The organism is Bradyrhizobium sp. WSM2254, assembly GCF_000472645.1.
In the GTDB taxonomy this organism is placed as follows: domain Bacteria; phylum Pseudomonadota; class Alphaproteobacteria; order Rhizobiales; family Xanthobacteraceae; genus Bradyrhizobium; species Bradyrhizobium niftali.
On sequence record NZ_AXAB01000019.1, the window covers coordinates 112,790 to 169,034 of the forward strand.

The 56,245-nt window shown below is 61.9% G+C and carries 49 protein-coding genes and 4 pseudogenes (2 of these 53 cut by a window edge); 22 read left to right on the forward strand and 31 right to left on the reverse strand.

Going from position 1 to position 56,245, the window contains the following annotated elements; all coding sequences use genetic code 11:
- Positions 1 to 1,030, reverse strand: the 5' portion of a protein-coding gene (locus A3M7_RS44150) for an ABC transporter ATP-binding protein (RefSeq protein WP_049823410.1). It extends 659 nt beyond the left edge of the window; only the first 1,030 of its 1,689 coding nucleotides appear in the window; its start codon is at positions 1,028 to 1,030; its stop codon lies off the left edge, out of view.
- 682 nt (positions 1,031 to 1,712) lie between these two features.
- Here A3M7_RS44150 and A3M7_RS0114545 point away from each other — a divergent pair.
- Positions 1,713 to 3,038, forward strand: a complete 1,326-nt coding sequence (locus A3M7_RS0114545) for an FAD-binding oxidoreductase (protein WP_027544592.1) — start codon at positions 1,713 to 1,715, stop codon at positions 3,036 to 3,038.
- Positions 3,039 to 3,152: 114 nt separating this feature from the next.
- Positions 3,153 to 3,629: an Lrp/AsnC family transcriptional regulator gene (locus A3M7_RS0114550; protein WP_027544593.1), complete on the forward strand. Its 477-nt coding sequence runs from the start codon at positions 3,153 to 3,155 to the stop codon at positions 3,627 to 3,629.
- 16 nt (positions 3,630 to 3,645) lie between these two features.
- Here A3M7_RS0114550 and A3M7_RS0114555 read toward each other — a convergent pair whose 3' ends face one another.
- Positions 3,646 to 5,022 carry an aspartate aminotransferase family protein gene (locus A3M7_RS0114555; protein WP_027544594.1) on the reverse strand — a complete coding sequence of 459 codons (1,377 nt, stop codon included), beginning with the start codon at positions 5,020 to 5,022 and terminating at the stop codon, positions 3,646 to 3,648.
- A 343-nt stretch (positions 5,023 to 5,365) separates the two neighbouring features.
- On the opposite strand from A3M7_RS0114555, the gene A3M7_RS0114560 reads away from it, so the two are divergent.
- Positions 5,366 to 6,055: a haloacid dehalogenase type II gene (locus A3M7_RS0114560; protein WP_027544595.1), complete on the forward strand. Its 690-nt coding sequence runs from the start codon at positions 5,366 to 5,368 to the stop codon at positions 6,053 to 6,055.
- Between the two features lie 133 nt (positions 6,056 to 6,188).
- On the opposite strand, the gene A3M7_RS0114565 is transcribed toward A3M7_RS0114560, so the two are convergent.
- From A3M7_RS0114565 to A3M7_RS0114575, 3 genes are all read right to left on the reverse strand, one after another.
- The gene (locus tag A3M7_RS0114565; protein ID WP_027544596.1) at positions 6,189 to 7,646 is read right to left on the reverse strand and encodes an NAD-dependent succinate-semialdehyde dehydrogenase; all 1,458 of its coding nucleotides are present in this window, start codon (positions 7,644 to 7,646) and stop codon (positions 6,189 to 6,191) included.
- Between the two features lie 204 nt (positions 7,647 to 7,850).
- Complete coding sequence (locus tag A3M7_RS0114570; protein ID WP_027544597.1) at positions 7,851 to 8,207, reverse strand: cupin domain-containing protein; 357 nt, start codon at positions 8,205 to 8,207, stop codon at positions 7,851 to 7,853.
- A 13-nt stretch (positions 8,208 to 8,220) separates the two neighbouring features.
- Positions 8,221 to 9,144 (reverse strand): glyoxylate/hydroxypyruvate reductase A, encoded by a 924-nt coding sequence (locus A3M7_RS0114575; RefSeq protein ID WP_027544598.1) that lies wholly within the window; start codon positions 9,142 to 9,144, stop codon positions 8,221 to 8,223.
- Between the two features lie 324 nt (positions 9,145 to 9,468).
- On the opposite strand from A3M7_RS0114575, the gene A3M7_RS0114580 reads away from it, so the two are divergent.
- From A3M7_RS0114580 to A3M7_RS44155, 3 genes and pseudogenes are all read left to right on the forward strand, one after another.
- Positions 9,469 to 10,347 carry a GNAT family N-acetyltransferase gene (locus A3M7_RS0114580; protein ID WP_027544599.1) on the forward strand — a complete coding sequence of 293 codons (879 nt, stop codon included), beginning with the start codon at positions 9,469 to 9,471 and terminating at the stop codon, positions 10,345 to 10,347.
- 1,054 nt (positions 10,348 to 11,401) lie between these two features.
- Entirely contained in the window at positions 11,402 to 11,602 is a 201-nt protein-coding gene (locus A3M7_RS50465) for a hypothetical protein (protein ID WP_080584096.1), read from the forward strand.
- A gap of 33 nt (positions 11,603 to 11,635) precedes the next feature.
- A pseudogene (locus A3M7_RS44155) lies at positions 11,636 to 11,983 on the forward strand (DNA ligase); the annotation flags it as partial.
- A gap of 28 nt (positions 11,984 to 12,011) precedes the next feature.
- Here the strand turns inward: A3M7_RS44155 and A3M7_RS48520 are convergent.
- Positions 12,012 to 12,419: a hypothetical protein gene (locus A3M7_RS48520; protein WP_156936877.1), complete on the reverse strand. Its 408-nt coding sequence runs from the start codon at positions 12,417 to 12,419 to the stop codon at positions 12,012 to 12,014.
- Positions 12,420 to 12,774: 355 nt separating this feature from the next.
- Between A3M7_RS48520 and A3M7_RS0114600 the strand changes: the two genes are divergently transcribed.
- The 3 genes and pseudogenes from A3M7_RS0114600 to A3M7_RS0114610 all read left to right on the forward strand — a co-directional run bounded on the left by A3M7_RS0114600 (position 12,775) and on the right by A3M7_RS0114610 (position 14,217).
- Positions 12,775 to 13,233 (forward strand): Hsp20 family protein, encoded by a 459-nt coding sequence (locus A3M7_RS0114600; protein ID WP_027544600.1) that lies wholly within the window; start codon positions 12,775 to 12,777, stop codon positions 13,231 to 13,233.
- 83 nt (positions 13,234 to 13,316) lie between these two features.
- Positions 13,317 to 13,810 (forward strand): annotated as a pseudogene (locus A3M7_RS0114605) (Hsp20/alpha crystallin family protein).
- A gap of 80 nt (positions 13,811 to 13,890) precedes the next feature.
- Entirely contained in the window at positions 13,891 to 14,217 is a 327-nt protein-coding gene (locus tag A3M7_RS0114610; protein ID WP_027544601.1) for a hypothetical protein, read from the forward strand.
- Positions 14,218 to 14,592: 375 nt separating this feature from the next.
- On the opposite strand, the gene A3M7_RS0114620 is transcribed toward A3M7_RS0114610, so the two are convergent.
- The 13 genes from A3M7_RS0114620 to A3M7_RS0114680 form a co-directional block, all read right to left on the reverse strand.
- Positions 14,593 to 14,799, reverse strand: coding sequence for a LysR family transcriptional regulator (locus A3M7_RS0114620; protein WP_027544602.1), 207 nt, complete (start codon positions 14,797 to 14,799; stop codon positions 14,593 to 14,595).
- A gap of 70 nt (positions 14,800 to 14,869) precedes the next feature.
- The gene (locus A3M7_RS0114625; protein ID WP_027544603.1) at positions 14,870 to 15,904 is read right to left on the reverse strand and encodes a Gfo/Idh/MocA family protein; all 1,035 of its coding nucleotides are present in this window, start codon (positions 15,902 to 15,904) and stop codon (positions 14,870 to 14,872) included.
- Between the two features lie 6 nt (positions 15,905 to 15,910).
- On the reverse strand, positions 15,911 to 16,360 hold the full coding sequence (gene aroQ, locus A3M7_RS0114630) for a type II 3-dehydroquinate dehydratase (protein ID WP_027544604.1): 450 nt from the start codon (positions 16,358 to 16,360) through the stop codon (positions 15,911 to 15,913).
- A 14-nt stretch (positions 16,361 to 16,374) separates the two neighbouring features.
- Entirely contained in the window at positions 16,375 to 17,121 is a 747-nt protein-coding gene (locus A3M7_RS0114635; RefSeq protein WP_027544605.1) for an amino acid ABC transporter ATP-binding protein, read from the reverse strand.
- A gap of 61 nt (positions 17,122 to 17,182) precedes the next feature.
- Complete coding sequence (locus A3M7_RS0114640; RefSeq protein ID WP_027544606.1) at positions 17,183 to 18,010, reverse strand: transporter substrate-binding domain-containing protein; 828 nt, start codon at positions 18,008 to 18,010, stop codon at positions 17,183 to 17,185.
- A 51-nt stretch (positions 18,011 to 18,061) separates the two neighbouring features.
- The gene (locus tag A3M7_RS0114645) at positions 18,062 to 18,718 is read right to left on the reverse strand and encodes an amino acid ABC transporter permease (RefSeq protein ID WP_027544607.1); all 657 of its coding nucleotides are present in this window, start codon (positions 18,716 to 18,718) and stop codon (positions 18,062 to 18,064) included.
- An 11-nt stretch (positions 18,719 to 18,729) separates the two neighbouring features.
- Positions 18,730 to 19,398, reverse strand: a complete 669-nt coding sequence (locus tag A3M7_RS0114650) for an amino acid ABC transporter permease (protein ID WP_027544608.1) — start codon at positions 19,396 to 19,398, stop codon at positions 18,730 to 18,732.
- 51 nt (positions 19,399 to 19,449) lie between these two features.
- Positions 19,450 to 20,304 carry a shikimate dehydrogenase gene (locus A3M7_RS0114655; RefSeq protein WP_027544609.1) on the reverse strand — a complete coding sequence of 285 codons (855 nt, stop codon included), beginning with the start codon at positions 20,302 to 20,304 and terminating at the stop codon, positions 19,450 to 19,452.
- A 16-nt stretch (positions 20,305 to 20,320) separates the two neighbouring features.
- Positions 20,321 to 21,148, reverse strand: a complete 828-nt coding sequence (gene aroE / locus A3M7_RS0114660) for a shikimate dehydrogenase (RefSeq protein ID WP_027544610.1) — start codon at positions 21,146 to 21,148, stop codon at positions 20,321 to 20,323.
- A 3-nt stretch (positions 21,149 to 21,151) separates the two neighbouring features.
- Positions 21,152 to 22,393, reverse strand: a complete 1,242-nt coding sequence (locus A3M7_RS0114665; RefSeq protein WP_027544611.1) for a CaiB/BaiF CoA-transferase family protein — start codon at positions 22,391 to 22,393, stop codon at positions 21,152 to 21,154.
- The gene (locus A3M7_RS0114670) at positions 22,390 to 22,860 is read right to left on the reverse strand and encodes a MaoC/PaaZ C-terminal domain-containing protein (RefSeq protein WP_027544612.1); all 471 of its coding nucleotides are present in this window, start codon (positions 22,858 to 22,860) and stop codon (positions 22,390 to 22,392) included. Before A3M7_RS0114670 ends, A3M7_RS0114665 begins: the two co-directional genes overlap by 4 nt.
- 12 nt (positions 22,861 to 22,872) lie before the next feature.
- Positions 22,873 to 23,259 carry a VOC family protein gene (locus A3M7_RS0114675; RefSeq protein WP_027544613.1) on the reverse strand — a complete coding sequence of 129 codons (387 nt, stop codon included), beginning with the start codon at positions 23,257 to 23,259 and terminating at the stop codon, positions 22,873 to 22,875.
- Positions 23,260 to 23,263: 4 nt separating this feature from the next.
- Positions 23,264 to 24,208 (reverse strand): ketopantoate reductase family protein, encoded by a 945-nt coding sequence (locus A3M7_RS0114680; protein WP_027544614.1) that lies wholly within the window; start codon positions 24,206 to 24,208, stop codon positions 23,264 to 23,266.
- A 102-nt stretch (positions 24,209 to 24,310) separates the two neighbouring features.
- Here A3M7_RS0114680 and A3M7_RS0114685 point away from each other — a divergent pair, with 102 nt between their 5' ends.
- Positions 24,311 to 25,306 carry a LysR family transcriptional regulator gene (locus tag A3M7_RS0114685; protein ID WP_027544615.1) on the forward strand — a complete coding sequence of 332 codons (996 nt, stop codon included), beginning with the start codon at positions 24,311 to 24,313 and terminating at the stop codon, positions 25,304 to 25,306.
- Positions 25,307 to 25,384: 78 nt separating this feature from the next.
- Here A3M7_RS0114685 and dctA read toward each other — a convergent pair whose 3' ends face one another.
- Both dctA and A3M7_RS0114695 read right to left on the reverse strand, forming a co-directional pair.
- Positions 25,385 to 26,770 carry a C4-dicarboxylate transporter DctA gene (dctA, locus tag A3M7_RS0114690; protein ID WP_027544616.1) on the reverse strand — a complete coding sequence of 462 codons (1,386 nt, stop codon included), beginning with the start codon at positions 26,768 to 26,770 and terminating at the stop codon, positions 25,385 to 25,387.
- A 68-nt stretch (positions 26,771 to 26,838) separates the two neighbouring features.
- Positions 26,839 to 27,912, reverse strand: a complete 1,074-nt coding sequence (locus tag A3M7_RS0114695) for a 4-oxalomesaconate tautomerase (protein WP_027544617.1) — start codon at positions 27,910 to 27,912, stop codon at positions 26,839 to 26,841.
- A gap of 118 nt (positions 27,913 to 28,030) precedes the next feature.
- On the opposite strand from A3M7_RS0114695, the gene A3M7_RS44165 reads away from it, so the two are divergent.
- Complete coding sequence (locus A3M7_RS44165; protein WP_049813027.1) at positions 28,031 to 28,963, forward strand: LysR family transcriptional regulator; 933 nt, start codon at positions 28,031 to 28,033, stop codon at positions 28,961 to 28,963.
- Here the strand turns inward: A3M7_RS44165 and A3M7_RS0114705 are convergent.
- Positions 28,960 to 29,178, reverse strand: a complete 219-nt coding sequence (locus tag A3M7_RS0114705) for a hypothetical protein (RefSeq protein WP_027544618.1) — start codon at positions 29,176 to 29,178, stop codon at positions 28,960 to 28,962. The genes A3M7_RS44165 and A3M7_RS0114705 overlap by 4 nt on opposite strands.
- A gap of 432 nt (positions 29,179 to 29,610) precedes the next feature.
- Here A3M7_RS0114705 and A3M7_RS51170 point away from each other — a divergent pair.
- Positions 29,611 to 29,778 (forward strand): annotated as a pseudogene (locus A3M7_RS51170) (3-hydroxybutyrate dehydrogenase); the annotation flags it as partial.
- 579 nt (positions 29,779 to 30,357) lie between these two features.
- On the opposite strand, the gene nhaA reads toward A3M7_RS51170, so the two are convergent.
- On the reverse strand, positions 30,358 to 31,698 hold the full coding sequence (gene nhaA / locus A3M7_RS0114715; protein WP_027544619.1) for a Na+/H+ antiporter NhaA: 1,341 nt from the start codon (positions 31,696 to 31,698) through the stop codon (positions 30,358 to 30,360).
- Positions 31,699 to 33,146: 1,448 nt separating this feature from the next.
- Positions 33,147 to 35,239, reverse strand: a pseudogene (locus A3M7_RS0114730) (adenylate/guanylate cyclase domain-containing protein).
- A 296-nt stretch (positions 35,240 to 35,535) separates the two neighbouring features.
- Between A3M7_RS0114730 and A3M7_RS0114735 the strand changes: the two are divergent.
- The 4 genes from A3M7_RS0114735 to A3M7_RS0114750 are packed head-to-tail and all read left to right on the forward strand — an operon-like array spanning position 35,536 to position 38,063.
- Entirely contained in the window at positions 35,536 to 35,841 is a 306-nt protein-coding gene (locus tag A3M7_RS0114735; RefSeq protein WP_027544620.1) for a DUF2282 domain-containing protein, read from the forward strand.
- A gap of 38 nt (positions 35,842 to 35,879) precedes the next feature.
- On the forward strand, positions 35,880 to 36,782 hold the full coding sequence (locus A3M7_RS0114740; RefSeq protein ID WP_027544621.1) for a DUF692 domain-containing protein: 903 nt from the start codon (positions 35,880 to 35,882) through the stop codon (positions 36,780 to 36,782).
- Entirely contained in the window at positions 36,772 to 37,554 is a 783-nt protein-coding gene (locus A3M7_RS0114745; RefSeq protein ID WP_027544622.1) for a DNA-binding domain-containing protein, read from the forward strand. Before A3M7_RS0114740 ends, A3M7_RS0114745 begins: the two co-directional genes overlap by 11 nt.
- The gene (locus A3M7_RS0114750) at positions 37,551 to 38,063 is read left to right on the forward strand and encodes a DoxX family protein (RefSeq protein ID WP_027544623.1); all 513 of its coding nucleotides are present in this window, start codon (positions 37,551 to 37,553) and stop codon (positions 38,061 to 38,063) included. The genes A3M7_RS0114745 and A3M7_RS0114750 overlap by 4 nt, the downstream gene beginning before the upstream one ends.
- A 142-nt stretch (positions 38,064 to 38,205) precedes the next feature.
- On the opposite strand, the gene A3M7_RS0114755 is transcribed toward A3M7_RS0114750, so the two are convergent.
- From A3M7_RS0114755 to A3M7_RS0114765, 3 genes are all read right to left on the reverse strand, one after another.
- Positions 38,206 to 38,445, reverse strand: a complete 240-nt coding sequence (locus tag A3M7_RS0114755; RefSeq protein WP_027544624.1) for a DUF2798 domain-containing protein — start codon at positions 38,443 to 38,445, stop codon at positions 38,206 to 38,208.
- 90 nt (positions 38,446 to 38,535) lie between these two features.
- Complete coding sequence (locus A3M7_RS0114760; RefSeq protein ID WP_027544625.1) at positions 38,536 to 39,687, reverse strand: patatin-like phospholipase family protein; 1,152 nt, start codon at positions 39,685 to 39,687, stop codon at positions 38,536 to 38,538.
- A 70-nt stretch (positions 39,688 to 39,757) separates the two neighbouring features.
- Positions 39,758 to 40,582 (reverse strand): 3-hydroxybutyrate dehydrogenase, encoded by an 825-nt coding sequence (locus A3M7_RS0114765; RefSeq protein ID WP_027544626.1) that lies wholly within the window; start codon positions 40,580 to 40,582, stop codon positions 39,758 to 39,760.
- Positions 40,583 to 40,772: 190 nt separating this feature from the next.
- Between A3M7_RS0114765 and A3M7_RS0114770 the strand changes: the two genes are divergently transcribed.
- Positions 40,773 to 41,660, forward strand: coding sequence for a LysR family transcriptional regulator (locus tag A3M7_RS0114770; RefSeq protein ID WP_027544627.1), 888 nt, complete (start codon positions 40,773 to 40,775; stop codon positions 41,658 to 41,660).
- 39 nt (positions 41,661 to 41,699) lie between these two features.
- On the opposite strand, the gene A3M7_RS0114775 is transcribed toward A3M7_RS0114770, so the two are convergent.
- Entirely contained in the window at positions 41,700 to 42,416 is a 717-nt protein-coding gene (locus tag A3M7_RS0114775) for a peroxiredoxin-like family protein (RefSeq protein WP_027544628.1), read from the reverse strand.
- 273 nt (positions 42,417 to 42,689) lie between these two features.
- On the opposite strand from A3M7_RS0114775, the gene A3M7_RS0114780 reads away from it, so the two are divergent.
- From A3M7_RS0114780 to A3M7_RS44170, 5 genes are all read left to right on the forward strand, one after another.
- Positions 42,690 to 43,184: a DUF302 domain-containing protein gene (locus A3M7_RS0114780; RefSeq protein WP_027544629.1), complete on the forward strand. Its 495-nt coding sequence runs from the start codon at positions 42,690 to 42,692 to the stop codon at positions 43,182 to 43,184.
- Positions 43,185 to 43,195: 11 nt separating this feature from the next.
- Positions 43,196 to 44,557, forward strand: coding sequence for an NAD(P)/FAD-dependent oxidoreductase (locus tag A3M7_RS0114785; protein ID WP_027544630.1), 1,362 nt, complete (start codon positions 43,196 to 43,198; stop codon positions 44,555 to 44,557).
- A gap of 112 nt (positions 44,558 to 44,669) precedes the next feature.
- Positions 44,670 to 45,152, forward strand: coding sequence for a cupin (locus tag A3M7_RS0114790; RefSeq protein ID WP_027544631.1), 483 nt, complete (start codon positions 44,670 to 44,672; stop codon positions 45,150 to 45,152).
- Between the two features lie 113 nt (positions 45,153 to 45,265).
- Positions 45,266 to 46,480, forward strand: coding sequence for an MFS transporter (locus tag A3M7_RS0114795; RefSeq protein ID WP_027544632.1), 1,215 nt, complete (start codon positions 45,266 to 45,268; stop codon positions 46,478 to 46,480).
- Positions 46,481 to 47,209: 729 nt separating this feature from the next.
- Complete coding sequence (locus A3M7_RS44170; protein WP_245284247.1) at positions 47,210 to 52,756, forward strand: ATP-binding sensor histidine kinase; 5,547 nt, start codon at positions 47,210 to 47,212, stop codon at positions 52,754 to 52,756.
- Positions 52,757 to 52,966: 210 nt separating this feature from the next.
- Here A3M7_RS44170 and A3M7_RS0114810 read toward each other — a convergent pair whose 3' ends face one another.
- The 3 genes in view from A3M7_RS0114810 to A3M7_RS0114820 are tightly spaced (each overlapping or abutting the next) and all read right to left on the reverse strand, a layout consistent with a single transcriptional unit that may run on beyond the window.
- The gene (locus A3M7_RS0114810; protein ID WP_027544633.1) at positions 52,967 to 54,511 is read right to left on the reverse strand and encodes an alpha-N-arabinofuranosidase; all 1,545 of its coding nucleotides are present in this window, start codon (positions 54,509 to 54,511) and stop codon (positions 52,967 to 52,969) included.
- Positions 54,508 to 55,380: an ABC transporter ATP-binding protein gene (locus A3M7_RS0114815; protein ID WP_027544634.1), complete on the reverse strand. Its 873-nt coding sequence runs from the start codon at positions 55,378 to 55,380 to the stop codon at positions 54,508 to 54,510. The genes A3M7_RS0114810 and A3M7_RS0114815 overlap by 4 nt, the downstream gene beginning before the upstream one ends.
- Positions 55,377 to 56,245 carry the 3' portion of an ABC transporter ATP-binding protein gene (locus A3M7_RS0114820; protein WP_049823412.1) on the reverse strand. It continues 163 nt past the right edge of the window, so only the last 869 of its 1,032 coding nucleotides appear in the window; its start codon lies off the right edge, out of view — the gene reads right to left on this strand; its stop codon occupies positions 55,377 to 55,379. The genes A3M7_RS0114815 and A3M7_RS0114820 overlap by 4 nt, the downstream gene beginning before the upstream one ends.

The following is a 56,245-nucleotide window of genomic DNA, read 5'->3' on the forward strand; positions in this document are numbered from 1 at the left end:
TCAACAATCGCCCGAGCGAGGATTTGCCGGAGCCGCTTTCTCCAACCACGCCCAGGGTGCGTCCCGGCGAAAGGTCGAACGACACGCCGTTAACCGCGGGCACGATCCGCTGCTTGCCGAACAGCGCACTGCCGCTGCGATAGGTCTTGACCAGACATTCGACCTTCAGGATGGAAGACGAAGCCGCAGCTTCCGCCGGAACGCGGTCCTTACCCGTCAGATGCGGCACGGCCGCGATCAGACGGCGCGTGTAGAGATGGCTCGGGGACTTCAGCACCTGCTCGGCGCTCCCCTGCTCCACGCAGTGACCCTTCTCCATCACCACAACGGAATCGGCAATCTCAGCCACGACTCCGAAGTCATGGGTAATGAACATCACGCTCATTCCCTTGCGGCGTTGAATGTCGCGGATCAGTTGCAGGATTTGCGCCTGGGTCGTCACGTCGAGTGCGGTGGTCGGCTCGTCAGCGATCAGGATCGCGGGCTCGAGAGCCAGAGCCATGGCGATCATCACCCGCTGTCGCTGCCCGCCCGAGAGCCGGAACGGATATTGATGATACATCAGCGGCGGATCGGGCAGGCCTACCTCCGTCAGCAATTCTATGGCGCGGCTACGGCGGGATTTCGGCGTTCCGATCCGGTGCGCCGCCATCACTTCTTCGATCTGCGCGCCGACTGTCATCAGCGGATTGAGCGCGGATAGCGGGTCCTGGAAGATCATGGAGACGACACGGCCACGGAGGTCTCGCAGACTCTCTGGCGAGAGTCCTACGAGGTCCATGCCTTCCAGATGGATTGCTCCCCAAGACACGCGGATCGATTTGGGCAAGAGCCCCATGATCGCGTTGGCCGTGACAGACTTGCCAGAACCGGATTCCCCAATGATGCAGAGGATCTGCCCGCGCTTCAGTTCAAAGGAGACGTTCTCGACCGCGTGCGCCCGCTCCATGCCCGCCGGCAAGCTCACAGTCAGATCGCGGACCGCGAGTGCCACATCTTCCGAGGCTAAAGGCTGCGGGGCAGAGATCATCTGAACATTCTCCCCTTTCGAGCGCATCCCATGATCCCGTTGCGGATCGGCTCTTCGGCCTCTTTTGCCGCCACTACGCTCGGACAGGTCAACAACTCGTCGCTCATTCTGCCATTCTCCGCGCGGTGAATACGACATGATTCAGAGGTGGCTGCTCTATAGGCAAAGGCGTCGCAGAGTGCCGACGATCAGTCGAATGGACCGCTCGAACAATGAATCGAGGTCCGGGAGGCTGCCATTGGCGCCCAGCTCGATCGCTTCGGCGAAGGTCTCCTCCCAGACAAGGCACATCGCGCGTCACCTTTTGAATTTCTGCCCGTTGATCGACATTGATCCGGTACTCACAAGTCTGGCCGCTTCAATCATCCCGGAGTCGCCGAAACGCGAGGGGTAGGCAGCATGAAGTTCTAAAAACGAAGCCCGATTTGGCATTTCGGTCTGCGGCTGCCGGCGCGCATGTTCGGCTGAGGTTTGCCTCCAAGCCACGAAAAGGCGGATCCGAGTGCAGAGATTATCCTCAGTTTCGCGCCGACGGGATCGCGTACGATCGAGATATCTTCGCAATAACCGCCTGCACCACAAGCCGCAAACCGCAGGATATTCCGCGCAACCACGAAAGTCCGCAACGTGCGTGCCGCAACAGCTCGGATACGATACGGCGAGCATCGGAGTCTCCGCCCCCATGAACGCGCCACTCATGCACATCGAATCCAGCCCCTCGCTGCCTCGAGAGGCAGACGTGGTCGTCATCGGCGGCGGGGTCGTGGGCGTGTTCACGAGCTATTACCTCGCCCGCCGCGGCCTCAAGGTCGCCTTGCTCGAGAAGGGCCGCGTCGCCGCCGAGCAATCCAGCCGCAACTGGGGATGGTGCCGCCAGCAGAACCGCGACGCGCGCGAGTTGCCGATCGCAACCAAGAGCCTCGATCTGTGGGAGCAAGTCGCCCGAGAGACGGGCGAAGATACGGGCTTCCGCCGCTGCGGCCTGTTGTATTTGTCGAACGACGAAAGTGAGCTGGCCGGCTGGGCCAAGTGGCGAGATTTCGCCAGAACGGTGGGCGTTACGACGCACATGTTGAGTGCCGAAGAAGCCAACGAGCGAGGCAAGGTCACCGGCCGCAAGTGGAAAGGCGGCGTCTTCTCTCCCACCGACGGGACGGCAGATACCTCAAAGGCTGTGCCCATCGCCGCGCGTGCGATCATGGCGGCCGGTGGGACGGTGCACCAGCAATGCGCGGCGCGCGGCGTAGAGCTCAGTGGCGGCCGGGTCAGCGGAGTGGTGACCGAAGCCGGCACGATCCGGACAAAGACGGTGGTCATGGCAGGAGGCGCATGGGCCTCTTCGTTCTGTAACCAGCTGGGAATTCGCTTTCCACAAGCATCCGTGCGCTCTTCCATTCTCGCCCTGGCCCCCGGCGCAGCGGGGCTACCTGGTGCCCTGTACGCCGGACTGGTGTCGCTCACCCGGCGTGGCAATGGCGGATACACGCTGGCAATCAGCGGGCGTGCGCGGGTCGATCCGACGCCGCAGCAGTTCAGGTTCGGCCGCGAATTCCTGCCCATGTTCGCCCGCCGGTGGCGAAGTCTTAGCCCTGGGGCTTTCGAGGGCCTGCGGCAGGGCCATGAATCCCTGGCGAAATGGGGGCTCGATGAGGTGACGCCGATGGAGTTGAACCGGACGCTTGATCCTCGCCCTGACATGAGACAGATTCGGCTGACGCATCGACGAGCCTGTAAGCTGGTGCCGGAACTCCGGCACGTCGCAATCTCAAACGTCTGGGCCGGCTACATCGACAGCACGCCGGACGGCATCCCCGCAATCGGCGAAGTTCAGTCGATTCCAGGTTTCATCCTGGCCGCAGGGTTCAGCGGCCACGGTTTTGGCATTGGCCCGGGCGCAGGGCATATGATCGCCGACATCATCACCGGTCGTGCGCCGATCGTCGACCCGCGCCCCTACAGGCCGGAGCGCCTCAAAATGAGCGCCTGGGGCAAGGTCAGCGAGTTCTAGAGTCCGGTTTTCACCCCCGATGGGAAAAAATGCTGGTTGGTGTTATGACAATGCATATGACGCTGAAGCCTCGAACCCCTGACGCCGTTGTCGGCCCCATCTCATGGCATTGCGATGAAGCTCGATAAGATCGACATCAGGATTTTATGCGAACTGCAGAAGAACGGGCGGATTTCCAACGTCGAGCTCGCAGAGCTGATCAACCTTTCCCCGAGCCCGTGCCTGATGCGCGTCAAGAGGCTCCAGACCGAAGGTTTCATCACCGGCTATTCCGCCCAGATCGATGTTGCCAAGCTCGGACAAACTCTGACCGTCTTCGCCGAAATCACCCTGAAGAATCACCGGCAGATCGATTTCGCGCGCTTTCTCACGACCATCGAAAAGATCGATTCCGTCGTCGAGTGCCATCTCGTTTCGGGCGGGTACGACTATCTCGTCAAGTTCATCACGGCGGGGATCAGCGAATACCAGGCGGTGATGGAGCGCCTGGTCGAGATGGATATCGGTATCGACAAATACTTCAGTTTCGTCGTGCTGAAATCGCCAATCGTGAAGTCCCATTTGCCGCTCGAAAGCATATTCAACGGCTAGAGGACAGGCTGGGTCCTTATCCCTTCATGGCCGCGCGGACGTCCTCGTCTTCGAGCGTCTGGTCGAGCGTTGTCCTGGTCCGCTCGATGATACCGTCGATATCAGCATCCGTGCAGCACAGCGGTGGCGCATAGCCCAGCACGCCTTGCGCGAACGCGCGGATGAGGAGACCGTTGTCCCAAGCGCGGTCGAAAATGCGGCGCCCCGCGTCGGCTTCCACTGGCAGGGGCGTCTTGCGCTCTTTGTCGGTCACGAGCTCGATTGCAGCCAGCATACCGCGACCCCTGACATCGCCAACAAGCGGATGATCAGCAAGCGCGCGAAGCCCCTCCATCAGACGATGCCCTGCCTTTCGGCCGTTTTCCAGCAGGCCGTTTTCGTAAAGGTCCAGGCACGCGAGCCCGACAGCTGCGCTGACGGGATGTGCGGAATAGGTGTAGCCGTGGCCGACGGCCGCCCTGCCGGCGCCGTCTGCAATGGTGTTGTAGACGCGGTCGGACATCAGAACGGCCCCCATCGGCACATAGCCCGAAGTCAGGCCTTTTGCCGTGGTCATAAGATCCGGCACGACGTCGTCGTCTTCACAGGCGAACAGCGGACCGACACGACCGAAACCGGTGATGACCTCATCGGCAACGAACAAAACATCGTGCTCCTTGCAAACAGCGTGCATCGCTTTCAGCCAAGACGGCGGCGGAACGAGGACGCCTCCGGACCCCTGTATCGGTTCGACGTAGAAGGCGGCGACGCGTTCGGCGCCGAGCTCGGCGATCTTGGCCCGCAGAGCTGCGACCGATGCCGCAATGATCGCCTGGGGATGCGAACCGACGGGATTGCGATAGGCGTAGTGCGACGGGATCTTGTGCTGCCAGCTGTAGGGCACTCCAAAGCCCGCATGAAAGGCCGGTAGCGCAGTCAGGCCGGACCCTGCCGTCGACGATCCATGGTAGCCAGACTCGACGGAAATGAACTGGTCCTTCTGCGGCCTACCCTTGGCGTGATAATAGTACCGGATGAACCGGATCGTGCTGTCGACGGCATCGGAGCCGCCCAAGGTGAAATAGACATGGTTCAGATCGCCCGGCGCCAATTCGGCCAGCCTGGCGGCAAGCCGAATGGCCGGGTCGGAGCCCAATCCGAAATAGCCCGTCGCATAAGGCAGTTCGCGGAGCTGCCTCAAAGCCGCTTCGACGATGCTGTCCTGTCCGTAGCCGGCATTGACACACCACAGACCCGCAAAACCGTCCAGCAATTGACGTCCCGAGACATCGGTCAGCGTCGCGCCCTTCCCTGACTTCAGCACACGGACGCCCGTCGCCTCGTGGCTGCGATAGGATGAGACCGGGTGAATCAGATGCGCGCGATCGAGTTCAATCAGCGAGTTGCTCAACATGTCGTCCTCCAGCTCAACCGCAATGCTTGTGCGGCCACCACGATGTCTTCGGAGCTCAACGTAAGACGCCCAGGACGGCAGTTGCTCCCGGGCTGAACATGAACGAAGAGCATTTTGACTATCATTGACGACCGGCGCCGCATCTTATGCGGGCATCGGGCTGCGCAAGGCATTGGCGCACAACTCGGAGGCGCCCTTTCACAAAACTCTCTGCCACAGCTCCGATCCGATACGACACAATCTGCTCCCGGTCGCCGCGACAGCGGTGCTTTATCCGGTCGTCTGCCCGCTATGATCCCTGTCGTACCGGAACGCGGTGCGTGAGGACCAAAAGGATCGAGCCATGGCAACGTTTAGACCCAAGTACATCACCTTCGACTGTTACGGCACGCTGACCAATTTCGACATGGCCGGCGCAGCAAGGAGGGTCTATGGCTCTGAGCTCTCGGCGACGGCTATGGCAAAGCTGATCAAGGACTTTTCTGCCTATCGCCTGGACGAGGTTCTCGGCGCGTGGAAGCCGTACTTCGAGGTCGTGCACAATGCGCTGGAGCGCTCGTGCAAGCGCAACGGCATCGTATTTCGGCCGGAGCATGCCCAGCGCATCAATGACGAGATCCACACATGGGGTCCACATCCCGATGTCCCGGCAGGTCTCGCCAAAGTTGCCAGGGAGATTCCGCTGGTCATCCTGTCGAACTCCATGAAGAACCTCATCATGTCGAATGTGGAGAAGCTTGGCGCTCCCTTCCACATGGTCATCACCGCGGAGGAGACCGGCGCTTACAAGCCACACATGAAGGGCTTCGAGTATATGCTCGACAAGCTGGGTTGCGGCCCGGAGGATATCACCCACGTCTCCTCCTCCTTCCGCTACGACCTGATGACCGCCTACGACCTCGGCATCAAGAGCAAGGTCTGGGTGAACCGCGGTCACGAGCCCGCGAACCCCTTCTATGAATACACCGAGGTCGCCGGCATCGACGGGCTTGCGGCGGCCGTCGGCCTGGAGCCTCTGCGCAAGAGCGCGTGAGCGCAGTTCCCTCGGGCCCACTCGTTGCGCTTCAGTTCTTCAAAAGCTTCAATCGAGATCGGTGTGCTGTGAAGGAAAAAGGGGGCGGTTCAGCCGCCCCCTTTTCTTGTTCAGATACTGATCCGATAAGCTTTCAGTCCAGCCCGCCGACATGCAGCGCCTTGATCTCGAGATATTCTTCTATCCCGAGCTGGGATCCCTCGCGTCCGAGGCCCGACTGCTTGACGCCACCGAACGGCGCCACCTCGGTCGAGATCAGGCCGGTGTTCAGGCCGACCATGCCGAATTCCAGCGCCTCGGCAACACGCCATGAACGCTTGAGGTTTTCCGTGTAGAAATAGGCGGCAAGGCCGAAAGGCGTGCCGTTGGCGATCGCAATTGCCTCGTCCTCGGTCTCAAAGCGGAAAAGCGGCGCGACCGGACCGAAGGTCTCTTCTGAAGCCAACAGCATCTCAGTGGTTGCGCCGCCGAGCACGACAGGGCGGGCATATTGCCGCCCTTCCGGCACCGCTTCACTCTCCGAGATGATCTTTGCGCCCTTGTTCAGTGCGTCCACGACGTGCCGCTTGATCTTCTCGATCGCTGCGCCGTTGATCATCGGCCCGATTGCGACCCCTTCTTCCGTACCGGGACCGACCTTCATTTTTGCGACCCGGCTGGCAAGCTTCTGGGCGAAGGCGTCGTATATGCCGGATTGAACGAGAATGCGGTTGCAGCAGACGCACGTTTGCCCGCCATTGCGGAATTTTGATGCAATCGCTCCCTCGACCGCCCGGTCGATATCGGCATCGTCAAAAACGATGAACGGCGCGTTGCCGCCGAGCTCGAGGCTGAGCCTCTTGATATTGTCGGCGGCACCCTTCATCAGCAACGCGCCGACGCGCGTCGATCCGGTGAACGAGATCTTACGGACGGTTTCGTTGGCCATCAACTCCGCGCCAATTTCCACCGGCATGCCCGTCACTATGTTGATCACGCCCGCCGGGATTCCGGCCCGCTCAGCCAGAACAGCGATGGCGAGAGCCGAAAAAGGCGTAAACTCAGATGGCTTGATGACGACTGTGCAGCCCGCGGCAAGCGCAGGCGCCACCTTGCGCGTGATCATCGCATTTGGGAAATTCCAGGGCGTGATGATCCCGCAGACCCCGACCGGTTCCTTCAGCACCAGAATGCGGCGATCGGCGCTGGGCGCCGGGATTGTCGATCCGTTGATGCGGCGGGCCTCTTCGGCAAACCATTTGACGAAGGATGCCCCATAACGGATCTCTCCGAGCGATTCAGCAAGCGGCTTGCCCTGTTCCAGCGTGAGCAGAAGAGCCAAATCCCGCTCATGGCGCCGCATGAGCTCATACCAGCGCTCCAGCAGCGCGGCACGCTCTGCATGAGCTTTGGCCTTCCAATGCTTGAACGCAGCGGCCGCTGCGTCGATTGCTGCCCTGGTCTCGTCTCGGCCCATATCGGGGATGGTGCCAAGCACTTTCTGGCTGGCAGGATCAATGACATCAACGCTGGCTTTCGTGCTCGCGTCCCGCCAAGTGCCGCCGATCAGCGCTTGCTGGCGAAACAGATCCTTGTCCTTTAGTGCAATCATGGGCTTGCTCCTTGCCTTCGGGTCGGCCTCACCATCACTGCCTGATTTGGGAGTGGCGAGACGAAGCCGTCTCATGCGAGCAGTACAGGACTGCACGAAGCATTTTTCATTGAGAATGAAGTGTCTGGCCGCGTTGAATCTGCTCAGACGCTGTGCCGGAGGTCGAATATTCTGAGGGCCGCTCTAGTGCCCCTCAGCATCGTCTCAATCGTAATGGCAGACGTAGATCTTTCGCACGGTCTCGATCGTGCGCCAGACGCCGACAAAGCCGGGTTTCATCACAAAGCTGTCGCCGGCGCGGTACCTCCTGGTCTCGCCACCCTTTTCCTCGATTTCGATGAGGCCCGAGAGAATGTGGCAGAACTCGAAGGTGGTGCCCTTGATGGAATGGGTCTCGCCAGGCGTTGCTTCCCAGACGCCGGTCAGCACCTTCTCGCCTTTCGAGGCGTCCTGGGCCCAGGTCTTGAAGGACGGATTGCCGGAGATGAGCCGTTCCGGAGCAGGCAATGCGTTCTTCGGTGCGAAGTCCGGATTGGTGTCGATGGTGACCAGAAGTGACATGGCGCTTTTCCTGTTAGTAGCCGAGTGTTCGATCGACAAGGCCGATCGGATTTCGTCCAGCGCGGTGCCGCCGGATGTTCTCGATGACGGATCGTGCTGCCGTGTGCGGTTGCGTCACGGACGCGATATGCGGCGTGATGATCACCTTCGGATGGGACCAGAGTGGATGGCTTTCCGGCAGCGGCTCGGGATCGGTGACGTCAAGCATGGCGGCTGCCAGCTGCCCGCTGTCCAGCGCCTCGATGAGTGCGCCCTGGTCAAGCTGCGGGCCGCGGCCGACGTGCAGTAGCCTCGCTCCCGCTGGCAAAAGCGAGAAGAGCCTTGCGTTCAGGATGCCGCTCGTTTGCTCCGTCAGGGGGAGAAGACAGACGAGGATATCCGTTCCTCGCAGGAAGTCGCCAAGCTGGTCGTCGCCATGAAAGCAGGCGACGCCCTCGATCACCTTCTTGCTTCGGCTCCACGCTGCAAGGGGAAATCGAAACGGTTTCAAGCGGTCGATCGCGGCTTGCGCCAGCATGCCAACGCCGAGGAAGCCGACACGCCGATCAGGCGCCTGGGACGTTGCCAGCGCTTGCCAAACGCCCCTTCTCTGCTGCTCCCGATAGGCCAGCATCTCGCGATGCAGCGTCAGCACCCCGAGGACGACGTATTCCTGCATCATACGTATGATGCCATCCTCGACCATGCGCACGAGCTTTACATGGTCAGGTATGGTTTCCGGCCTGAACTGATCAACCCCGGCGCCGATGGAAAAGAGGACTTCCAGATTACGAAAGCGCGAGAGGTCGTCGGGCGCGCTCCACATCAGCAGGTACCGCACCTTTTCCGGGTCGAAACTCTCGCTGCAATGATGAAATTCCAGGTCGGGGAGCTCGCGCGCAAAGACCTGGCGGAAGATTGCCGCCCTCGCAGCATCTGACTTGAACAAAAATGCCATCGGTGTACGCCTCTGCCTAGGTTGGCGTGTCGACGACGCCGGGAAAAGCGACTAGCCTCGCAAGACCTTCTTGAGCATTCACGGCGCCTCACTCTACTGCGCAGTTTGCCCAACACCGAGAGGGTAGCTGCAAGCCGGAGCTTTCCCTGCCGAATTACGTTGCAAGACAGGCCGAAGATTTCGAAAAGAAGGCCCAAACAGGGGAAACCTGCTGGCTTTCCGTGCGATAGTGCGGCGAAATACGCCTGCTACCCTATTGTGGCGGAAGAGAAAAGGCGCGATGTGCGAGCAATTGGCATCCCGCGAAGGAACGGACGAGTCGAGATGGGACGAACGGTACGCGTGAAGTCCTTTGAGCTGGCCGCGAAGGACATCAACGACGTTGATGTGACGCTGCTCCACGCACTCTCGACCGGCGTTGGCTGGCCGCATCGACCCAAGGATTGGGATTTCTTGCGCCGCGCAGGTCATGGCATCGTAGCCGTCGATGGTATTGGACGCGTCTTTGGCAGCGCGATGTGGTTCCCATATAGCCGCGAGTTCGCGACGATTGGCCTGGTGATCACATCGCCCCGAACGCAGGCTCAGGGTACTGGCCGCTGGCTCATGGAGCAGGTGTTCGAGCGGTGTGGCGACCGGAATTTGGTCCTCAACTCGACCGATGCCGCGTATCATCTGTATCTTTCGCTAGGCTTCACAAAGGAAGCCACCGTGTATCTGTGGCAAGGAGAGGTCGTGTCACCGCCTCCGCCAGTGCCGGCTCTCGACGGCGAATTGAGCTCGCTGTCTACCGGGAATATCGAAGAGATCGCAGCACTGGATAAACGCGCGTTTGGAGCCAGCCGTCAGAAGCTGCTTGCATTGCTTTCTGAAGGTTCGTCAATCTGCGTCCTGCGCCGTGGCGGTGCGACCGTCGGTTATTCCATGAAGCGCGAATTCGGGCGCGGTCATGTGATCGGCCCCATCGTTGCCAGCAATGATTGTGACGCGATCCATCTTACGGCCGTGCATCTCAAGGATCTCGCCGGAAGGTTCGCCCGCGTGGATACGCGGGAGCAGACTGGTCTATTTGCGGACTTCCTTCAACAGAGCCGCCTCGGGATGAACGACACAGTCACAACCATGTCCAAGGGACGGCGATTCCTGAACCGAAAGGAAAACGAGCCGTGGGTCTACGGATTGGCCGGTCACGCCTTGAGCTGAAGCTGTGAAGCGCTTCGTCAATTGAAGATTGGCGCGCATCCTGCGACCAAGCAAACCTGTCCGGAGGCACACCACTCCATCAATTTCTTGCCGGCGCCGCATCGCGGACAATATCGTTCCAACCATTCGACGGCAACGTGAGCTCTACGCGGACGTCTCCTCCTTGACTTTGCTTCGTGCTCATCTGCCCCCTCACTCGAGTTGAGACGCTCGGCGCCGATCAACACGGCCGAGCCTTCCTGGGACAAGCGCAGATCAATGACCAGTCTGTTCTGGTCTCACGAACACATACACATGATGACGGTGGGCTGATCCGTACGTCGATGGCGACCCGACGCTCTCTCGCGGGGAGGCCAGATCACGAGTGAACCTGGGCCGGTAGCTCGCGAGTACAAAGCCGCGCGAAAGCGCGCACGATCGTAGAGGGTCGTAGGTTGGCGTACAAATCGCGCAAATGGCGGAGAGAGTGGGACTCTCTGCCACCCAACGGGAGATACCAGAATTCGCAGAAAAATCAGCTTGTTACAGACGCCCGATATTCGGGCCGTGTACCAGAAACGTGTACCTGGTACAAGCCCGATCGCGAGCCGGACGCAGTGAACGAATCCTTAGAAGGCGATGCATCGGCGAATGCACCAAGAGACGTTTCAGGTGATGAGCGGACGACTGTGCCCCGTCTCGGCGGGGCAATTGCGCAGTCCGATGCCGCAGCAACGAAAGCGCCGCATCAGATGACTCACCTCGGCATCGGCGCATGAAGCACGCTGAGGCTAGCCGCTACGACGGTCCTGCCGCGGCCGGGCGCGAGCTCCTCGAGCTGGCCGCCGGGGTCGAGCCGGTCCAGGATGGAGGAGACGCGGCGGATCATTGAGGAGTACGCCGCCGACCTCGAGAGCTGCTTCGGAAACTACGCCGCAAGATGAACTAAGGTCGTCTTCGGCTGATCTGCATTTCGCGCAGCCTAGACCGTCCGGGAACCGGAACGTCGGCTTCTGCATATTGGATTCGTGAAATTCAAACCCAACGGTTAGGACCCGTCAGACGAGGTTGTGTCATGCAGCGACGACGCCGTTTCACGCAAACCGTGTCCCTGGAAGAACGCCTTGCCGAAGAAGCAAAACGCCTCCGAGAAGCAGCCAGATCCCTCCCTCCCGGTCCGCTACGGGAGGACACCCTCCGCAAAGCCCGCCAGGCCGAGATCGGCTCGCACATGAGCCAGTGGCTGAGATCGCCCGGCCTACAGCCGCCGGACTGAGACGGCCATGGCAATGCCCTGGGTTTGGTAGTGAGCGGCCGCGGCAACGCGTGGGTCAAGAAGACCTGCGCGCAGCGGGAGACGCTCACCATCGCCGGTTTCGCTTTTGAGGAAGGCAAGTGGGACGGCATCTACCTTGGCCGGCGCAAGGGCGGCGACCTCGTCTATGCCGGCAAGGACGGCTTCGACAAATCCTCCGCCGCCGACCTGCAGAAACGGCTGAAGCCGCTGATCCGGAAGACGCAGCCTTACGCCAAGCGCATCGCGCACAAGGGCATCTGGGTCGAGCCGAAGCTGCTCGCGGAGATCGAGTACCGGGCCAAATCGGCCGAAGGAAAGGTCCGGCACCCGCTCTTCAAAGGACTGCGAGAGGACCTTTAAGAAGCCAGTTACGCAGCCTTTACGTGCCCTAAGTCATATGTAGCGGACTGATCGGGGAATCCGCCGTGCAAGTCGTCCAGTAGCCGCTGCTCGCGCTCGATCCGGCTTCGGTAGAGCTGGCGCTCGGCCTCGGTTTTGGCGCTCGCCAGCAGGAGGCGATAGTGTCCGATGACCTTCTCGCTACCGCGGATGAGGAGGTCACGGACGTCGCTCGTGGCTCGGCCCCCATGATTGCCGAAGCCGGCTGGTCTTTCGGAAGGGTGAATGCAACGGGGAAGGTGTCGGTGGCCAGCGCCTTCAGCGCGGTCTGCTCCTCGGCGAGGCGCCTTTCGATGAACTGACGTTCCAGGTCCGACAGCTTCGTCCGAAGCAGCCGTCGATAGCGGTGGATGTTGTTGCGGTGCGCGCGGAGGCGGGCCAGATCTTCATCAAGCATCGTCGTCACTCCTGACGGTCGTCACGGTCCTTTTGGTGTTGAGAAAACCCGGAAAGAGAATTCCCGCCGCAAAAAATATTCGGGTGCGGGCGGCTGTCAAGACGCCTCTCGCCGCAGCCCCGAGTCCTCCGGAAAGGCGGCGTAGCCGGGCCGACCGGTGCCGGGATCGCCGCATTTTTTTTTGCGACCGACCTCTTGAAACAGCTTCTCGTTTTTCTAATTCATTTTTGGCCGCGAGAGCGGTGTGCCGGACGCCTTCCCGGGTCCGGCGCGGGCGCCGGGCCGGTCTTGGACCCTGTCTGAAATCCTGCCTTGCGTTCCTTCGTATCCATCTTGCTCTCTGGAGGACTTGGTTATGAGGAGCACCTTTGACTTCGCGCCCCTGTGGCGCTCCACCATCGGCTTCGACCACCTTGCCGACCTCGTCGACAGCACGCTGCGCCAGGCGAGCGAAGACCACTATCCCCCCTACAACATCGAACGCACCAGCGAGGACCATTACCGGATCAGCCTCGCCGTCGCCGGCTTCGGCACCGACGACGTCATCGTGACGGCCGAGCAGAACGCGCTCACCATCGAGGGCAGGAAGCCCGAGAAAGCGGCCGGCGAGTACCTGTACCAGGGCATCGCCGCGCGTCCGTTCCGGCGCGCGTTCAACCTCGCCGACTACGTCCAGGTGAAGGAGGCTTCCTTCCGCGACGGACTGCTGATCATCGATCTCGTCCGCGAGGTGCCGGAAGCCATGAAGCCGCGCCGGATCCAGATCGGAAGCGGCGCCTCTCCCTCGCAGATCGAGCAGAAAAAGGCCGCCTGACGCCCAATCGAGATCCGACAGCGGAACGCGGCGCGCGCAAGCGCGGCCGCGCTCCCTGGCTCATGCACTGAAGGAGAAAAACCATGGCAATTCGTGATCTCGTTCCCTGGTCGAGAAGCCAGGAGCTCGCGCCGGCGCGCGGCAACTACGATCCGCTCATGACGCTCCATCGCGAAATGAACCGCCTGTTCGACGATGAGTCTTCCGCGGCTTCGGTGGGACCGGCCTGTCGCCGCTCATGGAAGGACAGTTCGGCTGGCCAAAGATCGAACTTAGCGAAACCGACAAGGCGCTGACGATCTCAGCCGAGCTTCCCGGCATGACGGAGAAGGACGTCCAGATCGAAATTGCGAGGGGCGTCCTGACCATCCGCGGCGAAAAGAAGAGCGAGCGCAGGGACGAAGGCAAGTACTTCACCGAGCGCTACTACGGCTCGTTCCAGCGGCAGATCGCGCTCGAGGACGTCGATGAGGACAAGGCCGAAGCGTCGTTCAAGAACGGCGTCCTGACCATCTCACTGCCGAAATCCGAGAACCCGAGAGCGGGCGTCAAGCGCATCGCGATCAACACGCAGTAACGATCATCACGGGCGGCGGTCGCCGCCGCCCGAACTCACCGAAACCGTCCCGAGGAAAGGAGTGTAAAGGGAGGCAATCGATGACCAACGCCAATACCAACCCAGGTAATCTCAATCCCCTCTTCCATCCGGCCGCGTACTATGCGTCTCCGGAGAATGTCCTGAACGACAACGAGCTCTCCGCGCCGGAGAAGCGGATCATCCTGTCGTCCTGGGCGTCCGACATGTTCGCCGTCGAATCCTGTCCCGCGCTACGCGAGATTCCCGGCATGGGCCACGCGATCCGGCTCGCCGATATCCTCGCGGCGCTGCGGCGGCTCGACGGCGACGACGACCCGCCGCCACGCGGGGGCGTGCCGATGCGGTTGCGGCGGCCTTGGGCCGCCGCGTTGTGGAGGTCGGCATGATGTTCACGCAGGCCGTCCTGACCTTGGTATTCCTAGGCAACGCCTCGGCGGCGTGGGCCGTCCCCTTTGTCGCCCTCATGGGCGGGACGGGAGCCGGGCAAGCGCGATGAGCGCCGAACGGTCTCGGCGCTCCGAGGCAATCCTGTGCACGACGCAGGCAACCTCGTTGTCCGTGTGCAGGTTTTCTCGGCGGGCAGCAAGCAGGGTCGGCGCGGTATCCCGCAGCTTGAGGGACCTAACCACGCCCAGGGTCGTGGACCTCGTACGTCTTGAAAATGCGCCTGTTCGAGACGAGCCTTGTACGCCCCCACGTCCGCGAACATCTCGAACACGAAGACGTGGGCCGGATCGTCGTTGTCGGCGCAGGAGACAGCGTCAGGGGGCCGGAATCGCCCGAGCCATCGCAGCTTCCATGGTTCCGATGCCCTCGAGCACCGGTCGGGCGAGATGGAGCAACATTTGCCCATCATCCGTCAGGCTGAGCTTGCGGGTGGTCCTATGCAGCAGTCGAACTCCAAAACGCTCGTCCAGAAAGGTCTGCGTGACGCGCACCAGCACCTTCAAGGCGTTTACGATGTCCATGCTTGCGAATTTCGGACGCCCAACATTTCCAGACGCCGATACCTCGGCGTGGACGCCGTGCGTTCCGGTATCAAACCGATATGAAATCTCCGGTTTCCGCGGCGCGCTTGATCGCATCGATCACTCGAAGGGTTTTCAGCCCTTCGCGCCCGCTCACCACAGGCTCGGTGGTACCGCGGATAACCCGACAGAAATTTGCGATCTGCAGGCCAAGCGGGTCCTGCTTCTCGTAGCGCAGCCGCTCGCGCTCGATCGGCGCCCACCAGCTGGCCTTGCTTGGGTGACGCCATAGATCCAGTTGCGGAATGGCCAGCGATGCCCTCGTGCCGCCGATCTGGTAACAGGCCTCCTGCGTACGACTGTAGGCCGGGTTCTCACCGGCCGTGAATTCCCAGCTCCAAGGCGACTGGATGGTGTCCGAGACATTGACCGTTCCCAGCGCTCCGGAGGCGAAGTGCAGAATGATCACCGCCGTCTCTTCAACCGCATGTCCACGCAGCCGATTGGACTGGGCAGCCTGTACGGACACGATATCCCCACAGAGGTACCGCAGCAGGTCGACATCGTGGATGAGATTCAGGAAAACAGGCCCCGCACCTTTTTCGCGGCGCCAGGCCACATCGAAATAATCGTCCGGCTTGATCAGCCAGAACATGCCATGCACCGACACGATCTGGCCGAGCCGACCGCTGTCAATCTCCGCCTTGGCGCGTTGGATCATAGGGTTATGCCGGCGATGATGGCCGGTGAGCAGCGGCACGCCGGCTTTCTCGGAGGCCTCGACCAGGGCCTGTGCAGCGAGGACGTCATCCGCTAGCGGCTTCTCGATGAGCGCCGGGATGCGAGCCGCGATACAATCCATGCCGTTGGCCACATGCATCTGGTTGGGCGTGGCGACAACCACCCCTTCCGGCCGATTTCCGGAGAGCATGTCCCGAAAAGACGGAAACCAGTCCACCTTCAGCGACGCCGCCAATTCTCGGGCCGCCGGCATCGGGTCGACGATCGACGACAGGACCGCCTCCGGCCGCGCGAGAATGTGCTCGATATGTCGCTTGCCGATGAGACCCGCTCCCATCACCGAGAGGCGGACGGGTGCACTCATGCGATGCTATCCCTTCTTTTCATCAAGCAGCTTGGCCACGCGACGCAAGCCGAGCAGATAACCCTGCGTACCGAAGCCCGCGATGACTCCATCAGCTCGTTTGGAGACAAACGAGTGGTGGCGGAATTCCTCGCGTTTGTGCACGTTGGAAATATGCACCTCGATCACCGTCCCCTCGAACGTGTTCAAAGCATCCAGGATGGCGACCGACGTATGGGTGAAAGCGGCGGGATTCATCACGATCCCGGCAGCCGTCTCGCGCGCCTCGTGGATCCAGTCGATCAGCTCGTATTCCCGGTTCGATTGATGGAAGCGAAGCTCCAGGCCAAGCTCTTTAGCAAGCGCCCGGCAGTCCCGCTCCACGTCCGCAAGCGTCTCGTGGCCATAGATGTGGGGCTGGCGCTTGCCGAGCAAATTGAGATTTGGTCCGTTGAGGACGTAGACAAGACGACTCATGAAATAACCTCCGTTCAGTGATGGGCAAGGATCTCGCCGAGGAACTGCCTGGTGCGGGCATGCTGTGGATTGCGGAAGAAAGCGTCGGGCGCGCCTTCTTCGATGATCTGCCCTTCAGCCATGAAGATGACGCGATCGGCGACCTGACGGGCAAAGCCCATCTCGTGGGTGACGCAAATCATGGTCATGCCGTCGTTGGCGAGGCCGATCATCGTATCGAGCACCTCCTTGACCATCTCGGGATCGAGCGCCGAGGTCGGTTCGTCAAACAGCATGACCTTGGGCTGCATGCAGAGCGCACGCGCGATCGCGACGCGCTGCTGCTGACCGCCCGAAAGCTGAGCCGGATACTTCTCGGCCTGGTCACCGATGCGCACGCGCTCGAGGTATTTTCGCGCAATCGCCTCCGCCTCGGTCTTCCCGATGCGGCGCGCGCGAATGGGTGCGAGCATGCAGTTCTGCAAGACCGTCATATGCGGAAAGAGATTGAAGCTCTGAAAGACCATACCGACGTCCTGACGTACGACGTCGATAGCCTTGATGCTGTCGTCAAGCCGATGACCGTTCACCACGATGCTGCCCTGCTGGATCGCCTCGAGGCGGTTGATACAGCGGATCAGCGTCGATTTGCCCGACCCCGACGGACCGCAGAGCACGATCTTCTCGCCCTTGCGCACGGTGAGATCGACGTCGCGGAGAGCTTGGTACCCGCCGTACCACTTCTGCACGCCCTTCATTTCGATCAGGATATTGTCCTGCATGGATTCGGCTCCGCTATCGGACGGCGGCCAGCGCGGATCATGCGCCGGCCGCTCGCAATGGCTACTGAACTGTGAAGGGAACGCCGGGGACCGTCTCCGGGAAGATCGGCACGGGCGCCTTCATCCACTTGGCGTAGAAGCTGGCCAACTTGCCGTTCGACTTGATCTGGTCGATAAACTTGTTGGCCGTCTCGTTCCACTCCTTGTCTCCGAGGCGCGTACAGGCGCCGTTGTACAGAGCGGTGAAGTGAAGCTTGGGCTCGAACCCAAGTTCAGGCTTTGCGGCGTTCAGACGCTGCGGGTAGAAGCTGTTTGCGCCGACGGCCTGCACCTGGCCGGAGAGCAACGCCTGGATCGTGGCCGCATCATCATCAAACCTGCGGATTTCGGTGCCCGCGGGAGCGCTATTTGTGACCTGGGTATCCTGTGTGGAGGACCTCGGAACGCCGATGACGTACTTGCCCATGTCGGCATTGCTGTTGATCGGGGTCGCCTGGGCAGCGACAAGCGTGATCTCGTTGGCGACATACGGCTTGGAATACTGCACCGCCTTTGCACGCTCCGGCAGCATGGCCATGGTTGCGAACAGAATGTCTACGCGGCCCGTGGTCAGCGCCGGAATACGATTGGCCACCGCCAGCGGGACGAACTCGGCCTTCACGCCGAGATATTCAGCGAAGGCGCGCCCCATGTCGGCATCGATGCCATCCTGCTTTCCCGAGCTGTCGAGATAGCCCCAGGGAGGGTTGTCGCCCTGAATGCCGATAACGACGACGCCCTTCTTCTTCACGTCTTCCAGAGTGCCGGCCTGCGATTTTCCTGCGACGGCGATAGCCGCCAATGCCAGCAGTGCGACCCCGAGCTGGCGACGGTTGGGCGAAAACAACATGAGTATCTCCTCCTGATGATGGCTGTTTGTGATTGAGTAGGTGCGCCATTCCTACCTTTGACTGGCCAGAGCTAGCCTGGCCTCCATCCGGCTGCCCCACCACGACAGTGGCCAGCAGAGGATGAAATACATCGCGCCGACCACGCCGAAGACGAGCAACGGCTGGAAGGTCTGGTTCGATACGATCTGGCCGGCGCGGGCGAGTTCGATGAAGCCGACGATCGCGGCGAGCGACGTGCCCTTGATGAGCTGCACGAGATAGCCGATGGTCGCCGGCAGCGAGATGCGGATTGCCTGCGGCAGAACGATGTCGCGCATGCGGGACGAATAGTGCAGTCCAAGCGCCATCGCCGCCTCGGTCTGGCCACGCGGCACGGCCTGGATCGCGCCGCGCCAAATCTCACCCAGGAACGCGGAGGCATTCACGGTGAAGCCGATCGCCACCGCCACGAAGGCGTCGAGCTTCAACCCGGTTAGCGCCAATCCATAATAAACGACGAAAAGCTGCAGCAGCAGCGGAGTGCCCTGGAATATCCCGATGTAGATGCGGGTGATCCATTCCACGCTCCTGTGACCACAGGTGCGCAGCAATGCGACGGCCAGCCCCGCCGTGCAGCCGCCTGCGAATGCGACCAGCGTAAGCAGCACTGTCCATTGCAGCCCGCGCAGCAGGAAGCCGAACTCGGGAAGGCCAAAATGCGGTGTCATGATCGCCTCCCTCAGCGTGTCGGATAAGAGAAGAAGCGGTAAGAGATGACTGCAAAGCCCAGCATCAGCAGCCAGGAGATCGCGAGATAGAGGAAGGTGACGGAGAAATAGACCTCGAAACTGCGGAACGTGTCGCTTTCGATGCGCTGGGCAACCGATGTCAATTCGTAGGCCGATACCGCCGAACAGATCGACGAGGTCAGCGTCAGCATGATGAACTGGCCCGTCAGCGAGGGGTAGATCGCGCGAAGCGCGGGCTTGAGCACGATGAACCGGAACACCTGCCCTTTGTGCAATCCGAGCGCGTAGCCGGCCTCCACCTGTCCTTTATGAATGGACTGCACCCCGCCGCGGATGATCTCGATGGCGTAGGCGCCGCCATTGACGCCGAGCGCGATGATGGCCGTGGCTGTCGGATTGAGCTTCAATCCAATGAGCGGCAGGGCGAAGAACAGAAAGAATATCTGCACCAGGAAAGGGGTATTGCGCACGATCTCGACGAAGCCGATCACGATGGCCCGTAACCAGGCCGCCTTCGAACCGCGTGCCGCGACGCCGGCGACACCGATCACCATCGCGAGCGTCATGCCGGCAAGCGCCAGGCCCAACGTACCCACGCACCCCCACAGCAGTGCGGGCATCGCATGCCAAACCACCGAGAAATCGAGCGTATAGCCCATCTTGCGTTTCCTCTCGGGCGTTGTGCGTGCCGCTCGCCCATCGGCCTGACGTCACCCTCCCAGGGATGCAAAAGTGGCGAAGAAGACGTCTGGATCAGGTGAGATGCCCGTGAACAGCCGGAATGCTTCGGTCCCCTGGAAGATCGCCATGCCACCACCATCGATGGTGCGGCAGCCGAGGGCACGCGCCGCGCGCAGCAGCGCGGTTTCCAGCGGGAAGTAGACGATCTCGGCGACCCACAGATCGCGACGCAGCAAGGCCGTCGGCAGCGGCGTGCCTGGATACTTGTCCATGCCGATCGGCGTCGCGTTGACAATTCCGTCTGCGGCAGCAACGGCGGCCGCGAGATCCTGGCCGACCCTCAAGCGCCCCTCTGCAAATCTCGGAGACAAGCCGTCGACCACATTCTGCGCCTTGGCTGGGTCGACGTCGATGATGGTCAACTCCCGCACGCCGAGCTTCATCAGCGCGAAAGCGACCGCCGCTCCTGCACCGCCGGCGCCGAATTGGACGACACGACCAAGCGATGCGCCCTGCATGTTGCGGCGAAAGTTCTCGGCGAAGCCGAACCAGTCGGTGTTGTGGCCGGTCATTCGACCATTCCTGATGACCACGGTGTTCACGGCACCGAGCGCCTCCGCGTCAGGCGAAAGCTCATCCAGGAGCGGAAGAATCGCCTGCTTGCAGGGATGGGTCACGTTCAGCCCGTCAAAGCCCATCCGCTTTGCCGCCGTCAGCAACTCCGGCAGCGCTTCGGCACCGAGTTTCAACTCGGTCAGGTCGATCTTCTTGTAGAGATAGCGGATGCCCGCGGCGTCAGCGGCCGCTTCATGCATGGGCGGGGTGCGGGACGCCGCGATGCCGCTGCCGATCAGGCCGACGAGAAAGCTGGACTTCTGATGCATGGTCGGCATCGCCCCGTCAGCTCAAAGGGACAGTCAAGTCGGCGATGACCTGAGCCGTGCTCGGTCGAACGCCGCGCCACCAGGCAAAAGCTTCCGCCGCCTGCTCCACCAGCATGCCGACGCCGTCGGCCAGCTTGGCTACGCCTTCGACGCGGGCCGCTCGCAGAAAGGGAGTCAATCCCTTGCCGTAGGCAAGTTCATACGCCAGCTCCGCACCGCGGAAGACGTTGCCTGGAAGCGGCGGCATCTCACCCCGCAGGCTGGCTGATGTCGCGTTGACCACGACGTCATAGCCCTCGGCAAGATCGGCCAGTTCAGCATAGCCGCTGACGATCAGGGGACCACAACCGGCAAACTCTTCGGCCAATGCCACAGCCTTCGATAGGGTACGATTGACGAGAACCAGCTCGGATGGCTCCTGGCGCAGGAACGGCAGCAGCGCGCCACGCGCCGCGCCTCCCGCGCCGAGCATCAGGACGCGCCGGCCCGCCATCTTGACGCCGAGATTGACCGTGATGTCGCGCACAAGGCCGATCCCGTCGAAATTCTCGCCAACGATCCGATCGCCGTCGAACTTCAGGCAGTTTACAGCGCCAGCTCGGTCGGCGCTCTCTGAAAGCTCGTTTGCGTAGGCGAAGGCATCGAGCTTGAACGGGGCAGTGATGTTCAGCCCCTTGGCGCCCTCTGTCCGGAATTGATCAACCCGTTCGCTGAAGCCATTGAGGGGACCCTCGATCGCCTCATAGACAAGGTCCTGTCCCGTCATTCTGGCGAAAGTGCCATGGATGAGAGGTGATTTGCTGAAGCCGATCGGATTGCCAATCACCGCATAACGGTCGCTCATGGCTCACTCCTCCGCTGCGACTTCGTTGTAGAGAACGCCGTCACGCACCATCGCCTCGATGGTTTCGGCCGACACTCCCAGCGAGGCGGCAATGCGGCGGTTGTGCTGGCCGAGCAGCGGCGCCGGAGTTCGCACCGTGGTGTCGCAGTCGGAGAAGCGGAAGGGCAAGTTCGGCAACGTCACCTTGCCGAGCACAGGATGCTCCTGCTCGACCAGCATGCCACGCGCGTGAATCTGCGGATCGTTCACGACCTCTTCGATGGTCTGCACGGGAGCGGACGGCACACCTGCTTCGTCGAGGGCCGCTAGACAGGTATCGCGAGAGGGCTGCGACAATGTCCAGTTGCGCACGATGTCCATCGCTTCGGCATAATGGGCGTTCCGCGTGGCAGGCGTGGTGAAGCGTTCGTCGGATGACAAGCTGCTTCCCCCAATCAGCGTCGCCAATCGTCGCCACGCATCATCGACTTGCGCGGCGATGACAAGATTGCCGTCCCTGGCCGGAAAGACTCCGTAGACGGTCGAATCCGGCTGACCGCTGCCGGTCTGGCGCGGCAGGTCGGTGCCACCCGAGAGGAAGTAGCGCTGAACCGCATAGTCGTGCATCGAGACCATGCAGTCGTAGAGCGCGAGATCGATATGCTGGCCGCGCCCGGACGACGCGCGGCCGACCAGTGCGGCGTTGATGGCAGCCACACCGTGAATGCCGGTATACATGTCGGCGAGCGGCATCCGCAGCAGCGGCGGCGCTTCGCCGGGGGAGCCCAGCTGCGCCAAAGCGCCCGACATCGCCTCTGCGATCAGGCCGAAGCCCGGACGGTCGGCGTAGGGACCGGTGTGACCATAGGCGGAGACCGAGCAGTAGATCAGTTTGGGATTGCGCGCCGACAGCGCCTTGTAGCCGAGCCCGAGTCGATCGAGCGCGCCGGGGCGGTAGTTCTCGATGAAGACGTCGGCCGTATCGACCAGCCTCATCATCATGTCGAGACCGCGTTTATCGCGCAGGTCGATGCACAATCCCTGCTTGCCCATGTTCTGCTGCAGGAAGTAGCCGGACTGACCGTCCTTGAAATAGCCGTGGGCGCGGCCCGCATCGCCCTGCTTCGGACGCTCCACCTTGATGACCTCAGCGCCCATCGCCGCGAGGCAACGGCCCATGAACGGGCCTGCGAGGAAATGGCTGTAGTCGATGACACGAATGCCTTTGAGCGGCAGATCTTGGAGCGACAGATCTTGCGCGGTCATACCTGCTCTCCTGCGGCGCTGGTCTTCGGGCGCATCGGAATCATCAGCCGGTGTTCGCCGAGCTGCACCACTTCGCCGCGCTGATTGATCAGCTCCGAGGGCAGCACAACGATGCCCCACCCTTCCCGCTTCGTGGAGCGCATTGAACCAACGCGGAACTTCACATGCACGGTGTCGCCGAGCTTGATCGGCAGCTTGAAATCCCACGTCCAGCCCAGCGACATTCCCGGAAGGAAGCGGTAGTCGGCGCGGGTCTTCAGACCGTCGGCCAGCGACAGGCCAAACAGCCCGTGCGCGACGCGCGTGCCGAAGGGTGTGGTCTTGGCGTATTCCTCGTCGACATGGACGGGCGTGAAATCACCCGTCAGTTCGGCATAGGCATTCACCATCGCTTCAGTGACCGTCACTGCGGGGGTGACGCATTCGTCACCGACCTTGGCATCGTCCCAGTAGCGCTCATCGGTCATGTCGCGTGTTCCTTAGGCCCGTGGATTGATCGCCAGCGCCGCTTCCACGGCACCTGCGCTGGCTTGCAAGATCTCGACGTTCAGCCCGCCCGGCAGCTCGAGCCAGTTCGGCCCTGCAGGCAGCGCCTTGGCGCCCCAGGCGGCGGCACGGGTGAGCACACCTTCGTAATCGTCGACCATGATGCCGAGATGGGCGAGACGCCCCTCCGGTCCGACAAAATGCGGATCCTCGATGAGTTGCACGCTTCCGAGCACCCAGACCTGACGCGGACGCGCGCCGTCGGCGGGCTGCTCGTCGCGAATGGCAAGACCGAGTACCTCACGAAAGAAGCCGACGTGACGATCGACATCCGGCACGCGGATCGCGACATGTTCGACGTAAGCGCGGGGCAACGACATCGTCTCAGGCCTTTCCAGGATAGTCGCCGCGGGCGTATTCGATGCCCTTGACCAGCGCGACGAGGGTCGAGTTGACCGGGGTCGGCACGTTGACCTTGGCGCCCCACCGCACGACCGAGCCGTGAATGTAATCGACCTCGGTCAGATTGCCGGACTGCAAGCTCTGCAACATCGACGTCTTGAACTCGGGCGGCAGTCCAGCGGATGCCATCGTCCAAGCGCGCCGAGGGTCGGTAATCGAGATTTTCACACCAGCAGCTTGCGCGACCGCGATGCCCTCCGAGATTGCGGCCAGCGCACACTCTTCCAGGACAGGCAGCGAATAGAGACCGCCGTAAGTCAGCCCGGTCACGGCGGTAATTCCACCTCCGGCGACGTTGATGAATAACTTGTCCCACATCGTGCCCAGGATGTTGTCGCTGAGCAGCGTAAGAATGCCGGCACGATTGAACGTCTCGGAAATTCGCTGTGCGCGTTCCGTCAAGCGTCCATCGAGCTCGCCGATGATGGTTTCCTTGCCGACCACTCCGGAGCGAACATGACCGGGGCCGAGCAGCACGCCCCCAACATAGGTCTTGCCTGCCATGACCCTGTCACGACCGACTTCCTCCGAAAGGATGTCTTCGTGGCCAAGGCCGTTTTGCAGCGACATCACGACCGTCTGCGGTCCAATGATCGGCGCCGCGGCCCGGATAGCTTCCCGCGTGTGGTAGGATTTGACGAGGACGATGACGAGGTCCGCCACCATGCCGACCTCGGCGGCGGAGGTGCACGCAGAGAGCTTTACAGTGGTCTCAACGCCACCCTCGAGCATCCGCAGACCGCTGGCATTAATCGCGTCGACGTGAGCCTGAAACGGATCGATCAACCACACCTCGGCACCGCCGCGCGCCAGCGTGCCGCCGATGGTCGAGCCCAGGGCCCCCGCTCCGATAAAGCAGATCCTCATCCGAACGTTTCTCCCGCGCCTTTTTCGGCGTCGGAGGCGTGGTAGCAGTCCGCCCTTTATTCCGATATGCTATGATCCTTATACCCATTATTGTAGATCGCAATGAAGCACCGGGACCTCTCCGAGACGAACCTGCTGGACCCGCGCCTGCTCCGGCTCTTCGACGCATTGTTCACCACGGGCAGCGTCACCAAGGCAGCCGAGAAGCTCGGTCAAAGTCAGCCGACCATTTCGATCTGGCTGGCCCGCCTGCGAAAGGAGTTGGACGATCCGCTGTTCATCCGGTCGGCGGAGGGAATGCTGCCGACTCCGCGCGCCGAGGCTCTCATCGGCACGGCCCGGCAGGCGCTGGAAATGCTGCGGCGTCTGGCGGAGCTTCGCCCTGAGTTTGATCCGGCGACTGCAAAGCGCCGCTTCGTCATCTGCATGACGGATGCGAGCCACATCACGCTGCTTCCCGCCATCCTCGCCCACGTTCGCCGCGTTGCGCCGGGCATCCGCATCGAGGCAGCGCAGATCGGCGGCGATACACCACGAATGCTGCAGTCCGGCGAGGCCGATCTGGCGCTCGGCTACATCTCGGATCTCGACGCCGGACACTTCCAACAAGCACTCTTTCCGCAGGATTGGGTCTGCTTGGCGAACGCAAGACATGCCCGGATCCGCGACCGCATCACCGCAAAGGATTTCCGGCGTGAGGCGCACGTCCTCATTCGCTCTGGCACCGGACATCAATTGCTCGCGGACGCGCTGCGGGAGCAGCGGATGGTCCTTGACGTTGCGCTCGAGCTACCGGGCTTTTTGGGGCTACCCGCAATCGTCGGGACGACCGACCTGATCGCCACCCTTCCAAGGCACATTGGCGAAACGTTGGCTCACTATTACGGACTGCGCGTGCTCGATTGCCCGCTGGCGATCGCCGGCTTTACGGTGAAGCAATATTGGCACGCCCGCTTCCATCACGACCCGGCAAGCCAATGGTTGCGTGACCTGTGCGGGGAGCTTTTTCAACAGCAGAAAGTGCGGGGTCTACATCGTTCCGGTCGGCCAAGGAAACGACGGCCACGCGATTTGCCGTCGCAATGGAGCCCTTGCTGACCCGGTGCAGCGGCGCAAACCGCCGACAATTCCTTCGTTTCGGCATTCTTTTTCTTCGGAGGCCTGAGTATCCCTCTCTCAAGCGGCCGATTGCGTTGTCGGCCTCCAGCTCTTGCTCTCCTGCGCCACTGCTGCCGCAGGAATCTTCAATCCGGCTGCAGGTGCGGGAGCGCTATTCTGTCCCAGTTCACGGGCCAATACCTCGCGGTCACAGGCGTTCTCCCACAGCGAAACGGTGATGGTCGCGACACAGTTGCTGATCATGCTGGTCAGTGCCCTCGCTTCCGACATGAAACGGTCAATACCGACGAGCAGCGCCACGCCGGTCACGGGCAAGTCCGGCATGACGGTGAGAGTTGCGACAAGCGCGACGAAGCCGCTGCCGGTGACGCCGGCCGCCCCTTTGGACGTCAGCAGCATCAGTCCGAGCATCGCCGCAATCTGTCCCCAAGACAGATGGATGTCGCAGGCCTGTGCGATGAAGATGGATGCAAGAGTGAGATAAATGGCGCTGCCGTCCAGATTGAAAGAGTAACCCATCGGCAGCACGAGTCCTGATACGCCTTTCCGGCATCCGAGCTGCTCCAGCTTGCGCAGCGCGCCAGGCAGCGCCGGCTCCGACGACGACGTGCCGAGCACGATCAGCAGCTCTTCCTTGAAGTAGCGGATGGTCTTCCACAGGCTGAACCCGTTCAGCCGCGCCAGCGTCCCGAGCACGACGACCACGAAGACGGAGCAGGCGACATAGAATGTCAGGATCAGCAGTCCGAGTGAGCCAATCGAACGGATGCCATAGCGGCCCACCGTGAACGCCATGGCGCCAAAGGCGCCGAGCGGGGCCAGCTTCATGACGAAACCGAAGGCCACAAACAGCACGTGAGAGAACGAGGTGACGGCCTTGGTCACCACCACACCGTCATCACCGGCGCGGCTCAGCCCAAAGGCGATGAGGATGGAGACCAGCAGGACCGGCAGCACTTCGCCATCGGCAAACGCGCCAAAGAACGAATGCGGGATGATATGCAGCATGAAGTCGGCAAATCCTGTCGCAGCTGCCTGCTTTGTGTATTTCGCAGCCACCGACGGATCGAGCGTACTGACGGACACATGCATGCCGACGCCCGGCTGGATCAGCAATACGGCAACCAGCCCGGCCAGCAAAGCGAGCACGGTCAGCAGGTAGAACAGCGCCATGGATTTCACCAGCGTGCGGCCGACCTCGCGGGAATCGCTGATGCTGTTGATGCCGCTCACGATGGTGCAGAACACGATCGGCGCGATCATCATCTTGACCAGCTTGACGAAGCCGTCCCCAAAAGGCTTCAGCGCGGCGCCAAATTCAGGCCAGAGATGGCCGGTTAAGACACCCAGCAGGAGACCGATCAGCACCTGGACGTAGAGAATCCGGTAGAACGACTTTCGCACCTCGATGCTCGGAGACCCAGCCAGCGCTTGCGTGTGCATTCTCGTTTCTCCCATATATTTGATTTTTCGCCTTTGATTTTTGTCGATGGCCTTAAGGCAGACGGAGCTCAGGCTGCCAGGACTGAATGAGGCAAGTGCGATCGCCGGGCGAAGACGTGACCCTGGAAAATTCGGCGGGCGGTCCGCTGCACCCGGGCCACCGGGCCGGGCTCTAGCCGAACCACGAGTTGGCCGGAGGGATGGGCGAGCGTGATCGGCACCGGCGGCGCCAGCGGTCCCACCATCTCTGCCGCGATCGTGCCGGGCGTCACGCACGCCGTCGCGATCGCGACCGCGCCGGTCACCGCCAGCGCGCTATGGCAGTCGTGCGGCATGAAATACCGCGTGTTCAACGTCACTTCCGTCGCAGTTGAAATCAGGACCGGCTTCGGAATCACCATCGTCGCGGAGTTTGGAAAGCCCATCCGGCGGCCAGCCTCGATGCGCAGGTTTTCGAGCCGGGCGCGGAAGCGGCTGTCCGCGAACTCCGAAGGTGCCTCACGGCCGGTCCATCCCAGATCGGCCGCGCGGACCAGCATGACGGGCATGGCTGCGTCGATGCAGGTCACATCGATACCTTCGATGCGGTCGGCCGGCCGTCCTGTCGGCAGCAGGCGACCGGTGCGTGCGCCGGCCGCGTTGGAGAACGACAGCTCGATGGGCGCAGCCGTTCCCGGCACCCCGTCGATCCGCGCCTCGCCTTCATAGGCCACCCTCCCGCCAGGGGTGGAAACCGTCGCATCGATCAGCTTGCCGGTGTTGACATTGTGAATGCGCACCTGGGTGCGATCTGCGGCAGCGGCGACCAGACCGGCTTCGATAGCGAACGGTCCCACCGCTGCCAGCATATTCCCGCAGTTAGGCGACGTATCGACGATCCCTTCATGCACCCTTACCTGGGCGAACAGGTAGTCGACATCTGCGCCGGGGACCGATGCCGGTCCGATGATCGCGACCTTGTTGATGACGGCATTGCCGCCGCCGATTCCATCGATGCCCAGATCGTGCCCGCCCCCCATCACCGACAACAGGACCGCATCGCGTGCCCTGGGATCGGCCGGGAGATCGCTGGCCAGGAAAAACGGCCCGCGCGAGGTTCCGCCGCGCATGACCACACAGGGAATGGCAATCTGATCGTTCATTGGAGCTGTTCCGTTCGGCGACATCTTCGTGCGAACAGAGCATGGGCTCTTGCAACTCTTCTGTAAAATGCAAATATCTGAAGTATTAATGCATCATACGGTATAATGGGAGCCAGCCATGAACGCAGAATTGCTCGACCTCAAGGCGTTCATTACCGTCGCAGAGACTGGAAGCTTTGTCCGCACCGCCAAGGCGCTAAACCTGTCGCAGCCGGCGCTCAGCCGACGCATTCAGAAGCTGGAAGAAAGCCTGGGTGCGCCGTTGCTCGAACGTTCGACGCGTCACGTCAATCTCACCATGACCGGCCGCGACTTCCTGCCGAAGGTGCGCCGTCTCATCGACGAGTTCGAGACCTCGGTGCTCGCCATCCATGATATTGGCGCGCGAAGTTCAGGCCTGGTCTCGGTGGCTGCGGTCCCGACAGCGGTGTTTTATTTCCTGCCGCGTGCGATCGGTCGTTTTGCCGAGGCGTATCCGCGCATTCGCGTCCGGATTCTGGACATCGGGGCCAACGAGGGATTGGAAGCGGTCGCGCGCGGAGAAGCCGACTTCGGCATCAATTTCATCGGTGCGTCGCATGCCGAAATCGAATTCGAGAAACTGGTCGAGGATCCTTTTGTCCTGGCCTGCCGCCACGACCATCCGTTGGCATCGCGCAAACAGGTAAGCTGGTCGGAGATCGCCCCGCACCGGGTCATCACCGTCGGTCGCAACAGCGGCAATCGCGCATTGATCGACAATGCGCTGGCGCGACACGGCCTGCAGCTCAACTGGTCCTACGAAGTCGCTCACCTCTCCGGTTCGCTTGGCTTGGTCGAAGCGGGGCTGGGCATCGCGGTCCTACCGAGGCTGGCGACCCCGGCCGCCGGCCATCCGATCATTCACACCGTCAGGTTGACCGAGCCGGAGGTGTCGCGAACGATCGGAATCGTGCGCAGGCACGGGTCGATGCTATCCCCTCATGCCAGCCAATTTCTCAAGATGCTCCTCGAGGCATGGCGCTCGCCTTCCCGGACGACTATTCGCGGTAGGCCGCGCCCCCGACCCTAGAGCCAAAGACGACCACCAACTTCGCATACGATCTCTGCGGCCGTTCGTCTTGGCCGCCTGTCAATGAGAACCGTTGAGCGTGAGACCATGTTGTACGCAGCAATGGTCGCCATGACTTCCACGATCCCACCGTCGTCGAACGTTTCCCTGAGCTTCCCAAAGAGTGCGTCCGACACGATGATGTCGCGCGTCATCGCATCGGTAAGCTCGAGCATCAGCGCTTCGCGGGAAGCGAACGCTGCCGCGATGCCATCCTGTTTGAGAGCCTCGATCTTCTCGTCGCTAAGACCAGCGCGCTTCGCGATCGGCGCGTGGGCGGAAATTCAGACCCCGCGCATGCGCCACAAGCCTGCTCACGTTGGCTGTGAAAAGATTTTTCTTGATCTCCCGGTGCACACGCCGTGCACACGCCGCCTTCTAACCGATTGAAAACCTTGAACTCTCGCTCCAATCCATCATGGGGCAATTTGGGCCAGCTCCAGCCGAGAAGATCAAGGCGGATCAATACTGGTCAGCGTTGCACCAAAAGCAATCGATCGCGAGCATCCCAGTCCCGCCGGGTGACATCGCAATAGGCTGGGCCGCCCGATAAAGCAGCTCGGATGCCGAGGCCACCTATTGGAGCGATCCCCTCACTCCTATAGAGTATTCTGAAAGGTAAAACGGCGGTCGTGACCGGCTCGACCAGCGTCATCGGCCTAGCGTGCGCGCGTGCTTTTGCAGGCGCCGGTGCCGACATCGTGCTCAACGGCATGAGTGCTCCGGCCGATGTCGAGAAGGAGTGCTTTGCAATCGAGGGCGAGTTCGCGGTCCAGCGCTATCTCGGCGTCTAGCTCCTCTGCCTCGTCGCGTCCCGCCACCGGCCACATGAAGGTCTGCTTACGTGCGCCGGCCCCGGGCCGGTCGGCACGCGATGGCGGCCAACAGCCGACATCCCTAAACATACCAAAAGGAGCCAAAGATCCACTCTCACCCGAAAATAAAATAGAGAAGGTAGAGCGAGTAGCCGAGCGCAAGGAGGCCTACGGCTACTGAAAGCCAGAATAGAAGTTTGTCATCTTTCATTGACGATCTACCGGCGGACTAAAACTTTGGCGAGACGGCGAAGCGCAATAGAGCTGATTCCGACGAACAACGGGAGCAGACCGTCAGATCTCCCCGCTTTGGGTCGAAACAAGCCGAATAGCGGCAGGACCTTCTATGTTGACGCTAACATATTCCTGCGCGGCCGAAATGAGACTTTCCACGGCGGATTTATTGTACGAGGAATGCTTCGGATTTAGAAGCAAGCCAGTTTCTACGATCATCACTTGGGTAACCCCGGAGGGCAGAATCTCGACGGCAAACGATACAAAAGATACGTGACGAGCTTTGAAAGACATTTAAGCCCGCCTTCACTGACGTCGAACGTAGGTGGCGCCCCAGCCAAGGCCGAGTGTGGCGGCGACAAGCGAACCGAAGAGGACGCCCAGTTTAGCCGCCCTCAATAATCCTTCATCGGAGAAGGCGAGCATCGAGATGAAGATCGACATGGTAAAACCGATGCCAGCCAGCAGGCCGACCAGACAGACGCCACCCCACGAAACTCCAGGAGCAAGGCGACACCAACCCATTCGTACCGCGACCCAAGTCGCACCGACGACGCCAAGCGGTTTCCCAGCGACCAAGGCAAGCGCAGTGCCCATCATCACCAGGTGGCCCCCTTCGGAGAGATCAGTGCCGGTTAAGCTGACGCCGGCATTTGCCAGCGCGAAGATCGGCATGACGCCGTAAGCCACCCACGGATGCATTGCGATCTGCACCCGTGACACCGGCGGCAATAACTCGCGGTGAGCTACACGAAGGTCTCGCAGCGGTCGCTCCAACAGATGCGGATCCCTCGCTTTCACCGCATCGCTGCTTCGCAGCTGTTTCAGCACTCGCGACACAACTTCCAGCGGCGGCTCCCGCATCGGTATGGCGCGTGCCGGGGTGATCAACCCGAGCACGACACCCGCAAGGGTTGGATGGATCCCGGCTACTGTGAACCCGATCCAAACCAAAGAGCCGGGCAATACGTAGAACGGCGCAGAACCGATGCCGATGCGCTGAAATCCCAAAGCCGCGAGAACGCCAATTGACGCGATGATGAAACCGCCAGGCTGAAGACTGGCGGTGTAGAACAGGGCAATGATCAGTACCGCAATGATGTCGTCGATGATCGCCAGAGCAAGCAAGAACACACGCACATTGACCGGCATCGTTCGTCCAAGCAGCGCGAGCACTCCGACTGCAAAGGCGATGTCTGTCGCGGTTGGCACGGCCCAGCCCTGCCCTCTAGCCGGATCGCTGTTGAGGCTCAGATAGATGAGCGCCGGGACGATGACGCCACCAGTCGCAGCGACCAGCGGCAGAATGGCTTGGTCGAGTCTGCTCAGTGCGCCTTCATGGACCTCGCGTCGAATCTCCATGCCCACGACGAGGAAGAAGACGGTCATAAGTGCGTCGTTGACCCAGAAATGCAACGACCGGGAAAACACGTATTCGCCGACACCGATTGTGAGCGGAAGGTTCCAAAAGGCGTGATAGCTATGAGCGAACGGAGAGTTGGCCCAGATAAGTGCAGCGGCAGTGGCCGCGAGGAGCACGGCACCGCTGACAGCCTCAACATGCAGGAACCTGTGTAGGGTGCTGAGGGCCTGTTCCGCCAGCCGCTGGGCTTTCGGCAGATCGTCGAATGAAGAGCTATCGTTCATGGGCGCACGCTTTCGGCGTGGCGGCCCGACCATCGCTTGACCTGTCGCTGCTCAATGCAGCGAGCACCCGAACGCCGTTATACATCGTGGCAATGACAATTCAACCTTGGAAGAAGGCGCCTGTCTGTTTCAGGGCGGTCTCGTTAGTTCGGCCTAATTCCGGGCGCATCCAGTCTCCATCGCCGGGGGGCAAATCTTCGGAGCGGGGAGCTGACGTTTTCGTCTAAAGGTGCATTAGACTTCGGTCATATTGGTCCAGGCTGACTGTGCTCTAGGATCGACCAATGCGGGGAATGATCATCATCACGGTGGCCTTCTTGGCCCTGGCGCTCGCATTCTCGAGCGCGCATCAGCCGGTCATCCAGCCGACAAGCCGCATCCTCCCGTAAACGTGCCAGCCAACTAAGGGCAGCCCGACTGCTTCCTTTGCGTGTGGATTGGCGAAGCGGCATGTCGTCTTTGAGACCCGAAGCGGACCAAGCGGTGACAGTTGACCCTATCGCATCGCATAGTCCCGCACCCTGCCAAGCAGTCGATCCGCCCGCACGCGCTCGCCCGGGATCTTGTCGCGAAGATCGTTCGCGTCATCTTCGCAAATGTAGATCATTTCTCCCATGGGATCCAACCCATCGCGCGGGGATATGCCCCCCAAGCTGAGATGCGCTCTCCATGGCTTCGCCCTCGTCAGAGACGGCTGCCAATTCGATCCAGTGGGCGCGTGGATTTCGTGCGATGACGCACTCGCCCAAAAATACGGCGAGGTCGAAGATTGCGTTCAGTCCACGCAAATTTCCCTCCCATCAGATGGCGAAAGAAGATTTGCATCACTTATCTCTGGGCAATGTCGGCATGAGTACGCCGCAATGACCCGGGAGCCATCGGATACAGCAGCGAGACCATCGTCCCGCAAATGCGCACTTACACTGAAGCGCGCCAGAAAGTACTTGAGCGCGTCCAGCTGCTCCGTGCGATGGTCCATAAAGTAGCCAAAACTTTTCCTTGCCGCGGGTGATGAACTCTCGCTCCTCTTGATCGGAAACGCCGCGAGGGCAATTCGGGCCCTGACAGTGAGGTGGCTTGTAAGTGGGATAATCTGCCAAGGCTTCTGACATCTGGTGACGAAGGTCAGTGAGTTGCCGAGGCTCTCTGCGAAACCAACTGAGCATCGTCTTTCCCTATCAAGAACCACCTTGAAGCAATCTAACACACGCTCTCGCAATAGAAGCGACATTCCGCGAGTGACGTCGGCCGACCTTACGACACTCTACGATCCTCCGAAGTCAGCTTGTGGCCCGAAGCCGTCTGCGAGGGCAGAACAGAGCGCGTCCGCTCTGCCCCGAAGTCAGACGTCAACTTGTTCTGCTATTGCGATGCGTCGTCGACCTCGATCCCGAGATAAAGTCGGCCTGATTGCCCAGCAGGCGCAACGAAGGAGTGGCTATTGTGTGCTATTTCGATTTCAATGCAGAAACCGGATGCCAATCCTCTGGATCATCACTTAGCAACTTTCTGCAACGACCCAACAGCTCGACTGCCGGCGAATCCTGCGGTCGCTCCAATAGGACGGCTTCGAAATCGGCAATCGCGCCGACGAAATTGCGTTCGCGGTATTTGGCCAGACCCTGCTCGTAGCGTGCGATCCAAGTCTCGGATTGGCGCGCTGAGCCCACCTCGCTGGCCAAACCTATCAATTCATGGACTGCGATTCCCCCTTCGCGACCGTAGACCGCGATACTGTCGATCTCGCGCGTGACTACCGCGCCGCGCGCGAGACGCTCAGTCGCCTCACCGATCAATATTTGTGTGCCGTAGCTCTTGTTGGCACCTTCCAGGCGGCTCGCCACATTCACGGCATCGCCGATCACCGTATAGTTCAGCCGCAGCTCGGAGCCGATATTGCCGACCAGCATGCGGCCGGAATTGATGCCGATGCGAATCTGCAGGGGATGGCCGAGATCGTCGCTGAGGCCGGAGTCCGCGATGGCGCGGCGGATGTCGAGCGCGGCGCGGCAGCAGCGCTCCGCATGATCGGCTTGCGGCTGTGGTGCGCCCCAGAACGCCATCACGGCATCGCCGATAAACTTGTCGATCGTCCCGCCATTGGCGACCACGACTTCCGAGGCAAGGTCGAGATAGCGCGACAGCAGGGGCACGACGCGGTGCCCATGCGTTCTGAGAGGCCGGTAAAGCCGGCCACATCCACGAACATCGCGCTCAGTTCCTGGATCGCGCCACCGGGTTTTGCCTCGACACCCTGGCGCAACAGCGCGCGGACGAGATCGGCGGGAATGAACTTTCGGAACGCCGAAAGGCCGGCTGCCATCTCTGCGATGGCGCCCGACAAGCTTGCGATCTCCTTCAGCCGCGAGGGATGACGGCGCACCAGCTCCAGCGCAAAGGTCTCGACGTGGCGGATCTCTCCGACGACGCGGGTGAGCGGTGCCGCGATCACCGTACGCGCGAGCAAGGCGGAGGCGAGCGCCGCAAGCACTGCGCCGACAGCGAGGCCGAGAATTAAGCGCCGCAACGTCGTCTCGACAGGACCGAGAAACTCGGCCTCTGGAATGATGGTCGCGAGCCGCCAGCCGGGAAACGGCAGCGGCGTGAGTGCGAACTCATAGGCGGCACCGTCGGACGTGAGCCTGCTGCGCCAGCTGTCCTTGCCAGTGCCGGCCTGGGCCAGCGCCTTCTGTGCCAGCGGCAGCAGTTTCTGGTCGCCGCGCGCGGGGCGCAATTCGTCAGCGTCATTGTCGGGCGCGGCGACGAGCTCGCCGCTGCCGTCGAAGATGAATGCCGTTCCTGTGCGCCCGACCTCGAGCTGCGCAAGGAAGCGTGCAAGGCGAGTGTATTCGATGATGATGGCAAGCACGCCCTGCCGCTCTTGATAGACGTCGATCGGACCTGCAAAGGCGATCGACAGGCGCTCCCCGATCGGATGGTCTGTGACCCTGAACCACTCGGGCTCTTCGGCCTTGATGCCGGTCTTGAACCAGGTACGATCAGCGACACGGAAGTCAGTCGGCTCGAAACGGCGGTTGGCGAATTCGATATCGCCGGGCACGACGTCGTATTCGTCGACGCGGCGCTGGCCGGCATGATCGGTGAGCGAGATTTCCATCATCTCGAGACGGCCGTCGCCGAGCTTGTGGGCGGCAAAGAAAGCGCCGTCGGGCCATCCGAACGCGACCCAGGAGATCGTGGCCTGCGATTGCAGTTGAGACAGGAACACGAATTCGCGTTTGTCGGCCTCGCGGGTATCGAGGACGTTCTGCAGGAACAAGGTACGGATCGCGGTATGCGCCGCGCGCGCCTCGTCGACGATCGCGGCGACTTCCTTGCGGACAGCAGCGACGATCTGCTCATTGATGGTCAAGGCGAGTTGTCGGCTGGTTGCCTCCGCCGTGCGCCACCAGACAAGGCTGGACAAGGCCGCGGTCAAAAGGATCGCTGTCAGGACCAGCGCCGACACCGCGAGACGGATGCTGACCGTCAGCCGCCGCAGCGCCTGGCCTGATGTCGCATGTCCGGGGCTGGCGTTCATGGCTTGATCCGACGGGTTAGCGAGGCCGACTGTAACCTCCTTCGCAGGCCCGCAGCCGTTCGTTACATCTCGCAAATGCCCGCAGTCCCGGCCAATGCCCGCTGGCTAAGGTCTCCATAGAGACTAGGCATTGGAATTATCTCCCCACCTGCCGCTAATCCGTCACCCAAGCGCACGACGTCGCGCGCTTCACCCAACGATCTCACCAACTCGTGAGCGGCTTTTCCGGTAACGGCGGCTGCGGCGGGGACGAACGAGACAGTGGGCCAATTGCCCTACTCCAGAGGAGAGAACTCATGTCTGCCAAAACCACCATCAGCTCGCTCATGCTCGCCGGCGCCGTCTCGACCGCGCTCGCGACCCTCGCCACCGCCGCTCCGCTGACCAAGGCCGAGGCCGATGCCGCCATCGCAGCCAAGAAGGAAAAGTGCTTTGGCGTTGCGCTGAAGGGCCAAAACGATTGCGCCGCCGGACCGGGCACGACCTGCCAGGGTACCTCGACCGTCGATTTCCAGGGCAATGCGTGGAAGTTCGTCCAGGGCGGCACCTGCGCCAGCATCGAGCTCCCCGGTGGCAAGAAGGGCTCGCTCAAGCCGGTCTGAGACAAACGCAGCATCAAGGCAAACATGCGGAGGACGACATGGACGCAGCGATCAGGCCCCGGACGTCTGCGGCCATTCCCCTCCGCTTTTCGCTTCCCATCGGCAGTGTTGCCGGGACGAGCTTCAAGCCCGAGCACCTCACCGCGATTCTTGAGGAAGGTCCGCAGCGCGGCTTCTTCGAGGTCCACGCCGAGAACTACATGGGCGCGGGCGGACCACCCCACTGGATGCTGGAACGGCTGCGCCGGGATCATCCGCTCTCGCTGCACGGCGTCTGCATGTCGATTGGTGGACCCGCCCCACTCGACCGCACGCACCTGGCACGCTTTCGCGGCCTCGTCGCGCGCTATCAGCCGGCGCTCGTCTCCGAGCATCTGGCATGGTCGACACACGAGACGAGCTTCTTCAACGACCTCCTGCCGTTGCCCTACAACAAGGCGACGCTAGCTCGCGTCTGCGAGCACATCGACGAGGTGCAGGAAGCAATCCGGCGACCGATCCTGCTGGAAAACCCCTCGACATACGTGGCGTTTCGCAACTCCACGATGTGCGAAACCGACTTCATCCGCACTGTCGCCGAGCGTACCGGCTGCGGCCTGTTGCTCGACGTCAACAACGTCTTCGTCTCCGCCGCAAACCACTGTTTCTCGGCATTGCAATATCTCGCCGATTTCCCGTTGCCGCGCGTCGGCGAAATTCACCTTGCTGGCCACACCGAGCAGAGCGGCGAAGGCGAGCTGTTGCTGATCGACAGCCATGACGGTCCCGTCGCGGACGCCGTGTGGAAGCTGTTCGAGATCGTGATCGCGCGCTGCGGCCCCATTCCGACGCTGATCGAATGGGACAACAACATTCCGGATTGGCCGGTCCTGAAGGCCGAGGCCGCATCCGCACAGGCGATCCTGGATCGCCATGTCCGGAGGATTCGCCATGCAGCCTGAACCGGAGGCCTCCTACGCGGCAGCGTTCGCGCCGGCCTTGCTCGATCCTGTCAGCCACGTGCCCAGCATCGTGACCGGGCCGTGCGGAAAATCGGCCGTCAGGTGCTACAACGTCTATCGCAACAACGTCATGGTCAGCTTGATCGACGCACTCGCTTCGATCTACCCGGCAGTGCTGCGTCTGACGGGTGCAGATTTTTTCCGCGCCATAGCGCGTTTCTATATCCGCGAATCCCCGCCGACGTCCCCGCTGCTGTTCGACTACGGTCGCGATTTTCCCGCCTTCATTCAAGCCTATGAATTCGCTCAATCGTTGCCCTGGCTCGCCGACGTCGCCCGGATCGAGCGGGCATGGCTCGACGCCTATCACGCCGCCGACAGCGCGCCGTTGTCGCCATCCGCACTCGCTGCTGTCGCGTCGGATCGTCTGGCCAGCCTCGTCTTCACTCTGCATCCCGCGACGCGCGTGGTGCGCTCGCCCTTCGCAGCGGTCACGATCTTTGCCACCAACCGCAATACGGCGCCGAATTGCATGATCGACGCATCAACGCCTGAGGATGCCTTGATTACTCGGCCGGACGCCGACGTCGTGGTGCAAATACTGCCGCCGGGCGGCGCAGTCTTCCTGACCTCCCTGATGTCAGGATGCATGCTGGCAGAAGCCGCCGCTGCGGCGCTGGAGGACGCACTCGACTTCGATCTCGCCACCAACATCGCCGGCCTGTTCGAGGCTGGCGCAATCACATCGCTGACGTCTGGAGATGCAAGATGATCTCGGAACAACGCATCGTGCCCGCAAATGCCCTGCCCTCTTTCGGTGTGCTCGTCGATAGAGCCAAAGGTCTTGTCCAGACAATCGCGACTCCGTCCATGGTGCAGCTTGTGCTGCGCCTGGCATTGGCCGTCCCGTTCTGGCGTTCCGGGATCCTCAAATGGACCGGCTTCCTCAAGCTAAGCGACGTTGCGGTGACGCTGTTCACCGACGAGTTCATGCTGCATCTGCCCGGCGGCCCCTATCATTACCCGATCCCCGCGACAATGGCCTTCCTGTCCGGCTGCGGCGAGATCTTGTTTCCGATCCTGCTCGTGCTCGGCCTCGGCACACGTTTTGCTGCGCTCGGCCTTCTCATCATGACCGTCATCGTCGAGCTCACCGTGCCCGACGGCTGGCCGGTCCACATCACCTGGGCCGCGATGGCGCTCGGCATCATGGCCTACGGGCCTGGTCGCATCTCACTCGATCATCTGCTTTGTAGATTTGTGATGCATCGCAACAGGTAGCGCGAGACTGCGCAATGGGGCCCATCAGGGCGGCTTCACGCGTTTCCGCCGTGCCGCCGTTCAACCTCATCCTCGAGGCGCGCCCATGAGGGACAGTTGGATGTCCGTGGTTATATTACCGCGGACATCCACTCGTCAGGTCTCACGCGACGGGGTCGTCGCGGGTCAGGGTAAGCGACAACGACCTGATGGCCGGAGCGGCCAAGAGAACGATGGGTGCCATTGCGATCCACGACACCAGCCACGACGCCATCCAATTCAACAGGAAATGTCCGCTCGCGATGGCAGAGAGGCTCGCGATTCCCGCTGCAATCAGGGAGGTCAATCCCGACTGAATGACGCCGAAAACAAAGTGACTGTAGCGACGCGGAATTGCGAGCATGACGTTTCGCTCCATCTCGATGCGGCTACCTTACTTGGCCAGACTCCATTTTCAATCCCACGGGAATGCTCGCGCGTGCCTATAGTCTACTCATTCGGCTGCTATTGGCATCAACTCCTGCTGATCGTGCAGGATCACGCCCGCGAGAGGGTCGAATTCGCCTTCCCATGGCTTGCTTGCCAGCGCCGACCGTGTGTGTGTGTAGCCGGCCTCCCAGCGCCGCCTGATGCCGGACGGGCTGAAGTCGATATCCTTGGTGTGGGTTTCGTAATTCAGTTGTGGGGCGAGCAGCCGCACCACGTGCATATGCGTGGGACAGCCATAACTCGTCAGTTCGCGCACCACGGGATCGTTGCGTTCGCTCTCGGGGAGCCGCGCGGCCAACTGGTTGATGACGTGACGCAAGCGATGCGCCTGCTGCTGACGCGTGATCTGGCTTGCGATACGGCTGGAATACTGGACGTCCTTATGGCGGTTCAGGACTTCGGCCATTGTGGTCGGCTCGGCCCCCAGAGGGTTCCAAAGGTGCACGGCGAAGATCAGCGAGTTCTTGCGCGGATTGTCGTCGAATACCGCTTCGGTCGGCGTGTTGGAGAGAATGCCGCCGTCCCAGTAGAGCTCGCCGTCGATACGCACGGCCGGAAACGCCGGCGGCAGCGCGCCTGACGCCATCACGTGCTTCACCGTCAGCTCACCGTCGCGGCTGTCGAAATAGCGCATCCGGCTTGTGCGCACGTGGGCCGCGCCCACCGTGAGCCGCGGCATGCAGCGATTGACCAGGCTGAAGTCGACGAGTTCTTTCAGCGTCTTCTCGAGCGGCGCGGTCGAATAGAAGCCAGCGTGATCGGCACCGAGCGGATAGGAATCGCCGGCATGCGCCAGCGGATTGGGCCGGAAGAAGCCGGGAATCCCGTTGGTGACGGTCGACCAATAGGTGAGCTTTTCGTTGAAGCCGGGGAATGCGGTACGGAAGCTCCAGGCCGGATTCTGCTCCATCCGCTTCCAGAATTCTCTCAGGCGCTCAAGCCGGTGCTGCGGCTCATTGCCGGCGATCAGGCTGGCATTGATGGCGCCGATCGAGGTGCCGATGATCCAATCCGGCTCGATGCCAGCCTCGTGCAGTGCCTGGTAGACGCCGGCCTGGTAGGAGCCGAGGGCGCCGCCGCCCTGCAGCACCAACACGACCTGGCCCGGCAGGCCCATGGACCCGATGCTCTGCGTATTGCCCTGCATGCCGTTCATGTCACGCTCCTGATGAGCTTCTATTGGTCGGATATTCGTCGGCCGTCGCGATTTGTTACGCCGGCTCATGTCAATGCGCGGTCCAGCCGCCGTCGACCGGCAGCGCGATGCCGGTGATCGAACCCGCGGCTTCGGTCGACAGAAACACCGTGAGCGCGCCAAGCTCCTCGACCGTGGTGAAGCGCTTGTTGGGCTGCTGTGCCAGCAGGACGTCACGGATCACCTGGTCGCGCGAGATGCCGTGCGCCTTGGCCTGGCCGTCGATCTGCGCCTCGACCAAGGGCGTATAGACATAGCCGGGGCAGATCGCGTTGCAGGTGATGTGCTCTTCCGCGGTCTCCAGCGCCGTCACCTTGGTCAGACCGACAATGCCGTGCTTGGCCGCGACATAGGCCGCCTTGAACGGGGACGCGATGAGGCCATGCGTCGAGGAGACGTTAATGATGCGGCCGAATCCGTTCCGACGCATCGCGGGCAAGGCGAGCCGCGTGGTGTGGAAGGCCGACGACAGATTGATCGCGAGGATCTGGTCCCACCTCTCGACCGGAAACTGCTCGAGCGGCGCGACATGCTGGATGCCGGCATTGTTGACGAGAATGTCGAGCCGGCCGGACTGCGCGACGGTTGCCGCGATCATGTCGGCGATCGAATTCGGCCGGGTCATGTCGGCGGGCGAGAAGCTCGCCTTGACGCCAAACTCGGCGGCGATCTGCTCCCTGACCTTGCCAATCTCGGCGGCGACGCCGAGCCCGTTCAGCACGACGTCGGCGCCGGCTGCGGCAAGCGCCCGGGCGATTCCCAGCCCGATGCCGCTGGTCGAGCCCGTGACGAGGGCAACCTTGCCGGCGAGCGCCCGCGTGGCTTGAGACGTCTGCAGCTTGACGGGAATGTTCATGGCCAATCCTCCGGTTGCGACGGGCGGCCCGATGACCGGCCCCCTGACTTTCGCAGACAGTGAGGGACGGCCTTTCGAAACGGAAATACCGGCTGGCTTCCGAAACGATACGTGCCCGCTATCGCGCGCAGGATGTCATTCCCTGCCCCGATCGGCTAAGTTCCGGTCCGATCCTGCTGGGAGCCGATCCATGGAAATGCACCAGGTCCGCTATTTCCTCGCGGTAGCGCAACTCCTGAACTTCACGCGCGCCGCCGAGGAATGCAACGTGACGCAGCCGTCGCTGACGCGGGCCATCAAGCAGCTCGAGGCCGAGCTTGGCGGCGATTTGTTTCGCCGCGAGCGGCCGGCCGCGCAATTGACCGAGCTCGGCCAGCGCATGCATCCGCTCCTGAAGCAGTGCTACGAGGCCGCCGCCGGTGCGCGCTCACTCGCCTCCTCCTTCAAGAGCGGCGAAATCGGCGCGCTGCGCGTTGCACTGACGCATGCGATCGATCTTTCCCTGCTCATCCCCCATCTCAGCCAGATCAAGCGGCAGTTCAACCGGCTCGAATTCCGTTTTCTGCGCGCCACCGGCCGCGAGGTCGCCGAATATCTGAAGAAGGGCGAGGCCGAGCTCGGCATCGCCGCCGAGATCGACGAGGCCTGGGAGCGGCTCGATGTCTGGCCGCTGTTCACCGAGGGTTTCGAGCTCGTGGTCGGCAAAGGCCACCGGCTCGCAGGCCACAGCACGATCGAATTCGACGATCTGCGCTCGGAGCAGTTACTGAGCCGAAACTATTGCGAGCACGCTGGCCGCATCTCGGCGAATCTGCGCGAGCACGGCATCGACGTGGACCACAGCCATGAGATCTCCAGCGAGCGCGACCTCATCGAGCTGGTCGAGGCCGATATCGGCATTGCGATGGTGCCGCACACCTCGCCGGTGCCCGAGAGCCTCAAGCGCGCCGCTGTGAGGGGCCTCGACGCGCGCCGCACCGTTAACCTCTACGGCGTCGCCGGCCGTCAGCGGACTGCAGTGGCCAACGCGGTGATGCGAATGCTGCGTGGCGCGGACTGGCGGGAGATTGCGGGGTGATCTTCTCCCCTCGTGAAGGATGATTGGGCAACGAGAGAGCTAATTCTCCCGCCCCGCGCTCTCCAGCGCCGCGAGCAGATCGTCGATCTCCATGCGCTTGCGAAAATCCGGGTCGACGAAGCGAGCTTTGACGAGGCCGTCTCGACCGACAACGAAGACGGCCGGAATCGGCAGCATCCAGCCATCATTACCGTGGAATTTTGCCATGTCCTGATAGGACAAGAGCTGCTGGATCTCGGTGCCGAGCCAGATCGCCAGGTTAAGCGACAGCGCATAGCCATTGTCGAGATCGGTCAGCACCGGAAACGGTGCGCCAGAGTCGGCCTTGAACGTCTCGGTGTACTCCTGCGTCTCCGGCATGATCGCGACGATCTGCGCGCCTATCGCCTTGATCCGCCCCTCTGCCTGGATCACCGCGCGGACGTTCAGCCGGCAGTAAGGACACCAGTGCCCGCGAAAGAACATCACCGCGACCGGCCCGCACGCAAGCAGCGAGGGCAGCGCGATGAGCTGTCCCCGATCGTCGGGCAGCACAAAGGGCGGCATGGCCTCGCCCGGACGCGGCGCATTCTCGCCGCCGCCGTTCTGGCTCAGCCGCTCCACCAGGCGATCGACCGCATCGCCATAGGCAGGGAAGATCTCGCGGCCGGCGCTCGCATAGGCACGGAGCTGCTCGTTCAGCGTTCCCTCCATGTCGCGGCAGCGCTGGAAGGCTGATTTGAGACGTTCGGCATCGGCTGGGGTCAACGACGTCATCTTACCGCTCCGGCACCATGATGAGAGGGACATTATTTTGCGTTCGGGCCACCCTGCAAGGATAACCGTGAACGCCCGCCAGTTGGGTGCCCTGTCATCGAACGCCGGATCTCCCGGGAGCGGAAATGCCGATCCCCAATCGGTTCGATAGCTGTCGCCTATCGCAGCCCGATAGCACGGGGCTATCGCGTCGAGAGCAAGTTCGTATTTCACCTCTTTGAGTGCGGCGTTCATCCTGAGCGTAGTCCAAGCTGCAACCGTCAGGAGCCGGTCATGAACCGCCAAATCGCCTTGCGTCTCTCCCGTTTCGCCACCCCGCTGGTACTGTTGTTCCTCCTGTCATCGGCGGCCGCCCCGGCGGCCCGGGCCGACAGCGATGACGGCGTCGTTCGCGTGAAAAGCGCCGTGCCGATGCCGGAGGCGATCAGCCGCATCAAGGCCGATATCGCCGCCAAGGGCATCAAGTTCTTCCTCGAGGTCGACCAATCGAAACTTGCCGCCGATGCCGGCATCAAGCTGCGTCCCTCGACCCTCCTCATCTTCGGCAATCCACCGCTGGGTACGCAGTTCATCACCGCCAATCCCAATGCCGGGCTCGACTGGCCGGTGCGCCTGTTGCTGACGCAGGACGACAATGGCGACGTCTGGGCGGTGTGGACCGACTTCGACTGGATCGCCAGGCGCCACAACATCACGAACCGCGAAGCCCAGTTCAAGATGGCGACGACGGTCGTCAAGTCCATTACGTCAACCATCACCACCAAATAGCGGCGGCTACGATGGCGCGCGAGAGATTTGACGTGGTGATCCTGGGCGGCGGCAATGCCGGGATCGGCGTGACCGGCCCGGTGCGGCGGGCCGGCCAGTCCGTCGCAATGATCGAAGCATCCGATCTCGGCGGCACCTGCCCCAACCGCGGCTGCACGCCGAAAAAACTGCTGGTCGCCGCAGGCCAGGCGCTGCACGACATCGAGCGGGCCGCGGTGCACCACATCGCGGTCGGCAGGCCGCGGCTCGATTGGGCCGCACTGATCGACCGAGAGAAGGACATGATCAAGGACATTCCCACCAATCTCGCCCGCGCCATGGCGCGCCGCGAGGTCGAGGTGATCAAGGGTTTTGGTACCTTCGTCGCGCCCAACACCATCCGCGTCGGCAACCGTCTGCTAGAAGGCCGTCACATCGTGATCGCAACGGGATCAAAGCCGCGGCCTCTGCCGATTCCCGGTGCCGAGCACATGATCACCTCGGACGACATGCTGCGCGACCGGGAGCTGCCTGCCTCGGTGATCTTCGTGGGCGGCGGCGTGATTTCGCTGGAATTCGGTCACGTCTATGCGCGGGCCGGCGCCGCCGTGACCATTCTCGAAGCTCTCCCGCAACTTTTGCCCGCCATGGACACCGACGCGGTCGCCCGATTGCAAGCGGAGAGCGAGCGCATCGGAATCAAGATCAACACCGGTGTCAGCGTCCAGCGCATCGAGCCCGCAGGCAAACGGTTTCGCGTGATCTTCACTTATGCCGGCGTCGAACAGGCCGCGACGGCCGATCGCGTCGTCAACGGAGCCGGCCGTGTGGCTAATATCGACAGTCTCGATCTCGCCGCAGGTGGTGTCGCGCATGCCAATGACCGTGTCGCGGTCGATCAGTACCTGCGCTCGACATCCAATCCCCGGGTCTATGTCTGCGGTGACGCCGTCCCGATCTCACTGCAACTGTCGCCGATCGCGACCTATGAAGGCGACATCGTCGGACGCAACATCGTCGCCGGGCCGAAATACATACCCGACTATGCGGGCATGGCGACATCGGTTTACACCGTGCCGGCACTGGCCGCCGTGGGCGCCACCGAAACCACGGCACGGCAGACCGGTGCCACCATCGACGTTCATGTCAACGACATGCGCGACTGGTTCTCGGCTCGCTCTTATGCCGAAACAGTTGCCTGGTCGAAGGTGATCGTGGATCGCGCTTCGGACTACATTCTCGGCGTACATTTCGTCGGCCACGGCAGCCAGGAGCTGATCAACATTTTCGGGCTCGCGATCAAGTTCGGCATCACGGCCAGCCAGCTCCGGGACAGCGTCTACGCCTATCCGACGTTTTCGGCCGACATCAAGCACATGCTCGGACGCGCATAGCGGCACGCTATCGTCTCAAGAGCGAGACAGCATTTCATCAGGCACGCCATTTCGACGATGCTGATGCCATAGCCGGTGACCGGAGGTCACGGCCAACAGAGGAGACACATAGATGACCACGACCACCAAACTCTTGCGCGCGATCGGGCCGGCCCTCGCTCTGGCCGGCGCCGTCACACTCATCGCGCAACCCGCATCTGCCGGCGAATGCCCGGCCGACAAGACGAAGCCGAATGCCCGGCAGATGGTCGATTACAAGCCGGTTGGCGTCACCGACGTCACGCTCGGCGCGATCAACCTCGAGAAGCAACCGGCCAATATCAAGGATCGCGAGCTGCGCTTCCGCAAGTTGATCATCGAGCCCGGCGGCATCGTGCCCTGGCACAGCCATGACGACCGTCCGGCTCTGATCTTCGTGCAGCAGGGCGAGATCGTCGAGTACGCCTCCAACTGCGTCGATCCCATCGTGCACAAGGCCGGCGATATCAGGCCCGAGGTCTTCGGTACCTCGCACTGGTGGAAGAACCTCGGCAAGGAGACCGTCATTCTCTACGTCGGCGACGTCCGCAAGGATCCGCACGACCACAACATGTAAACGAAAGCATCAGCCCCCCAGCTCTCGTTGCCGGATGTGACGCCCGGGATCCCGCATGCTGCCCCGCATGCCGGGCGTCACATTTTTTTCCCCTCGTCAGGAGACCTCGTGTCATGACCGATCTGTCTGCGCGCATGAAGCCGATGGACATGGCAATGCACGGGCGTTCGCCGGGCGTTGCATTCCGCTCGCTCATCATCGGATTGACTGCATTCCTGACGGTGGTCGATCTCTTCGCGACCCAGGCGATCCTGCCGTCGCTGACACGCCATTATGGCGTGACACCGGCCGCCATGGGCTTCGCCGTCAATGCCAGCACGTTTGGCATGGCGGTTGCCGGTCTCGTCGTCGGCTTCTTCAGCCCGCATATCGACCGGCGGCTCGGAATATTGCTCAGTCTCACCCTGCTTGCGATTCCCACCAGCCTGCTGGCGGTGGCACCCAATCTTGCCGTCTTCACGGCCTTGCGTATCGCGCAAGGCCTATGCATGGCCTCGGCATTCGCGCTGACGCTTGCCTATCTCGGCGAGCAATGCAGCGCGATGGACGCCGGCGGCGCTTTTGCCGCCTACATCACCGGCAACGTCGCCAGCAATCTGATCGGCCGGCTGATATCGGCCGCGGTTGCCGACAGTCTTGGACTGTCCTGGAATTTCTATTTCTTTGCCGCGCTCAATCTCACCGGCGCGGTGCTGGTCTATTTCACGATCAACCGGGTGCAGCCGATGCATGCGATGACGGCGGCCGAATCCCCGCTTGCCGCCATGTTCGCTCATTGGCGCAATCCGGCGTTGCGCGCAGCCTTCGGGATCGGCTTCTGCATTCTGTTTGCTTTCATCGGCACCTTCACTTTCGTGAACTTCGTATTGGTCCGGCCGCCGTTGTCGCTTGGAATGATGGACCTCGGTTTCGTCTATTTCGTTTTCTTACCTTCTGTCATTACGACCCTGCTCGCCGGTAAGGTCGCCATACGCATCGGGACACGACCAACAATCTGGTGCGCCCTCGCCGTTGCTGCTCTCGGCTTGCCTCTGATGCTACGCCCGCACTTGACCGAAGTGCTGATCGGGATGGTCTTGGTCGGCGCCGGTACGTTCTTCGCACAGGCGGCGGCAACAGCCTTTGTCGCACAAGCCGCGACCGAAAATCGTGGGGTTGCAAGCGGCACCTATCTCGCTTGCTATTTCCTTGGAGGTCTAGCAGGAACAATGGTCCTTGGGCCGCTTTTCGACCATTCGGGTTGGGCCGCCTGCGTAACCGGCGTTGCGCTCTCACTCGGTTGTGCCGGTATTATGACCTCTAAACTAAAGATTTGTTGGTCGGCTTAGACGGGCACCGCGGCTAACAGATGGCCGCTAGTGGTCGTTCGGCGACAAGTATCGGCCGAAGTCTACTTTCGCGCCGTCGCTCGCCGACTTCCCAATCACCCGGGTATCTGATCGTCGTTCACAGCCAGCCATCAAGGTGGTTTGCGGTACTCGAAAGGCTTGCTTACGTTATCGTTGCTGAGATTTTCTTTGATCTCCCGGTGCACACGTCATGCACACGCCACCTCTTAACCAGTTGAAAACCCTGAACTCTCGCTCCAATCCATCATGGGGAAGTTTGAGCTAGCCACGGCCAAGAAGATCGAGGCCGATGAAGAGTGGTCCACTTTGCGCCGAGAGCTGCCCTAGCTGCCGCGTCCGATCGCCGTCTGTGTGGTACGGATCTCGTTCAAGTGGTCGCTCGCAACTATCGTAGCCGCCGCCACATAGACCCATGCACTCCTCAAAGTTGCCATGATGCGTGGAAACAGACCTCTGCTGCATGCCAACATACGGCAATCCGTCCGCCGCTCGCATGGGCTTCGCATGATTGCGCGAGGGCGGAAAGTTGACGAGATTGAGGTAAATGATAGGATTTGAACCGCCCGGTTCAGCCATCGAACCAGGCGCCGGAATAAAGGCGGGGTTCGGCCCCATCGTGTCACTTGTTGTACGAGCGTCCTACCCCTCATACCTCGCACGTGCAGAAACGAAGGTTCGGTAGGCATCGGAGCGGCTCTGTAGAGGATAATGCGGCGCACCGGGCGAGCCCTATTCGGCTCGGCCGCGGCATGGTTTACCGGCATGAACCTTTCATCGTTTATGGGCGCTGGCTGGGCCCAAGGTCCGCAGGTTCTGTGCGACGAGGAAGGGATTCTCCTGTGCCGAACCTGCCGCGAAAGCATCGACAGTGAGCGACAGGTTGTGTTGGCCGTCGTTCCGGCGGCGGAACATCCAACGCAGCACAGCCTTGATCGGCTCTCGCACGAATTTGCGCTGAAGGATGAGCTGGACAGTGCCTGGGCGGCGAAGCCGCTGGAGCTTGTGCAAGATCGCAGCCGCACCATTCTTGTCCTCGAAGATCTCGGTGGCGAGCCGCTCACCTGGCTGATGGACGCTCCCATGGAGATGGGGAGCTTCCTGCGCCTGGCGATCCAGATTGCCGCGGCCCTGAGCAAAGTCCACCAGCGCGGTCTGGTGCACAAGGATATCAAACCAGCAAATATCCTGGTGAACCGCAGCAACGGCAGCGTACACCTCACCGGCTTCGGCATCGCGTCGCGCCGTCTACGCGAACGGCAGTCCCCGGCCACGCCCGAGTCGATCGCCGGCACATTCGCTTACATGTCGCCCGAGCAGACCGGACGCATGAACCGCTCGATCGACTCCCGAAGTGACCTGTACTCACTCGGCGTCACGCTTTACCAGATGGTCACCGGCTCGCTTCCATTCACCGCGTCCGATTCGATGGAGTGGGTGCACTGCCACGTCGCAAGAGAGCCGGAGCCGCCGATCAAGCGATCCGGGAACATCCCTGCTGCGGTTTCCAGGCTCATCATGAAGCTGCTCGCCAAGATGGCCGAGGAGCGCTATCAGACTGCAGCCGGCGCTGAGAAGGATCTGCAGCACTGCCTTGCGGAGTGGGAGCTTCGACGGCACATCGACGACTTCCCGCTGGGCCAGCACGATACGCCCGACCGGCTGCTCGTTCCCGAGAAGTTGTACGGAAGAACGCACGAAGGCGCGATGTTGCTCGCCTCGTTCGAGCGCATCGTCAAGAGCGGCACGCCCGAGCTGGCGCTGGTCTCGGGATATTCCGGGATCGGAAAATCCTCTGTTGTCAACGAGCTCCATAAAGTGCTGGTGCCCTCGCGTGGGCTGTTTGCATCGGGCAAGTTCGACCAGCACAAGCGCGACGTCCCTTACGCGGCGCTCACCAAGGCGTTCCAGACCCTCGTCCGGCCCCTCCTGGGCAAGAGCGAGACCGAGCTGGGCGAGTGGCGCCATGATCTCCTGAGCGCGCTCGGTCCAAACGGACAGCTCGTCGTGGACCTGATCCCGGACCTGAGGGCCATCATCGGCGAACAACCGGCTGTTCCCGAGCTGCCGCTCCAGCACGCCCAAAGCCGCTTTCACCGCGTGTTCGAGCAATTCATCGGCCTCTTTGCCCGATCCGAACATCCGCTGGTGCTGTTTCTCGATGATCTGCAATGGCTCGATATGGCGACGTTCGAGCTACTCGAGGAACTGCTGACCCGGTCGAATCTGAAGCACTTGATGCTGATCGGCGCCTATCGGGATAATGAGGTGGATTCCGCTCATCCCGTGATGCGCATGCGCGAGGCCATCAGGGCACGGGGTGGACGGGTCGTGGAGATCACGCTCGCGCCGCTCGGCCGCCGGCATCTCGGCCAGTTGCTTGAGGACGCACTTCACTGCGAACGCCAGCACGCCGCACCGCTAGTGCAGCTCGTGCATGAGAAAACCGGTGGCAACCCGTTCTTTGCCATCCAGTTCATGTTTTCGTTGGTCGAGGAAGGACTGCTTGCGTTCGACCATGATGCACCGCACTGGTCCTGGGATCTCGATCGGATCCACGCCAAGCGATACACCGACAACGTCATCGACCTCATGCTGGGAAAGCTCACCCGGCTTCCCGTCGCGACGCGCACGGCCTTGCAGCAGATGGCCTGTCTTGGGAATATCGCCGAGGTCGCGGTGCTTTCGATCGTCCTCAGCACGTCAGATGAGCAGGTCCACGCAGACCTGTGGCCTGCCGTCCTCCACGAATTCGTGGAGCCTCAGGCCGACGCCTATCGGTTCGTCCACGACCGCTTCCAGGAGGCGGCCTACGCATTGATTCCGGAGGAAGAACGGGCTGCGGCCCATCTGCGCATTGGCCGACTGTTCGCGGCCCGAACCCCATCGGGAGCAATCGAGGAAAATGTCTTCGAGATCGTGAGCCAACTCAACCGCGGCGCAGCCTTGATCACCGCGGGCGAGGAGCGCGTGAAGCTGGCGGAGCTGAACCTGTTGGCCGGCCGGCGCGCCAAGGCGGCGCCCGCCTTTGCCATGGCGCTCGCTCACTTCACCGCCGGTGAGGCCATGCTCCCGGAGGATCGCTGGGAGCAGCATTACGCGCTTAGCTTTGCCCTGGCGCTACAGCGGGCCGAATGCGAGTTCGTCGCTGGTGAGCAGGCAGCGGCGAAAATGCGCCTTGCCGAGCTGGCGAGCCGCGCAGCCGCTCTGCCCGATCTCGCGGCTGTCACGCGGCTCCGCATGGAGCCCAGCGATCGCGACGTCGAAATTGCCCTCGACTATTTGCGGCGCGTCGGCATCGCCTGGTCCGCGCATCCCACATCGGAGGAGGTCGGGCGGGAATTCGAGCGGATGTGGCGACAGATCGGTGAGCGTCCGATCGAGGCCCTTCTCGACCTGCCCCAGATGGCCGATCCGGTCGCGCGCGGAACGATGGACGTTCTCACGGTCCTGGTCTCACCCGCCTGGTTCATCGACGAGCGCTTGCGCCGTCTCATCATCGGACGCATGGCCAATCTGAGCACGGAATACGGCAACTCCGACGCCTCCTGCCTCGCTTACATCGTGCTCGGCACCGTGCTTGGCCCTGACTTTGGCGACTATGCTGCAGGCTACCGCTTCGCCCAGCTCGGCCTCGACCTCGTCGAACGACCGGGGCTGGATCGGTTCAAGGCTCGCGTCTATCTTGGCTTTGGCAGCTGGACGCGACATGTGAGGACGGGCCGCCCGTGGCTCCGGCGCGCCTTCGACGCCGCGCAGCAGGTCGGCGACATCAACTACGCCAGCTTTACCCGTCACCATCTCTTGACACATCTTCTCGCCTGCGGAGATCCACTCGCCGACGTGCAGCGGGAGGCCGAGGCCGGGCTCGATTTCGCACGCCGGGCGTGCGTTGAGCTGGCGGCGGATCGAATTGCCGGACAGCTCCAGCTGATCCGGACACTGCGTGGACTCACCACGAAATTCGGCTGCTTTGATGATGCCGAGTTCAACGAGCTTCAGTTTGAACGTCGGCTCGAGGCGGAGCCACATCTGGAGCAGGCCGGATTCTGGTACTGGGTGCGCAAGCTTCAGGCTCTGGTCCTCACCGACGACCCCGCTGCGATCGCGGCGGTGGCGCAGGGCGGTCGGCTCCTGTGGACCTCGAAAGCCCTCTTCGACCGGGTCGAGTTTCACTTCTATGCTGCGCTGGCACAGGCTGCATTCGGCGAGGCCTCAGCGGCAAGCGAACGAGCCCTGCATCTCGACGACCTGGCTACCCACCATCGCCAGCTTCAGCAATGGGCCGAGATCTGCCCGGAGGATTTTGCTGACCGTGCCACTCTCATCTCGGCGGAGATTGCGCGCATCGAAGGTCGCGAACTCGATGCGATGCGCTTCTATGACCGCGCGATCGCCTCGGCGCGCGCTAGCGGATTTGTTCAGAATGAAGCAATCGCGAACGAACTTGCCGGACGCTTCTACGCAATGCGCGGGATCGAGAAGATCGCCTATGCCTATCTACGCGATGCTCACTACGGATTTCTCCGCTGGGGAGCTGACGCCAAAGTAAGACAACTCGAACGCCTCTATCCTCACCTCCACGTTGCAGAGGACCGCAGGTCCGCGGGGAGCCTGACCGCCGGGCAAATGGACGTCACCGCCGTGGTGAAGGCGTCACAGGCCGTCTCCAGTGAAATCGAGCTGCCGAAGCTCATCGGAACACTGATGAAGATCGCGCTGCAGAACGCAGGCGCCGATCGCGGCTTGCTGATCCTGTCGCGGCATGCCGACTTCTGGATCGAGGCGGAGGGCCAATCCAAAGGCGACGAGTTTGCGGTTGTGATGCACCGGACACCCCTCTCCGCACCCGATTGCCCGGAGCCATTGCTGCGCTACGTCATTCGCTCGCAAAAGCCTCTCATCGTCGATGATACGACGCAGCCTGATCCGCTTTACGGCGAAGAGTACGTCCATCGACGGCATCCCAGATCGATCCTCTGCCTGCCGCTCATGAAGCAGGCCAAGCTCACCGGGTTGCTCTATCTGGAGAACACACTGACGACGCACGCCTTCACGCCCGATCGTGTTGCGGTGCTTGACCTGCTGGCCGCTCAGGCAGCGATTTCTCTGGAGAACACTCTCCTCTACCGCGATCTTCAGGAGCGCGAGGCCCGCATCCGGCGTCTCGTCGATTCCAACATCATCGGAATACTGTTCTGGGACGGCAGCGGCGATATCAGCTACGCAAACGATGCCTTCCTGGACATGACCGGATATTCCAGGCAGGAACTGGTTTCGGGCGCGATCCGCTGGAAGGACATGACCCCGGCGGAATACCGGAACGAGGATACGCAGCGGATCGAACATCTCCGGTTGTGGGGGCAGATCGCGCCGCACGAGAAGGAGTTCTTCAGAAAGGACGGAAGCCGCGTTCCTGTTCTCATCGGCTCCGCCTCGCTGGCGGGATCCGATGACGAATGCGTCTCCTTCGTCCTTGACCTGACAGAACGCAAGCGGGCGGAAGCCGAAGCGCGCGAGAGCGAGCGGCGCTATCAGGGAATGCAGCTTGAGTTGGCGCACGCGAACCGGGTCGCCACTATGGGTCAGCTTACCTCTTCCATCGCCCATGAGGTCAACCAACCCATCTGCGCTATTGCCATCAACGCGGGTGCGGCGCTGAACTGGCTGGCTCGGAAGGCGCCTGATATCGAGAACGCGCGGTTATCAATACGTCAAATCGCCGACGACGCGCATCGCAGCGGTGAAGTGATTGGTCGGATTCGTGAACTCTTCCAAAAAGCGCCGCCGCGAAAGGGGCGTGTGGATCTCAACGAGGTGATACGGGAAGTGCTCGTTCTAACCCATAGCGAAGCGCTGAAAACCGGCACTTCGGTGAGGATAGAACTTGCGGAGACTTTGTCGCCGATCGAGGGGGACCGCGTGCAGTTGCAGCAGGTTTTTCTCAACCTGATTGTCAACGCAATGCAGGCTATGGCCACCATCGAAGGGACAAGAGACGTGCTCATCACCACCGCCGCGACCGACGCAAACATCGTGTTGGTCCGAGTCGCTGATTCCGGGCCAGGCCTCGATCCACAGACGCTCGGGCATGTTTTCGATCCTTATTACACCACCAAGCCTGACGGCTTGGGCATGGGACTTGCGATCTGCCGTTCAATCATTGAGGCCCACAACGGACGCCTGTGGGCGAGCGACAACCAAGCCCGCGGGGCCGTGTTTCAGTTCACGTTGCCAACTCAGCAGGGGGCGGCCTGAGGTGGGTTTCGTGGCACAGCAGCACGGTCGAAAGTGAATTCATGGGCATCTACCCGGCCTAAGCGTCGATGTCATTCTCATCCTTAGCCCTCGCCTCCGCTCCGACTGTCATGAGCTTGGCGGGTCCCTCTCGGTTCCGATTTGCTGTCGAAGTTGGGGCGTTTCCGCAATCTAAGGGCAGCAGGTCTGTAAACTAGGATCTGCTGTCTGTCAGTGCACCGACAAATGAATCACGTTCCATGACGCCGGGCTTAGATGCACTCGTAGCAGGCCACCTTCGATGGTCCCCTCCTGCAGCGGCGTCGGCTTCACCCGCTCCGGCGCGTCCTTCGTGTTTGTCGCCTGGAGATCGTCGTGGCGCAATTCAATCGCCTGGGAAACAGCGAAACGGCCAAAACCGCGTGCCTCGACATCGACCTGCATATCCCGCTTCAGGTCTCGGTTAAGTAAAAAAATCGAAAGACCGCCGCCCTCTCCTGCAACTGCGGCGACCTTCAAATAAGGCACGTTGGACACCGGGAAGGTTAGCTCCTGCACACCTCGAGGATCATAGTAGGACGAATCGTAACTGTCCGACTCAACCTGCGTGCGCAGGACCTTGCCGCGGCCGAAGCGGCTCATATGCGCGAAAGGAAAGAAGATGGTCTGGCGCCACGCGCCCCCGCCCGTCTCGGTCATGATCGGCGCGATGACGTTGACGAGTTGCGCAAGGCAAGCGACCTTTACCCGATCGGCATGATTGAGCAAGGAAATGCAGGCGCCGCCGAAGGCGAGCGCATCTTCCATCGTATAGATTTCCTCGAGGATCGGCGGTGCCACCGGCCAGCCTTCCTTCACCCGGTCGGCCCGGCTGCGGCGCGTGCGATACCAGACGTTCCATTCGTCGAAGCTCAGCATGAGACGCTTGTTGGAACGCCGCTTGGCCGCAACCGCATCAGCCAAGGCGACGACCTCCTCGATGAAGCTGTCCATCAGGTCGGGACTTGCGAGAAACGATGCTGTGTCCTGCCTGTAATTGTTGAGATAGGTATGGAGCGAAATGTAGTCGACATGATCGAAGGTGTGCTCGAGGACCGTATCTTCCCACTGGCCGAAGGTTGGCATGTTGCGCCCCGACGAACCGCACGCAGCAAGCTCGATGGTCGGATCCACCCAGCGCATCATCTTGGCCGCTTCGCTGGCGACCGCACCGTAGGCGGCGGCGCTCTTGTGCTCCATCTGCCAAGGTCCGTCCATCTCGTTGCCGAGGCACCACAGCTTGATGTCATGCGGCTTGTCCCAGCCGTGCTTGCGGCGCAGCTCCGACCAGGCCGTTCCGCCCGGATGGTTGCAGTATTCGACCAGGCTGCGCGCCGCATCGCCGCCGCGGGTGCCGAGATTGACCGCCATCATCGGCTCGACGGCGGCGGCCTTGCACCAGTCGATGAATTCGTTGCTGCCGAAGCTGTTTGGCTCCGTGCTGAACCAGGCAAGGTCCAGGCGCGCCGGCCTCGCCTCCAGCGGCCCGACGCCGTCCTCCCAATTGTATCCCGACACGAAATTGCCACCGGGGTATCTAATGAGCGTCGGGCCAAGCTCCTTCACCAGCGCCAGCACATCCTTGCGAAAGCCCTTCTCATCCGCGGCCGGATGGCCGGGCTCGTAGATGCCGCCATAGACGCACCGGCCCAAATGCTCGATGAACGCACCGAACAGGCGAGGATCGGTGTGACCGATGGCGAAGTCGCGGTCGATCAGAACTCTTGCTTTCCTCATGTTCTTCTCTCGGGTGCCTCGGGGCTGGTGAGATCGTTCATGCTGAGAGATACGTCAGCCGCGACATCGGCGACCTCAGGTAATAGCACGGCTTCGCGCAATTGGCGCGTATAGGGGTGCTGCGGCGCCTTCAGCACCGTTCTCGCATCGCCGCTTTCGACGACGCGGCCCTTCTGCATGATCATGATGCGGTCGCTGATGTAGTAGGCCGTAGCCAGATCATGCGTGACATAGATGATCGATATCCCAAGATCGTCCCGCAGTGTCTTGAACAGATTGACGACAGATATGCGCAGCGACGCATCGATCATGGACACCGGCTCATCCGCGACAATCAGTTTCGGCTCGGCCAGAAGCGCTCGGGCGATTGCGACCCTTTGAAGCTGTCCGCCGGACAGCTCGTGCGGGTATCGATGGCGCACCTCCTTGAGCGAGAGCCCGACTTTGTGCAGCGCGTCATCAACGGTCGTTTCGGCTGCCCCCTCGCCGGCCACACCGGAAAACCGGCGCCGCGTCATGAACAGATATCGATCGAGCCGCTTCAGCGGGTTGAACGACTCAAAGGGATTCTGAAAGATCGGCTGCACCTTGTGCATGAAGGCCATACGACCGGCGCTGTTTCGAATGGCAGCAAGGTCGATGCCATCGAGCACCAGTTTGCCGCTGGTCGGCGTTTCAATGTTCAGGATCATCCGTGCCAGCGTCGTCTTGCCGCTCCCGGATTCCCCGATGATCGCCAAGATCGCTGGTCGTCGGGCAGCAAGCTGGAAGCTCACCTCGTTCACCGCAGCGATCTTCTGCCTCGACCATAGCCCTCCCCGGACGAAGGTCTTGCTGACCTCGGAGATGTCGAGGAGCAGATCGTTCATGCGCGGCTGCCTTGGTTGACGGCGAAGCAGGCAACGCGATGCCCGGTGTCGGCCTCCAGCATGGCAGGGACCTGGAGCTTGCAAATCTCGGTTGCGAGCGGGCAGCGCGGATGGAATCGGCATCCGGGCGGGGGATCGGCGAGATTGGGCGGGGCGCCGCCAAGTCCCTCGCGGGGAGCATCGTCGCCGATGCGCGGAAGGCTGGAAATGAGATGCCTGGTGTAAGGGTGAAGCGGATTCCGGAAGATCTCCGCGGTTGCGGCCTCTTCCACAAGGCGCCCGGCATACATGATGGCGAGGCGGTCGGTGATGTGCGCATGCACGCCCATGTCATGCGTGACGAACAGGACTGACGAGCCGCTTTCTCGCTGAATGCCCCGGATCATGCCGAGCACCTCCTTCTGCACCACCACATCCAGTGCGGTCGTAGGCTCGTCGGCGATGATGAAATCAGGACGGCAAAGCGTTGCGAGCGCAAGCGTGGCGCGTTGACGCATGCCCCCGGAGAGCTCATGCGGGAAGGCCGCCAGCACCGATGGGTCGAGCCTGACCCGCGCCAGATGGGCGATCACCTGTTGCTCAAACTGCTTCCGGCTGCCGCCGATATGCGGGTATGCGAAATCGACGAACGCCGATCGGACACGGCGAACCGGATTCAGCACGTTCATCGATCCCTGCATGATATAAGACAGATGCCGCCAGCGAATCCGCGCCACGTCCACTGGCGGCGCGCGGTGCAATCCGCCATAGCCGGGCAGGAATGCAAACTCCACGCTGCCGCCCACGATCTCGAGCGGCGGTCTGATCGCCCCTGCGATGCTCTTGATCAGCGTGGTCTTGCCGGAACTGGATTCTCCGGCAAGCC

Bases quoted from the DNA above. Each gene is read 5' to 3' on its own strand.
- A3M7_RS0114545 (WP_027544592.1), top strand. From the start codon at position 1,713: ATGAACGCGCCACTCATGCACATCGAATCCAGCCCCTCGCTGCCTCGA.
- A3M7_RS0114550 (WP_027544593.1), top strand. From the start codon at position 3,153: ATGAAGCTCGATAAGATCGACATCAGGATTTTATGCGAACTGCAGAAG.
- A3M7_RS0114555 (WP_027544594.1), bottom strand. From the start codon at position 5,022: ATGTTGAGCAACTCGCTGATTGAACTCGATCGCGCGCATCTGATTCAC.
- A3M7_RS0114560 (WP_027544595.1), top strand. From the start codon at position 5,366: ATGGCAACGTTTAGACCCAAGTACATCACCTTCGACTGTTACGGCACG.
- A3M7_RS0114565 (WP_027544596.1), bottom strand. From the start codon at position 7,646: ATGATTGCACTAAAGGACAAGGATCTGTTTCGCCAGCAAGCGCTGATC.
- A3M7_RS0114570 (WP_027544597.1), bottom strand. From the start codon at position 8,207: ATGTCACTTCTGGTCACCATCGACACCAATCCGGACTTCGCACCGAAG.
- A3M7_RS0114575 (WP_027544598.1), bottom strand. From the start codon at position 9,144: ATGGCATTTTTGTTCAAGTCAGATGCTGCGAGGGCGGCAATCTTCCGC.
- A3M7_RS0114580 (WP_027544599.1), top strand. From the start codon at position 9,469: ATGGGACGAACGGTACGCGTGAAGTCCTTTGAGCTGGCCGCGAAGGAC.
- A3M7_RS50465 (WP_080584096.1), top strand. From the start codon at position 11,402: ATGCAGCGACGACGCCGTTTCACGCAAACCGTGTCCCTGGAAGAACGC.
- A3M7_RS48520 (WP_156936877.1), bottom strand. From the start codon at position 12,419: ATGCTTGATGAAGATCTGGCCCGCCTCCGCGCGCACCGCAACAACATC.
- A3M7_RS0114600 (WP_027544600.1), top strand. From the start codon at position 12,775: ATGAGGAGCACCTTTGACTTCGCGCCCCTGTGGCGCTCCACCATCGGC.
- A3M7_RS0114610 (WP_027544601.1), top strand. From the start codon at position 13,891: ATGACCAACGCCAATACCAACCCAGGTAATCTCAATCCCCTCTTCCAT.
- A3M7_RS0114620 (WP_027544602.1), bottom strand. From the start codon at position 14,799: ATGGACATCGTAAACGCCTTGAAGGTGCTGGTGCGCGTCACGCAGACC.
- A3M7_RS0114625 (WP_027544603.1), bottom strand. From the start codon at position 15,904: ATGAGTGCACCCGTCCGCCTCTCGGTGATGGGAGCGGGTCTCATCGGC.
- aroQ (WP_027544604.1), bottom strand. From the start codon at position 16,360: ATGAGTCGTCTTGTCTACGTCCTCAACGGACCAAATCTCAATTTGCTC.
- A3M7_RS0114635 (WP_027544605.1), bottom strand. From the start codon at position 17,121: ATGCAGGACAATATCCTGATCGAAATGAAGGGCGTGCAGAAGTGGTAC.
- A3M7_RS0114640 (WP_027544606.1), bottom strand. From the start codon at position 18,010: ATGTTGTTTTCGCCCAACCGTCGCCAGCTCGGGGTCGCACTGCTGGCA.
- A3M7_RS0114645 (WP_027544607.1), bottom strand. From the start codon at position 18,718: ATGACACCGCATTTTGGCCTTCCCGAGTTCGGCTTCCTGCTGCGCGGG.
- A3M7_RS0114650 (WP_027544608.1), bottom strand. From the start codon at position 19,398: ATGGGCTATACGCTCGATTTCTCGGTGGTTTGGCATGCGATGCCCGCA.
- A3M7_RS0114655 (WP_027544609.1), bottom strand. From the start codon at position 20,304: ATGCATCAGAAGTCCAGCTTTCTCGTCGGCCTGATCGGCAGCGGCATC.
- aroE (WP_027544610.1), bottom strand. From the start codon at position 21,148: ATGAGCGACCGTTATGCGGTGATTGGCAATCCGATCGGCTTCAGCAAA.
- A3M7_RS0114665 (WP_027544611.1), bottom strand. From the start codon at position 22,393: ATGACCGCGCAAGATCTGTCGCTCCAAGATCTGCCGCTCAAAGGCATT.
- A3M7_RS0114670 (WP_027544612.1), bottom strand. From the start codon at position 22,860: ATGACCGATGAGCGCTACTGGGACGATGCCAAGGTCGGTGACGAATGC.
- A3M7_RS0114675 (WP_027544613.1), bottom strand. From the start codon at position 23,259: ATGTCGTTGCCCCGCGCTTACGTCGAACATGTCGCGATCCGCGTGCCG.
- A3M7_RS0114680 (WP_027544614.1), bottom strand. From the start codon at position 24,208: ATGAGGATCTGCTTTATCGGAGCGGGGGCCCTGGGCTCGACCATCGGC.
- A3M7_RS0114685 (WP_027544615.1), top strand. From the start codon at position 24,311: ATGAAGCACCGGGACCTCTCCGAGACGAACCTGCTGGACCCGCGCCTG.
- dctA (WP_027544616.1), bottom strand. From the start codon at position 26,770: ATGCACACGCAAGCGCTGGCTGGGTCTCCGAGCATCGAGGTGCGAAAG.
- A3M7_RS0114695 (WP_027544617.1), bottom strand. From the start codon at position 27,912: ATGAACGATCAGATTGCCATTCCCTGTGTGGTCATGCGCGGCGGAACC.
- A3M7_RS44165 (WP_049813027.1), top strand. From the start codon at position 28,031: ATGAACGCAGAATTGCTCGACCTCAAGGCGTTCATTACCGTCGCAGAG.
- A3M7_RS0114705 (WP_027544618.1), bottom strand. From the start codon at position 29,178: ATGCTCGAGCTTACCGATGCGATGACGCGCGACATCATCGTGTCGGAC.
- nhaA (WP_027544619.1), bottom strand. From the start codon at position 31,698: ATGAACGATAGCTCTTCATTCGACGATCTGCCGAAAGCCCAGCGGCTG.
- A3M7_RS0114735 (WP_027544620.1), top strand. From the start codon at position 35,536: ATGTCTGCCAAAACCACCATCAGCTCGCTCATGCTCGCCGGCGCCGTC.
- A3M7_RS0114740 (WP_027544621.1), top strand. From the start codon at position 35,880: ATGGACGCAGCGATCAGGCCCCGGACGTCTGCGGCCATTCCCCTCCGC.
- A3M7_RS0114745 (WP_027544622.1), top strand. From the start codon at position 36,772: ATGCAGCCTGAACCGGAGGCCTCCTACGCGGCAGCGTTCGCGCCGGCC.
- A3M7_RS0114750 (WP_027544623.1), top strand. From the start codon at position 37,551: ATGATCTCGGAACAACGCATCGTGCCCGCAAATGCCCTGCCCTCTTTC.
- A3M7_RS0114755 (WP_027544624.1), bottom strand. From the start codon at position 38,445: ATGCTCGCAATTCCGCGTCGCTACAGTCACTTTGTTTTCGGCGTCATT.
- A3M7_RS0114760 (WP_027544625.1), bottom strand. From the start codon at position 39,687: ATGAACGGCATGCAGGGCAATACGCAGAGCATCGGGTCCATGGGCCTG.
- A3M7_RS0114765 (WP_027544626.1), bottom strand. From the start codon at position 40,582: ATGAACATTCCCGTCAAGCTGCAGACGTCTCAAGCCACGCGGGCGCTC.
- A3M7_RS0114770 (WP_027544627.1), top strand. From the start codon at position 40,773: ATGGAAATGCACCAGGTCCGCTATTTCCTCGCGGTAGCGCAACTCCTG.
- A3M7_RS0114775 (WP_027544628.1), bottom strand. From the start codon at position 42,416: ATGACGTCGTTGACCCCAGCCGATGCCGAACGTCTCAAATCAGCCTTC.
- A3M7_RS0114780 (WP_027544629.1), top strand. From the start codon at position 42,690: ATGAACCGCCAAATCGCCTTGCGTCTCTCCCGTTTCGCCACCCCGCTG.
- A3M7_RS0114785 (WP_027544630.1), top strand. From the start codon at position 43,196: ATGGCGCGCGAGAGATTTGACGTGGTGATCCTGGGCGGCGGCAATGCC.
- A3M7_RS0114790 (WP_027544631.1), top strand. From the start codon at position 44,670: ATGACCACGACCACCAAACTCTTGCGCGCGATCGGGCCGGCCCTCGCT.
- A3M7_RS0114795 (WP_027544632.1), top strand. From the start codon at position 45,266: ATGACCGATCTGTCTGCGCGCATGAAGCCGATGGACATGGCAATGCAC.
- A3M7_RS44170 (WP_245284247.1), top strand. From the start codon at position 47,210: ATGCGGCGCACCGGGCGAGCCCTATTCGGCTCGGCCGCGGCATGGTTT.
- A3M7_RS0114810 (WP_027544633.1), bottom strand. From the start codon at position 54,511: ATGAGGAAAGCAAGAGTTCTGATCGACCGCGACTTCGCCATCGGTCAC.
- A3M7_RS0114815 (WP_027544634.1), bottom strand. From the start codon at position 55,380: ATGAACGATCTGCTCCTCGACATCTCCGAGGTCAGCAAGACCTTCGTC.